The following is a 56,698-nucleotide window of genomic DNA, read 5'->3' as shown; positions in this document are numbered from 1 at the left end:
GTCGAGCTGGTCGTCGAAAACGGCGCCGGCCTCGTAGAGCATGCGGCCAATCAGGGTCGACTTGCCGTCATCGACCGAGCCGCAGGTGATGAAGCGCAGCAGTGAATGCTGGCCGGTTTCGGAAGCCGCCGGCGTGTCGTTGGCGGGCAGAAGAGTCTGGACTGGTCTCAGTGCCTTCGGATTCTTCCTGGCCAGGTTCCTGGCTCCGGCAAAGCCCATCAGAAATAGCCTTCCTGCTTCTTCTGCTCCATCGAGCCGGAGCCGTCATGGTCGATGACACGGCCTTGCCGCTCGGAAGATCGCGACGCACGCATCTCGGCAATGATATCGGTGAGGTTCGTCGCCTCGCTCTCGACAGCGCCGGTCAGCGGATAGCAGCCCAATGTGCGGAAGCGGACCATGCGGGTCTCGACGGCCTCGCCGGGGCGCAGTTCCATCCGGTCATCGTCGCGCATGATCCAGGCGCCGTCGCGCCGGACCACCGGGCGCGGCGCCGCAAAATAGAGTGGCACGACGGGGATATTCTCCAGCGCGATGTAGTCCCAGACGTCGCGCTCGGTCCAGTTCGAGAGCGGAAACACGCGAAAACTCTCGCCGCGATGCTTGCGGGTGTTGAAGAGCTGCCAGGGCTCCGGACGCTGGTTCTTCGGGTCCCAGCGGTGCTCGGGGCTTCGCAACGAGAAAACGCGCTCCTTGGCCCGGCTCTTCTCCTCGTCGCGGCGGGCACCGCCAAAGGCGGCATCGAACTTGTGGAGGTCGAGCGCCTGCTTCAGGCCTTGCGTCTTCATCACGTCGGTATGGACGCGTGAGCCGGAGGCGAACGGATTGATCCCGGCCTCTACGCCTTCGCGGTTGATATGGACAATCAGGTCGAGTCCGAGGCGCTTCGCCGTCTCGTCGCGGAAGGCGATCATCTCACGGAACTTCCAGGTCGTATCGACATGGAGCAGCGGGAAGGGTGGCTTCGCCGGGTAGAACGCCTTTATCGCGAGATGCAGCAGGACGGCGGAATCCTTGCCGATCGAATAGAGCAGCACCGGCTTGTCGCAAGTCGCCACCACCTCGCGGATGATGAAAATGGCTTCCGCCTCGAGCTTCTGCAGATGGCTGAGCTGGATCATGCTCGCGTCTCCGCCGGGGCGGGCTTGCTCCGCGCCAGCTTTCCGTCCGGCCCGACATGCAGGCCGCATTCTTTGGCCGCATCGTCCTCCCACCACCAGCGCCCGGCCCGCTCAGGCTCGCCGGGGCGGATGGCGCGGGTGCAAGGCTGGCAGCCGATCGAGACGAAGCCTTGCGCATGCAGCGGGTTGAGCGGCACGTCGTTCGCCTCGGCGAAAGCGAGAGCCCGCTCACGCGTCCAGTCGATCAGCGGACTGACCTTGAGCAGGCCGCGAGCTACATCCGCCTCCGCCAGCTTCACCCCGCCTCGCGCGGCCGACTGGTCGGCTCGCAGGCCGGTCAGCCAGGTATCGGCGCCGGCGAGCGCGCGGCCGAGCGGCTCGACCTTGCGGATGTCGCAGCAGGATTTGCGGGCGTCACGCGAGGCATAAAAGCCGTTGATGCCGTTCTGGCGGATGTGAAGCTCGACAGCCTCATGGCGCGGATAATAGGGGCGAACCAGGATGCCGTAGCGCTCTTCCGTCTCCTGCCAGAGCGTGTAGACCTCGGGGAAAAGCCGGCCGGTATCGAGCGTGGCGAAAATGACAGGCAGCTTCGCGGTCGCGATGGCATGGGCCAGCACCTGGTCTTCGAGGCCGAAGGATGTGGTGAAGACGACAGGGCCGGTCGCCTGCGCGACGATGCCGGCGAGGCGTTTTGACAGATCCGCCCGACCAAACGCGGTATCGAGCGCGGCCGCCCGATGCGCCAGCGCTGCGGCGGCTTGGGTGGTCGTCATGGGCTCGTCCGGGCCGGGGCTGCTCGCCATGGTTCAGGCCATCCGTTCGGTAAATCGAACGAAGCATTTATACCGGCGAGGCAAAAGGTTCAATTTACAGCAGGTAGCGGGTTTTTTCTTATTTCACTTCCATTGGAGAAGTTTGTTTTGGCGGACGATGGCAGCCATCATGGCAGCCGGGCCTCAATGGAAATCTCGCGATTTCGGCAGGATGCGGACATTGCGCGGGTGGCGGTGGCGCGGCAGCGGGGGGTTCTTCAGTTCGTCGATGGGCATCGGCACCTCGGCGCGATGCGTATCCGAGAGCGAGAGCAAGTCGAGCGAGCGATCGATGATGCGCTGGGCCATCAGGTGCACCACGCCCTCGACGCTCTTCTGCACCCGGCCTTCGACCAGCATCAGCCGCGCTCCCATGACCTCGCGGCGGAAGCGCTCGAACAGCCGCGCCCAGATCACGACATTGGTGATGCCGGTCTCGTCCTCAAGCGTAACGAAGATGGCGTTGCCGTTGCCGGGACGCTGGCGCACCAGCACGATGCCGGCCGTGCGGGCGAAGGCAGCGTCCGGCTTCGCATCGGTGTCGATGCAACTCAGGATACCTTCGCGGCGGAAACGCGGGCGTAGAAGCTGCATCGGGTGCCCCTTCAGCGAGAGGCGGACCGTCTGGTAGTCGGCGACGATATGCTCGGCGAGCGGCATGGTCGGGAGTGCCATCGCCGGCTCCTGCCCCAGTTCGCGGGCACTGGCGGCCTGGAAGAGCGGCAGCGCCGCATCGTCGGGCAGGCGGCGCACGGCCCAGAGCGCCTCGCGCCGGTCGAGCCCGAGCGAGCGGAAGGCATCGGCGTCGGCGAGCAGACGCATGGCGCGGGCGGGAAGACCAGCGCGGCGCATCAGATCCTCGACGTCGCGACAGGGGCCGCCTGCCTCTCGCGCCTTTTCGATGGCGAGGCCCCACTCATCCTTGAAGCTGTCGATCTGGCGGAAGCCGAGGCGCAGGGCGAAGGGGTTTCTCTTACGTCCCCGATGCGGGCAGCCGTGGTGAGAATTCGATTCCGAAACAGCTTCCAAGCTGTTGTCCAAAAAGCTGGAATTGACATCGACCGACCTCGGCTCAACGCCGCCGTTCTCCTCCGCCTCCCGGACGATCTGGGCGGGAGCGTAGAAGCCCATCGGTTGCGAATTCAGCAAAGCGCAGGCGAAAGCCGCCGGGTGATGCTTCTTCAGATAGGAGGAGATGTAGACCAGCTTGGCGAAGGAGGCGGCGTGGCTCTCCGGGAAGCCATAGCTGCCGAAGCCCTTGATCTGCTCGAAACAGCGCTGGGCGAAGTCGCGCTCATAGCCGCGCGCGACCATGCGCTCGACCATCATGTCCTGGAAATGATGGATGGTGCCGACATTGCGGAAGGTCGCCATCGCCCGGCGGAGGCCATTGGCCTCAGGCTCGGTGAATTTGGCGGCCTCCATGGCGAGCCGCATCGCCTGTTCCTGAAAGAGCGGGACGCCAAAGGTCTTCTTCAGCACTTCGTAAAGTTCGTCAGGTGCCCCATGCTCCGGCGAAGGCGAGGGATAGGTCACCTCCTCCAGCCCCGACCGCCGCCGCAGATAAGGATGGACCATGTTGCCTTGGATCGGGCCCGGACGGACGATCGCGACCTGGATGACGAGGTCGTAGAACTCCCGTGGCCTGAGCCGCGGCAGCATGTTCATCTGAGCGCGGCTCTCGACCTGGAAGACACCGAGCGACTTGCCCTCGCAAAGCATGTCGTAGGTGGCCTCGTCCCTGTTCGGCACATCGGCGAGCCCCCAGTCGATGCCTTCATGCTCGCGCAAGAGATCGAATGCCTTGCGGATGCAGGTCAGCATGCCCAAGGCCAGCACATCGACCTTCATCAGGCGCAATTCATCGATGTCGTCGCGGTCCCATTCGATGAAGGTACGATCGGCCATCGCGGCGTTGCCGATCGGCACGGTCTCGTCGAGGCGCCCGCGCGACAGGACGAAGCCGCCGACATGCTGCGAGAGGTGGCGCGGATAGCCCAGCAGCCGGATGGCGAAATCGACGGCACGGCGGATCGTCGGATTTGCCGGGTCGAGTCCGGCCTGGCGGATGCGGGCGTCGCCGATCTCGGTGCCCCAACTGCCCCATTGCGTGTCTGAGATGCGGGCGGTGACGTCCTCGGTCAGGCCCAGCACCTTGCCAACCTCCCGGATCGCGCTTCGCGGGCGGTAGTGGATCACGGTCGCCGCGATGCCGGCGCGCTCGCGACCATAGAACCTGTAGATCCACTGGATCACCTCCTCGCGCCGCTCATGCTCGAAATCGACGTCGATATCGGGCGGCTCCTTGCGCTCGGTCGAGATGAAGCGCTCGAACAGCACGTCGTTCTCATTGGGGTCGACGGCGGTGATTCCGAGGACGTAACAGACGGCGGAATTGGCAGCCGAACCGCGGCCCTGGCAAAGGATACCCTTGCTCTCGGCGAATTCGACGATCTGGCGGATGGTCAGGAAATAGCGGGCGTATTCGAGCTTCCCGATCAGATCGAGTTCCTTCGCCAGCAATTTCTCGACCTTCTCCGGCACGCCTTGGGGATAGCGGATCAGGCAGCAGCGACGGACCAGCTCCACCAGCCAATCCTGATCCTTCCAGCCGGGCGGGATCGGCTCGTCGGGGTATTCGTATTTCAACTGCCCGAGATCGAACTCGATGCGGGAAAAGAGATGCTGGGTCTCGGCAATCGCTTCAGGGGCGTCCCTGAAGAGGCGGGTCATTTCCTGCGGCAGCTTGAGATGACGCTCGGCGTTGGATTCAAGCAGGCGTCCGGCACGCTCGATGGTGGTGCCCTCGCGGATGCAGGTCAGCACATCCTGGAGGTCGCGTTGCGCGATGGAATCGTAGAGCGCGTCATTGGTCGCGATCAGCGGGGTTCGAGTCGCGGCAGCGATCGCCTTGAGCCGCGCGAGGCGGCGGCGGTCGTCGCCGCGCCGATGCATGCTGGCAGCGAGCCAGACCGCACCGGGCGCGGCCTCGTCGAGGCGGGCGAGCAGTTCAGGCAGGCCGTCGAGCCTGCGGCCCGGCATCAGGATCAGCAGCAGATCGCGGGCATCGTTGAGGAGATCGTCGAGGACGAGCCGGCATTCGCCCTTCTTCACGCCCTCCTTCCGGTTGCCGTGGCTGAGCAACCGGCAGAGCCTGCCCCAGCCGGTGCGATTGGCCGGATAGACGACGATGTCGGGCGTGCCGTCGGCAAAGACGAGGCGGGTGCCGGTGGCGAGCTTGAAGCGCCCCGCCATCGCCTTCATCTGCTCGCGGGTAAACGGCAAATCGGCGAATTCGGGATTCTCGACCCAGATATGCTCGCCCGGGCTGCCGCCTTCCTTGACCTTGTCGGGCGCCGGCAGACCATCCTCCCGCAACTGCCTTAGCGCCGCCCAGGCCCGCACGACGCCCGCTACCGTGTTGCGGTCGGCGATGCCAATGCCGGAATACCCGAGCAGCAGCGCCGTCAGCACCATATGCGGCCCCGGCGAGGCGCCGCGCAGGAAGGAAAAATGCGTCGCCGCAACAGGTTCGGCAAAGAAACCGACAAGCCGATTCATGCGAAGAGCCCGTGCAGGAACCAACGCGGCGGGGCGCTGTCGGCCTCGTAGAAGCCGGTGCGGTAGAGCCAGAAGCGACGCCCCTGCACATCCTCGACGCGGTAATAGTCGCGCATCGGCTCGTCGGAGCCGTCGCGCCACCATTCGGGGGCGATGCGCTCGGGACCTTCGGCGCGGGCGACGTCATGGGTCAGGCGGCGCCAGCGGAAGCGGATCGGCGGGCCGTCCGGCACTTCCGCAATGGCCTCGACCGGCTGCGGCGGCTCGAAGAGCTGGAGCGGGCGCGCCGGCGGTTCCTCCGGCTCAGGCTCCGGCCACGCCGCTTCCGGCAGCGGTGCGGCGGCCGAGAGCGCCTTGGCGGCACGGACGGGGTGATGCGTGTCCAGCGCCGTAAAGCGCAGCACCCGGTCGCGGCCGAAGCGGGTGACGAGCCGGTCGACCAGATCGGCCACCGCCTCCTCCTCGACGGCCCGCCCGTCGAGGCTATGCTGCGGCATGCCGAAGGGTTCGCAGACCGGCACGGCGAGCTTGATCGCATCGAAGCCGAAGCCGGGATCGAGCGCATCGGCCAATGTCTCGATGCGCTCGCGGTAGAGCCGAAGCAGTGCCTTGGCATCGCGCGAGGGCCGTCCGGTCTCGATGACGAGGCGGCGCACCGCGCCGTCGCTGCGGAAGAAGGCGATCTCGAAGAGGCGCCCGCCCTCGCCGCGCGCCTCCAGCACCCGTGCCGCCTCCCCGATCAGCCGGACGACCACCGCCTCGAGACTCGCGGCATCGGCGAAGGGCTCGGCGAAATGGCGCTCGACCACGCAGTCAGGTGGCGGGCGCAGAGGCGTGATGCGGCGGTCCTCATGTCCCAGGATGCGCCGGAGCTTGACCGTCAGCTTCTCACCGAAGCGGGCGGAGAGGGTTTCGGAGGGGCGTTCCACGAGATCGGCCAGCGTCTTCAGGCCGGCGCGGGAGAGCGCGATCACGGTCTCCGCGGCTGCATCCAGCGCAGCGGTCGGCAGCAGGCGCAACAACGCCTCTTCCTGGCCCGGCGGGACGATGCCGCCACGGCCATGTCGGGCATAGGCACGGGCGGCTTCGGGGGTGCCGGCGATGGCGGCCTTGAACTCAAGGCCGATGCGGCGCATCGCACGCGCAGCCAGCGCGCCGAGCCCGGCCTCGCCACCGAAGAGATGGGCGCAGCCGGTGACATCGAGCATGAGGCCATGCGGCTCGTCGAGGGCCACCAGTGGCGTGAAACGGTCGCAGAAGGCGGCAACCGCTTCGAGAAATTCGCAGTCGGCCTGCGGTTCGGCTTCCAGAGCGACGAGATGGGGGATGCGGGCGCGGGCATCGGCCAGCGTCATCCCGCGCGTCAGGCCGAGTTCGACCGCACACCGGTCGAAATCGACGAGGCGCAGGGCGCTGCCCTGCATCTCGACCAGCGCGTACGGCCTCTCACCCGGTGCGCCGGAAGCCGGAATCCTGCCCGTCCGCCGCAACCTGTCCGTCGCCAGATACGGGAACCAGAGGGCGAGATAGCGGCGCGGCATGGTCTGTCCGGGAAGATCGATCGAAAAGGCTGCGTTCCGCAAAGCGATGTCGGTCACGGTCCCACTCCACACGCCACTCACGCTCCGTCACATCTCCCCGCACGCCGCCGCGATGGCGCAGCAACCGCAAGGCGAAGGCGGGCTGGCCCGGCGCATTCGCCTCCAGCGCCCGCGAGGCGAGCGCCCTCGCCTGCCAGCGCGTGCGCGCCGCGCTCGGCGCTTCAGTGGCCGCGACGCGCAGCAGGAGGGTCGTCACGCCGGAGCCTTCGGCCGCCAGCGCGAGCCGGCGGCTGGCCGTCAGATCAAAGACCCGCGGCTCGCCCCAGGGCTCGATCAGCACGGCGCCAAGGGCCGGGCAGCGCGCCCCTTCCGCCCCGGCGCGCAACACGCCTTCGGCCTCACGCGCCCTGACCAGCAGGAGCCGGGCCGGATCGAGCCCGAGCTCGTTCAATCCCGGCGCATGCAGCCGGCCGGTCTCGGCATCGACGAAATCCTGCCGGATCCAGAGGATCGGCCGCGCCACGGCGTCTTCCGCCTTCTCTTCCGCCGCCCGCAACGCCAGCCCGAGCGCAAAGCCGGTTGCGGCGGCGAGATCGCCGGCACCGGCAGCATAGACCTCGTGCAGCGCCGCCCGATCGATCCCACCGGAAAGCGCCGCGTCGATCTCCGCCGCGCCGAGCCTCACCCGTCCCGTCGCAGCCGGCCGCATCCGCAGGGTGGCCTCGGCGAGGCTGCGGCGCAGGTCCGGCAAAGCTGACGGGGCGGCTCGATGCATGGCTACAAAGAAATTGTTCTCTCTTTGTTCTTATAAGACGCTCTGCATCCGAAGGCGAGTCGAGTCTTGCGCCGAGCGTCTCATCCCCTGCCAGCTCATGACGGGTGACTCCCTTGCTGGATCATGGGCAACGCCGGCCTTCCGGAACCGACCGATCTTGTAACAACCGGTATCGACACTCCGACCCGGCGGAGGAGACCGCGCATTCCAGGCCCCCAGCCAAGCCCGGGCATGGCGGCCGCCGCGCCCAACGACTAACCTCATGGCATGTGGGGGATTCTCTCAGCCTATTGGCCGCATATCATCGCCGTCATCTCCGTGGTGATGGCGGTGGTCGCCGCCGCCCATGCGGTGATGACGAAGGACGAGGTGCGCGGCGCCATCGGCTGGGCCGGCGTCATCATCCTGTCCCCGATCGTGGGCGCCCTGCTCTATGCGATCGCCGGGATCAACCGCATCCGCCGAACCGCCATCCTGGCGCAACGCCCCGGACATCGCGCGGGAGCCGATTCAGGCAGGCCCGTCCGTATCGGTGACGAAGAGGTCGTCCGGCTGTTCGGACAGCGCTTCGCCGCGCTGAAAACCCTGGGCGACCGGGTCGTGCGCCATCCGCTGACCACGGGCAACCGCATCGAGACGCTGCATACGGGCGACGAGGCCTATGCCGCGATGCTCGCGGCCATCGCTGCCGCGCAACGCAGCGTGATCCTCGAAACCTATATCTTCGATCGCGACCCGCTCGGCCTGCGCATCGCCGACGCGCTGATCGCGGCACAGCAGCGCGGCGTCGCCGTGCGCGTACTGATCGACGCCGTCGGCGCCCGCTATTCGGTGCCGAGCATGGCGGGCTATCTCAGCGCGGGAGGCCTCGACGTGCAGGTCTTCAACGGCAACATCATCATGGGCCTCCGGCTGCCCTACGCCAATCTGCGGACCCACCGGAAGATCATCGTCGTCGACGGAACGGTCGCCTTCATGGGCGGGATGAACATCCGGCAAGGCTTCACCGCGGAGTTCGCAGGCGAGGCCTCCGCCCACGACACGCATTTCCAGGTCACGGGCCCGGTCGTGGCCGATCTCTTCGCCGTGGCGGCGGAGGATTGGCGCTTCACGGCCGGCGAGACGCTGGAAGGCGAGGCCTGGGCGATCCGCACGCCGGTCGCCCCCGGCCCGGACGTCCTGATGCGCGTGGTGCCATCCGGTCCCGACGCCTGCCTCGAGAACAATCACAAGATCTTGACCGGAGCGCTGTCGGTCGCCCGCCGCTCGGTCAAGATCATGTCGCCCTATTTCCTGCCGGATCAGGAACTCATCAGCGCGCTGGTGACGGCGGCCCGGCGAGGCGTCGCGATCGACATCGTCGTGCCCTCGGTCAACAACCTCGTGCTGGTCGATCGGGCGATGACGGCGCAATTCGACCAGATTCTCAAGAACTATTGCCGCATCTGGCGCGCATCCGGCCCCTTCGACCACTCCAAGCTCTTCGTCGTCGACGAATGCTGGGCCTATGTCGGCTCCTCCAACCTGGATCCGCGCTCGCTCAGGCTGAATTTCGAGATCGACATCGAGGTTCTGGACCGCGATTTCGCCGGCGGCATCGACGCCCGGATCGGTACGGTGATCGCGACCGCGACGGAGGTCACGCTTGCCGGGCTGCGCGCACGGCCTTATCTCCTGCGTCTGATGGACCGGCTCATCTGGCTCGGCTCACCCTATCTCTGATGCGGCCTGGGCGGAGAGGGCGATTTCGGCGGTATAGTGCCGGTCCGCCGATTCGATTCCGAGCCGACACAGGCTGGCGCAGCGATGCACAAGAAGAGCCCGAGCCTGCCGGCGAGCATCATCTCCTCGCTTCGCCAGCGCAGAAGCAGGCCAAAGACCGCCTCCGAAAGGGCAGCGGGCTCCTCCGGCACGCTGGTGGCCTCCTACAACGTCCATAAATGCGTCGGTGTGGACGGGCGCTTCGACCCGGAGCGGATCGCCCGCGTCATCGCCGAGATCGGGGCCGATGTCGTCGCCCTGCAGGAAGCCGACAAGCGCTTCGGCGAACGCCACGGACTGCTCGACCTCGCCTGGCTGGAGCAGGAGACGGGCCTGCTTCCCGTCCCGCTCGGCAACGCCACGCGGGCTCATGGCTGGCACGGCAACGTCGTGCTGTTCCGGCGTGGAGTGGTGCGGGACGTGCATCAGGTGACCTTGCCCGGGCTGGAACCGCGGGGCGCCCTCGTCGTCGATCTCGATCTGGAAGACGGGGCGGCACTCAGGATCGTCGCCGCCCATCTCGGCCTGCTGCGTCGTTCCCGCTCGCAACAGGCGCGCCGGCTGATCGAGATCATGCAAAGCCGCGAGGAACGCCCCACCCTGCTCCTCGGCGACCTCAACGAATGGCGCCTCGGCGAACGCTCCTCGCTCAACGAACTCGTCCCGGCCTTTCACACGTTGCCGGTACCGGTGCCGAGCTTTCCCTCGGGGCTGCCGCTGCTGGCTCTCGACCGGATCATCGCCAACCGACCCGAAATCCTCTCGGACGTCGAAGTGCACGACACGCCACTGGCGCGGACCGCCTCGGACCACCTGCCGATCAAGGCCTATGTCGATCCGAGCCTGCCGGCTCTGAGCCTTCCTGCGGCCCAGGATACCGATGCCGCCATCCATCATGCCGCCGGGCAAGACGGCCTTTCCGAACGGCCGCTGCCCCTGCCGGCTGCCGGACCCGAACAGCGCAACGGCGAGCTTGTCCGACAGGCGGGCGCGCGGCTGAAGCGCGCCGTCAGCCGCACCCTCGGGCGGCGGCAATCCGGGCCGCGTTCCTGAAAGGCCCGCGCTGCGGAAACGGCCGCCATAGGCTCATGACGCGCATGCGTTGCGATGCTGGCCAACTCCGGCGAAGCCGGCATTGTGCAGAATTCCGAATCGCTTGCCGTGCGAGCTTGACATGCCGGTTTCGCCGCCAGAGCGCCCGAGCGCGCTGCAGCTCTTCCTGATCTTCGCCCGCATCGGGCTGACGAGCTTCGGCGGCGGCCTGAGCGGCTGGATGCTCCGGGAATTCGTGCAACGACGCCGGCTGATGAGCGAGGAGGATTTCCTCAACGGGCTTTCCATCGCCCAGGCACTGCCGGGGGTGAACGTCACCAACATGGCGATCTGGATCGGCTACAAGCTCAGAGGCCGCAACGGCGCCATCGCCTCCTGGCTCGGCATCGTCGTTCCCGCCGCCCTGGTGATCATGCTGATCAGCAGCGTCTTCACCTCGCTTGCAGGCTTCGAACTCACACATGTGGCGCTGGCGGGGGCGGCCTGTGCGGCGATCGGCCTGTCGCTGTCGATGGGGCTGACCGCCGCGCGGCGCGTCCCACGGCAGGTCTTCCCGCTCGCGATCATGGCGGCGACCTTCGTCGCGGTCGCCATCCTGCAATGGCCGCTGATCTGGACCGTGCTCGTCGCCGGCTCGCTCAGCGTCGCCGTCACCTACCATCGAGGTTGATCGGCATCGATGCCCGCCATAGCCCTCAGCATCCTCGCCGTGTTCCTGCCGCTCTCGCTCGTCACGATCGGCGGCGGGCAAAGCGCCGTCGCGGACATGCATCGTCAGATCGTCGACGTCCATGGCTGGATGAGCGCCACCCAATTCGTCGACGCCTTCGCCATCTCGCGGCTGGCGCCGGGCCCTGGCTCTCTGCTGGCGACATTGATCGGCTGGCGGATCGCCGGCTTCTGGGGCGCGCTGGCGGCGACGATCGGCATCTTCGGCCCGACCGCGCTCCTGATCTACGGCGTCGCTCACATCTGGTCGCGCTTCGAAGGCGCGCGGTTGCTGAAGGCCCTGGAGAAGGGTCTTCGCCCGGTCGCCGCCGGCATGATCCTCGCCGCGAGCTATGTGCTGATCAACGCGCTCGACAGCGGCTGGATCGGCCGCGGATTGGCCCTGGCCTCGACGGCCCTGCTGATGGCCACGCCGGTCAACCCGCTGCTGCTGATCGGCGGAGGCGCCAGCTGCTTCGTGCTGCTGCACATGGCCGCGCTCGTCTGATTCCTTCGAGAGCTAGCGGGGATCTGCGATGCCCGGGTCCGCCGTTGCCCGCTTGACGCCGCCCGCCGGGATCAATCCGGCGCAGAGCTGGCGGAGGGCGACGACATAGGGGTTTCTCGCGAGAAAACTGGCCTCGCCGAAATAAATCGGGATCTCCGGAAGTTCCGGCAAGTCGACGGCGGTGACCGTCGTCTCGGTGCCGTCGATGCACCAGGCGGGAATGATCGCATAGCCGAGCCCCGCCTCGACGCAGCGCTTCACGCTCGAACTTCCCGAGGTCGAGATCGCAATCTCCATCTCGTCCTCGCCCGGCCGAAGATAGTCGGTGGCCAGGTTGCGCAGGAGCTGGCCGGGCTCATAGGTCACGAAAGGCCGTCCCCGGACCCATGACCTGATGTCCCCCGGAGGCGGCGTGCCCCATTCGCGGGGGAAGACCAGAGCCGGCCGATAGGTGCAGACGAGATGCTGCGGCACGTTGGGATCGCCGAAGTAGCGCTCGGTGATGCACAGGTCGAGACTACCGTCGCGGATCATCTCCGGCAGGGCGGTGTCGCGCTCGAAGGCGATGATTTCGACCTGCGGAAAGAGTTCGCGGAAGCGGGCGAGGATCGGCGGCATCAGATAGAAGAAGATCGCCTGCGGCAACCCGACGCGCAGCACCGGCCGCTCCTTCTGGAGGGTGCGGTCGAGCCGGGTCAGCACGGTGTCCAGCTCGGGCAACAGCAGCTTGTAGAGACTGCGGCCGCGGGGCGTCAGGGACACGGTCTTGGCGCCCTGCTCCGACACCACCAGCCGCTCGGCGAGCAATTGCTCGAGCCGGCGCACATGATTGGCCGCCGATTGATAGCTCATGCCGAGCTTGCGCGCGGCAGCCGAATAGGAGCCGTCGCGCGCGACGATGAAGAACGTCTGGATGAGCGTCAGATTGGCTTCGCGCATGGTCCCTTCCGCCGGCAGGCCCGTCATTCCTACCTACAACAGCGCAGGCTCCGCCACTTGCAAACAATGTGGCAAGTCGAGGCGGATCATTTGCATCGACCCGCCCCGTGAAGCCGGGGAGGTTCTGGCCATCGCTCGCTGGGACAACCCGCCGCCGCATGGCCTCTTCCACCTCCATACATGTCGCCGTGATCGGTGCCGGGATCGTGGGCGCCTCGGCGGCCCATTTCCTGGCCGCCGCCGGTGCCCGCGTAACGCTGCTCGACGCGTCCGGGCCGGCGGGCGGCGCAACCGGTGCCTCCGACGGGGCGGTCTCGGTCGCCAGCAAGCGGCCGGGGCCGATGATGGATCTCGCCCGCCATGCGCGCGCCTTCTACGCGCGCTGTGAGCGGGAGGGGCTGTTCCGCGGCCTGTTCCATCGCCGCTCGACCTTCCTCGTCGCGCGGACGGCGGTCGAAGCCGATCTCGTCGCGCAGCACGGCGCAGATCTCGCCAGGGCGGGCGAGCGCGTCTTCGAGGTGGACCGCGCGACGCTGCTCGAACGCGTCCCCGGCCTGGGCGCCAGCGTCTGCGCAGCGCTCGAAATTCCCGATGACGGGCATGCGCTCGGCTACGAGATCACCGAACGCCTCCTGCGCGGAACCAGTGTCGATATCCGCAGGAGCGCGCCGGCATCCGAGATCGTCACGCAGGCCGGGCGCGTCGCTGGCGTCGCAGTGCGGGACGACCTGCTTGCGGCCGACGCGGTGCTGGTCGCGGCCGGCATCGGTTCCGCGCCGCTGCTCGGCCTCGGCGACATTCTGATCCCGCGCAAGGGACAGATGGTGGTGACCGACCGCGCCGGCAGCGCCGGCCCCGCGATCGACGGCCATCTGATGGCGGCGTCCTATCTGGCGGCCAAGCGTGGAATCGTTCGCGACAACGGTCATATCGGGCTGGTGATCGACCCTCTGATGACGGGCCAGTTCCTGATCGGCGGCAGTCGCGAGGACCATCGCAGCGATCACACGACCGACGCCTCGACCATCGCCGCGATCCTGCGCGAGGCGCTCGATCTCTATCCGCCGCTCGCCCAGCGCCGCGTGCTGCGCAGCTTCGCCGGAGTCAGGACCGCCTCGCGCGACGGGCTGCCGATCGTCGGGCCACATCCACGGCATGACGGGCTGGTCGTCGCGACGGGCTTCGAGGGGGATGGCATCTGCCTCGGCCCGCTGATGGGCGCCAGCGCGGCCCGCCTGCTCCTCGGCCAGAACCCCGACGTCGATCTGTCGGCTCTCGCTCCAGAGCGCTTCCTGCGTGCCGAGGTCCATGCATGAGCAGCCATTTGTTCTGGAACGGAGTACCGATCGCCTTCGAGCCCGGCGAGACGATTGCCGCGGCGTTGCTAAGGGCGGGAATCGTCGATCTCGGCCGGCCCGACGATGGACCGGGCGGGCGCGTGTTCTGCGGAATCGGCGCCTGCCAGGGCTGCGTCGTCACCGTCGCCGGCGCCGCGCCGGTCGAGGCCTGCCTGACACCCGCACGCGACGGCCTCCGGCTCGGCCCGCTGCCCTGGATCGGGGCCGACCATGGCTGAGGTGCCTATCCTCGTCGTCGGCGGCGGCCCGGCCGGAGCGAGCGCGGCCGCGACCCTGGTGGAAGCGGGCCTGCGCGTCCTCCTGATCGAGCAGCGCGATCGCCTCGGTGGCGCCATTCACCGCCAAACGGCGTCCGGTGCCGAGAGCCCCGTCTGGCGTCCCGCGCGGCATCGCCGCAACTGGGCTGCGTTGACCGCGCGGCTCGGCGCCGCGGCCGAGCGGATCGATATCCGGACGCAGACCGTGTTCCTCGGCGTCGATGGCGAAGGCCGCTTCCTGTTCGAGGATCGTCGCTCCGAGCGTGTTCTTGCGCGCCGGCCCCGGGCCGCGATCATTGCCGTCGGCGCGATCGAGACGATCCGCCCCTTCCCGGGATGGGAGCTGCCCGGTGTGATGACGGTTGGCGGCGCGCAGGTCCTGCTCAAGGAAACCGGCCGTCCGCCGGCAGGCCCGGTCCTGATCGCCGGCAGCGGCCCCTTGCTGCCGGCCTTGGCCGCCCAGCTCGCCAGGGCCGGCAATCCGCCGGTCGCCGTGCTGGAGCGCGGCAGGCCGTGGCGCGCACCGGGAGCCCTGGCGCGCCTGATCCTCTCGGGAGGGCCGACGGGCGAGGCTGCTTCCTACGCGGCGGTGCTCGCAGCCCATCGCGTGCCCTACCGCTGCGGCGCCTCTGCCCTGCGAGCCGAGCCGGATGGCGACGGGCTCAAGGTCGCGTGCCGCATCGGCACGAGCGAGCAGAGCCTGCATGTCAGGCATCTCCTGATTCACGACGGCATCGTGCCGAACCGGACGGGGATTCCTTTGCCGGCACCGGAGGCAGCGGTGCCGGTCCTGCAGGCCGGCGACGGGCGCGAAGCTCTCGGCGCCGATGCCGCGATCCTCGATGGCCGGCGGGCCGCCCTGCAGGTGCTGGCGCGCCTCGGCCACGCCAGCACGGCCGGAGCCGCTTCGCTCGAACGACCGCTGCAACGGGCCCGCGACTTCCAAGCGGCGCTTGCCGAAGCCCTCCACAGCGCGCGGGTCGCGCCAAGCCCCGAGACGCTGATCTGTCGTTGCGAGGGCCGCAGCTATGCCGATCTGGCGGCGCTCGCGGAAGACGCCTCCGCCCGCGAGATCCGGCTGATGGGTCGCTTCGGCCTCGGCGCCTGCCAGGGGCGCCTCTGCGGCCCGATGATCGAGGCTCTGAGGGCGCAACCCCTGCCGGCCACATCTTCCCCGCGCTGGCCCCTGCGACCGGTTTCGGTCGCGGCGCTCGCGCGCCTCACCGCCGATGAAACGGAGTGACGTTACCGTGACCATGTCTCTCGCCAAGCCCGCCCGGGCGACTGCCGCCTCTCTGGTCGAGGTCGTCAATCCCTTCGACGGGTCCATCGTCGGCAAGGTCCGACTGGCCGACGAGGTCGCGGTGGCCGATGCGCTGCGCCGGGCACGCAAGGCCTGGGCATCCTTCCGCTTCAGCACCCCGGCAGAGCGCAAGGACCTGCTGCACCGCCTTGCCGATCGGCTTGGCGACGAAGCCGAAGCGATGGCCCGGACGATCTGCGCCGAGGTCGGCAAGACGATCACCGAGGCGCGCAACGAGGTCCGCCGCGCCCGCAACACGCTGCGGCTGAGCGGCGACGCGGTGACCGTGCTGCACGGCGAGGTGCTGCCGACCGCCATTGTGCCGGGCGCACCGGACAAGCAGGCCATCGTCACCCATGAGCCAGCCGGCGTCGTCGGAGCGGTCACGCCGTTCAACTATCCGCTCAACCTCCTCTGCCACAAGCTCGGCCCCGCCATCGCGGCCGGCAACGCCGTCGTCGCCAAACCCTCGCCCAAGGCGCCGCTCGCCGCGCAGCGCCTCGCCGAGCTGGCGGAGGAGATCGGCTTCCCGGACGGCCTGTTCGGCATCGTCCATGGCGGCGCCGATGTCGCGGCGATGATCGCCAGCGGCGACATCGATCTGCTCAGCTTCACGGGTGGGCCCGCGGCCGGGCTGGCGCTCAAGAATGCCTCCGGCCTCGTCCGCTGCCTGATGGAGCTCGGCGGCAACGATCCGCTCATCGTGATGCCCGACGCCGATCTCGACCGCGCCGCCGAGGTTGCGATCACGCATCGCTTCGAGATCGCCGGTCAGAGCTGCGCCGCGGTGAAGCGGCTCTATCTGCACGATGCCATCCGCGAGACGATGATCGAGCGCATCGCGGCTCGGATCGCCGAGGTCACGACCGGCGACCCCGCCGACGACGCGACGATCATGGGCACCGTGATCGACGAGCCGGCGGCGGCGGAGGTCGAACGGCGGGTGAAGCTCGCCGTCTCGGACGGTGCCCGGATCGTGGCGGGCGGCGGCCGCAACGGCACCCAGTTCGCCCCGACGCTGCTCGATGCCGTTCCGGCCGGCACGGAACTCGTCCGTTCCGAGACCTTCGGGCCGGTGCTCGCGGTGCGCCGCTTCGACGACCCCGAGGCGGTGATCGCGGAGATCAATGCCGGCACCTACGGGCTGCAGGCCGGGCTCTTCACCAACGATCACGCATTGGTCAAGCGCGTCGGCCGCCGACTGCGCGTCGGCGGGGTGATGATCAACGAAGGGCCGGATTTCCGGGCGGAGAACGTGCCGTTCGGCGGCATCAAGTCGAGCGGGCTCGGCCGCGAGGGCATCCACATGACCCTGCGCGAAATGAGCGAAACCAAAGTCGTCATCGACTGACGACGCAAGGAGCCAATCCGATGACCGATCCCACATTGCGCCGGCGCCTGACGGGCGTGTTCACCGCCTTGGTCACCCCCTTCCGCGGCGGGGCTGTCGACGTCCCCGCGCTCGAGCAGCTGATCGAGGCACAGATCGCAGCCGGCATCGCCGGGCTCGTGCCGGTCGGCACCACCGGCGAGGCCGCGACGCTGAGCGACGACGAAGCCGAGGCGGTGATCCGAACCACCGTCCAGGCCGCCGCCGGGCGCGCCTTCGTCATGGCCGGCGCCGGCTCGAACGCGACGCGGCTCGCCATCGCCAAGGCCGAACGGGCCAAAGCCGCGGGTGCGGAAGGCCTCCTGCTGGTGACGCCCTACTACAACAAGCCGTCGCAGGACGGGCTGTTCGACCATTTCTCGGCCATAGCCGACTCGGTCGAGCTGCCGATCATGCTCTACAGCGTGCCGGGACGCGCCGGCGTCGAGATCGCGCCGGCCACGGCTGCCCGGCTTGCCGCCGCGCACCCCAACATCGTCGGCATCAAGGAAGCCGGCGGCAGGGTCGAGCGCGTCACCGAACTGCGGCTGGCGCTCGGCCCGGATTTCATCATCCATTCCGGCGATGACGGCCTGACCTTGCCGTTCCTCGCCATGGGAGCCGACGGCGTCACGAGCGTGGCTTCCAACCTGTTGCCGGCGGAGGTCGTCGCGCTGTGCCGGGCCTGGTTCGCGGGTGATCCGCGCGAAGCCCGCCGCATCCACGAGTCCCTGTTCGACCTTGTCGGGCACCTCTTCATCGAGAGCAACCCGGTGCCGGTCAAGACGGCCCTGGCGCGAACCGGACGCATCGGCCCGGAGCTGCGCGCGCCGCTCGCCGCCTTGCGCCCGGAGAACCGCAAGGCTCTGGAAGCCAGCCTGCAAGCCTTCGAAGGCCGGGCCCACCTACAAGAAAACCGGTAGGAAGGCGCCCTACTCTCGCATTGTCCGCGCAAGTGCGTCGCCTAGGCTCATGCCGTCTCACCACCAGCGCAAGACCGAACGACATCGGCAAGGGAACGGAGTGGAAAGCTCATGAAATCGATCATTCGCGCCATCTGCGCAGCCAGCCTGGGATTGCTGGCGCTTCAGGCCTCGGCCCGGGCCGAGGACACCATCGAGGCCATTCGCTCGCGCGGCGTGCTCCGCATTCCCGGGATCATCAACGAGGATCCGTATTTCAACAAGGATCCGCGCTCCGGCGAATGGCGCGGCTTCGCCATCGAGATGGCCCGCGACATCGCCAAGACGCTCGGCGTCAAGCTGGAGGTGGTCGAGTCGAGTTGGCCGAATTCCATCCTCGACGTGCAGAGCGGCAAGGTGGATCTCGCGCTGGGCGTGACAGCAACGCCGCAGCGCGCGCTGTCGGTGGCGTTCTCGGCGCCGACCTATTTCAACAGCTTCATCATCGTCTCGCCCAAGCCGGAGCTCTCGAAGCTGAGCTGGGCCGAGCTCAACGATCCGAAATACACCTTCGCGGTCGATCTCGGCTCCTCGCAGGACCTGATCTCCCAGCAATACCTGCCCAAGGCCAAGATGCTGCGGTTCAAGTCCCGCGACGAGGCCATCGTGGCCGTTGTCAGTGGCAAGGCCGACGGCCTCGTCAACACCATGCTGAACGGCCTCGTGATGAGCAAGAAGGCGAGCGGCATCGGCAAGGTGATGGTGCCCTCGCCGGTGCTGTCGACCCCGTCGGTCGTGGCCATGAACTGGAAGGCCGACGAGAAGTCGCGCGCCTTCATCTCGGCCTGGGCCGAATACAACCGCCGCATCGGCAACAACCAGACCTGGATCGTGAACAGCCTGGCGCCCTTCGGCATCACGCTCGACGACATGCCCGAAGGCTTCGGCTTCGGCGGTTAAGGCAAAGGCGGCCCGCAAGGGCCGCTTTCACGAAAGGCTGGAATGACATGTACACATGGAGCTTCGCCCCGATCCTCCAGGCGAGCGACCTGTTCCTCTGGGGCGCCTGGATCACCATCGTCTACACGGTGGCCTCCATCGCCGTCGGGCTGGTCCTCGGGCTGCTCCTGTGCTTCGCGCGGCTTTCCGGCATCGGGCCGCTGAACTGGCTGGCGCAGGGCTTCCAGGAGCTGTTCCGCTGCACGCCGCTGCTCGTGCAGCTGCTGTGGATCTACTACGCCCTGCCGTTGCTGCTCGGCTTCGACCTCGCCAACTGGGCCGCCGCGCTGATCACGCTTTCGCTCTATGCCGCGGCCTTCTACGCGGAAGTCTTCCGCGGCGGCATCGTCTCGATCGACAAGGGGCAATCGGAGGCGGGCTCGGCGATCGGCATGTCGAACTGGCAGGTGATGCGCCGCATCGTGCTGCCGCAGGCGATCCGCCGGATGATGCCGGCCTTCATCAACCAGTCGGTGACCCAGTTCAAGAACACCTCGCTGATCTCGGTGATCTCGGTGGCCGAACTCACCTACATGGCCAGCATCGTCAACGGGCAGACCTACCGCCCGCTTGAATCCTACACCGTGTTGGCGGTGCTCTACTTCGCCATCCTGTTCCCGATCACGAAGTTCGCCGACATCGTCGAGAGCCGCACGCGCAACGGCCATTGAGCGAGGAGCATTCCATGACCTCCGTCCCCCCACAGTCTGCGCGCGAGACAGTTCTCGAGGCCCGCGGCATCGTCAAGCGCTTCGGTGCCATGACCGTGCTGCACGGCATCGACCTCTCCCTGACGAGCGGCGAAGTGGTCGCGATCATCGGCCCCTCGGGCTCGGGCAAGTCGACCTTCATCCGCTGCATGAACATGCTGGAGGTGCCGGACGCCGGCGAGATCAGCTTCCGCGGCCGCCGCGTCGGGCCGAAGTTCCGCGGCGCGGGCGATATGCTCGGCCTTGGTGAACTGCGCCGCCATGTCGGCATGGTGTTCCAGCACTTCAACCTGTTCCCGCACATGAACGTGCTGGAGAACGTGATCGAGGGGCCGATCACCGTACAGCGCAAGCCGCGGGGCGAGGCCGTCGACATCGCGATGGACTACATCGCCAAGGTCGGGCTGGCCGAAAAGCGCGACGCGCGGCCGGACCAGCTCTCGGGCGGCCAGAAGCAGCGCGTCGCCATCGCCCGGGCGCTCGCCATGCAGCCCGACGCGCTGCTGCTCGACGAGATCACCAGCGCGCTGGACCCTGAACTCGTCGGCGAGGTGCTCGGCGTGGTGCGCGGCCTCGCCGAGCAGGGCATGACCATGGTCCTCGTCACGCACGAAATCTCCTTCGCCGCGGACGTTTCGGACCGCGTCGTGTTCATGGAGGCCGGCCGCATCGCCGAGCAAGGCAGCCCCGAGCGCATCCTGCACAACCCCGACAACGATCGCCTCAAGACCTTCCTCGCGCGCTTCCATGGCTGAACCGCGTGAGACCGCCGGCCGGCCGTTCAGGGTCGTCATCGCCGGTGCCGGCCGGATCGGCATCGCGCTGGCGTTGCTCCTGCGCGAGACCCCGGAATTCGAGATCCTGCTGGCCGATCCGACCGAGCCCGGCTGTCGCAGGGCCGGAGCACTCGGCCTGCCGTTCCTCGAGGCCGATCCCGCCGATGCCACCGCCTTCGACCGACTTCTAACGGGGGTGGACGCCGTGGTAGCGGCCCTGCCGGCCTCGGCGACGCCCATGGTGGCGGCCGCCGCCCGGCGCAACGGCTGCCACTATCTCGACCTCGGCGACGATGGCACCGCCCTGGAGGCGGTGCGCAGCGAAGCGCGGGTTGCCTCGGGATGCTTCGTCCCGCAGTGCGGCATCTCGCCGGGGCTGGTCTCCGGGCTGGTGCTGGACCTCGCGGCGCGTTGCGAGGGCAAGCCGGATATCGCGGTGCGCATCGGCGCACTGCCGCCGACGCCGTCGGGCTGCCTCGGCTACGGGCTGATCTGGGATGTCGACGCGACCTTGCGCGAATATACCCGCGCCTCGCTTGCCTTGATCGAAGGCCAGGAGGCCGAGCTCGCGCCGCTGTCGGGTGTCAGCCCCCTGGAGATCGAGGGGCGGGACTACGAGGTCTTCGTCTCCGGCGTCATCCCGGCCACGCTGCGCCGCCGCCTCGCGGGGACGGTCGGGAACCTGGTGTCGCAGACGATCCGCTATCCAGGACATGCCGCCCAGATGGTGTTCCTGCTCGACGAGCTGAAACTGCGCGACCGCGTCTATCTGCTGCGAAATCTCTTTCTCAACGCCCTGCCGGAAATCGCCGACGACCGCCTTCTCGTCTCGATCACCGCCTTGCCCGGCAAGGGTGAGGCGGCGCATTTCCTGCGCGTGGTCGAACCTCTGGCGGTCGGCGGCACCTCGATCGGCGCGATGCGGCGAACCGCCGCCTCCCACGTGGCGGCGGTGCTCGACCTGCTGCGCCTCGGCATCATCGGCAAGCCGGGCCTGCTCGCGCAGGAGGACATTCCGCCGGCGCTCCTGCAGGATAGCCGCTTCCTCGCCTGGTTCTTCGAGCCGGCGGAACCCGCAGTCTCTCCGCCCCTGCAGGAGGTGTCGCGATGACCGGCACCGAGTTTCCTTCGACAAGTGGCGTGGTCGGCGATCTCAGCATCGGGGTGCTGATGCTCGATACGCATTTCCGCCGATTGCCCGGCGATATCGGCAACGGCCGCAGCTGGCCCTTCCCCGTGCAGTTCAGGGTGGTGCGCGGTGCCGACCCCGCGGCCATCGTCCATGGAAGACCGGAGGCATTCCTCGAGCCGTTCATCGCCGCTGCGCATGATCTCATCGGCTGCGGCGTCCGGGGCATCACCACGAGCTGCGGCTTCCTGGCCCTACTCCAGAAGGAACTGGCCGCAGCCCTGCCCGTCCCGGTGGCGACCAGCAGCCTGCTGCAAGCGCCGCTGATCGAAGCGATGCTGCCGCGAGGGCAGCAGGTCGGCATCCTGACCTTCGCGGCCGAGGCGCTGACGACGCGCCATCTCGCAGCCGTCGGCGTGCGCGCCGATACGCCGGTCGAGGGGCTGCCGCCGGAGAGCCTGTTCCGCCGGGTCTACGGCAACCAGGGCGGCGACTCCGATGTCGAGGCGCTCGAGAGCGAGGTCGTGGCGGCAGCCCGCAGACTGGTCGAGCGCCATCCCGATGTCGGCGCGATCCTCTGCGAATGCACCAATCTGCCGCCGCATTCGGCGGCGATCGCGGCTGCGACCGGGCGGCCCGTCTTCGACATCATCGGTTTCATCGAATGGTTCGCGCGCGGGCTTGCACCGCGAAGCTATCGCTGAGCAGCCCGAGGCCGGGCAGCTCCTCTGATCCCGGAGGGAGCGCCGCGGCCGACGCGACAGCTCCTGCCGTCCTCAGCAACAGCAGGACGACGGCATGATCGCGGGCGGCGCTTCATAGGCGTCACGATGACGCCACCAGATGCCCTCGCTTTCGTTGCGGCCCTTCGGTGCACGGTCGAGCCAGGGATAGACGCTCCAGATCGCATCCACACCGCGCCCATAGCTCGAATATGTGTGATAGACCGCGCCGCCCTCCATGACGAAGGCGCTCATGCCTGGACGCTCGCGCATGTAGCCGGCCGGGTCCGTGCCGCTTTGCGCTGCGAGCCCGGCCACGAAGCCGTTGCCGCTCCAGTCCATCTGCGGCTCGCGGCGGAAGTTGTAGTCGATCGCTCCCTGCCTCTCCTGCTCCTCGGTGAAGGAGGTGTTGAAGTCGAAGTTGAAGCTGCTCGTCGCTGACGAGGCCCAGGGAAAACTCCAGCCCATTCTCCGCTTGAAGGCGACGAGCTTGTCGAGAGGCGCCAGGGAGACGGCGGTCAGCGCGACGTCATGGTTGGCGAGATGGACGTGGATGCCGTCGAACCCATCCGCGATCAGCGAGCAGGAGGGGCAGCCGGCACTGAAATCCGCCCCAAACATGAAGTGATAGACCAGAAGCTGGGAACGGCCGGCGAACAGGTCCTCCAGTTTCGCGGGCCCGGCCTCGGTGACGAAGCGATAGGCCTTGTCGACCTTGACCCAAGGCAAGGCCTGGCGCTGCCGGGCGACCGCGTCGCTCTGCCTCGTCAGGGCCTTCTCCGCGGCCAGGAGATCGAGGCGGGCCTTCAGCCAGTCCTCGCGGGTGCCGGTGAGATGAGCCGTCATGATGCTTGCTCCTGTCGGTTGACTTTCGCCGCCCGCCGTTTCGCGATGCGACGTCGCCGGCAGGAGTAGGTCCGGCACGGCCTGGGGCGGGAGTGACAAGTTTGGCGGGATTCGGAGCGCCGAGATGGATTCGCTGATCACTGCGGCCGGGCGCGCCCTGGCAGCCGGAGACCCGTTCGGCGCGCTCAACCGCGTCGCGCTGCGCGAGGACGCGCCTGCCCTTGCGCTACGCGGCATCGCGATGGCGCAGCTCGGCGACCTGGCCAGGGCCAAGGCACTGCTCAAGCGGGCCGGCCGGAGCTTCGGCCTGCGCGAACCGGTCGCGCGTGCCCGCTGTATCGTCGCCGAGGCGGAAATCGCCCTGGTCTCCCGCGATCTCGGCTGGCCGCCGAAGGCGCTCGATGCGGCGCGGGCGACGCTGGAAGCGCATGGCGACCGCGTCAATGCCGCCCATGCGCGCACGCTCGCGATCCGGCGCCTGCTCCTGATCGGCCGGCTCGGCGAGGCGGAGAAGCTTCTCGCCGGCTTCACCTCCGCGCCGCTGCCACCGGCGCTTGAGGCCGCGCGTGCCCTCGCCATCGGCGGCATCGCGCTCCGGCGGCTGCAACCCGAACCAGCCCGGGCGGCCTTTGCCCGCGCAGGGGAAGCGGCCCGGCGCGCCGGCATTGCCGCCCTCGCGGCGGAGGTCGAGGCAGCCGCGCAGATCCTGGAGGCTCCGGCAGCGCAGTTCATCAGCGGGGGCATCCGGCGCTCGCTCGACCTCGCCGAGGTCGCGGCGCTCCTCGCCTCGCAGGACTTCATCATCGACTCCTGCCGCAACGTCGTGCGGCAGGCGGGCACGGCCGTCCCGCTCGCCACGCGGCCGGTCCTTTTCGCCCTGGCACGGTGCCTGGCGGAAGCCTGGCCGGAGGATGCTTCGCGCCAGACGCTGCTCACGCGCGCCTTCCGCGCCAAGGAGGCCGATGAATCGCATCGTGCCCGCCTGCGCGTGGAGATCGGGCGGCTGCGCGCCGCGTTGCAGGGCCTGGCGCGGATCGACGCGACCAGGCGAGGCTTCGTCCTGAAGCCGCACCGCGCGGACGCAGTGGTGGTCCTGGCCCAGCCGCTGGAAGAGCCGCATGCGGATGTGCTCGCCCTGCTCGCCGACGGCGAGGCTTGGTCGAGCTCTGCGCTGGCGTTGGCGCTCGACACCAGCCAGCGCAACACGCAGCGCATGCTCGAAGCGCTGGCCGCCGCCGGCCGGATCCAGTCCTTCGGCAAGGCCCGGGCGCGGCGCTGGCTGACGCCGCCGGTGCCCGGTTTCCCGACAAGCTTGTTACTCCCGGCTCCGCCGTCGGATGGCTAGACCCTGTCTCGGTCCCCACGATCATAGGAGTTCATGCAATGACCAGGACAGCGACGATCCTTCGTGAATACGGCCCCTTCCCCGGCGTGGAGGCGATACACGGTGTCGGCCACGACGGCAAAAACGTCTGGTTCGCGTCCGGCGACAGGCTGAACGCGCTCGACCCGGACAGCGGCAAGACCCTGCGCAGCCTGGATGTTCCGGCCCATGCCGGAACCGCCTTCGACGGCCGGCATCTCTACCAGATCGCCGAAGATCGCATCCAGAAGATCGACCCCGAAAACGGACGTGTGCTTTCGACGATCCCCGCACCTGCCGGCGGCGCCGATTCCGGCCTCGCCTGGGCCGAGGGCTCGCTCTGGGTCGGCCACTACCGGGAACGCCAGATTCACCAGGTCGACCCGGAGACCGGCAAGGTGCTGCGCACCCTGCAGTCCAACCGCTTCGTCACCGGCGTAACCTGGGCGGATGGCGAATTGTGGCATGCGACCTGGGAGAACGACGAGAGCGAGCTCCGGCGGATCGATCCCGCGACAGGGGAAGTGCTCGAAAGCCTGCACATGCCCGAAGGCACCTTCATCTCCGGCCTGGAAGCCGACCGCGACGGACGCTTTTATTGCGGCGGAGGCAAGAGCGGCGTGGTGCGCGCCGTGAGCCGGCGCTAGCCGGCCGAGGCGGCGGTCGACGCGCTCCGACCGCCGCGACCCCGCCCGGCGCCGACCGAACGGGCCCGATGCGTCAAAGTGTCCATTGCCAGGAACTTCGCCAGAGGATCACCTGTTGAGTGTCAGAAGCCGTCGTCGCTACGACGGACCATCGCTGGATGGCTGCCATGACCGAGAGAGAGAGCGAAGTCTTCCGCCTGTTCTCCGAGGACTATCGAAGCTATTCGCAGGAGGAGATGAGCCTGCAGGAATACCTGCTGGCCTGCCGCGAGGACAAATCGATGTATGCCTCCGCCGCGGAGCGCATGGTCGAGGCCATCGGGGCACCGAAATTGCTCGACACCAGCCATGACGAACGCCTGGGCAGGATCTTCGCCAACAGGACGATCAAGATCTATCCATCCTTCGCCGATTTCTTCGGCATGGAGGATACGATCGAGCGCATCGCCGGCTATTTCCGCTACGCCTCGCAGGGGCTGGAGGAGCGCAAGCAGATCCTCTACCTGCTCGGACCGGTCGGCGGCGGCAAGTCATCGCTCGCCGAGCAGCTCAAGAAGCTGATGGAGGAGCGGCCCTTCTACACGCTCAAGGTGGGGGACCGGATCAGCCCGGTGTTCGAGTCGCCGCTCGGCCTGTTCCGGCCCGAGCGCATGGGCGGTCTCTTCGAGGAGAAATACGGCATCGCCCGACGGCGGCTGACCGGGCTGATGTCGCCCTGGGCGACGAAGCGGCTCGACGAGATGTCGGGCGACATCTCGAAGTTCAGCGTCGTCAAGCTGAAGCCGTCGCGCCTGCGCCAGATCGGCATCGCCAAGACCGAACCGGGCGACGAGAACAATCAGGACGTCTCGACGCTCGTCGGCAAGGTCGACATCCGCCAGCTCGAGAACTTCAGCCAGTCCGACCCCGACGCCTATTCCTACAGCGGCGGCCTCAACCGAACCACGCAAGGGCTTCTCGAATTCGTCGAGATGTTCAAGGCTCCGATCAAGGTGCTCCACCCGCTGCTCACGGCGACGCAAGAGGGCAGCTACAACGGCACCGAGAATTTCGGCGCCTTCCCCTACCAGGGGATCGTGCTGGCGCATTCCAACGAGTCCGAATGGCTCCAGTTCAAGAACAACAAGAACAACGAGGCCTTCCTCGACCGGATCCTGGTGGTCAAGGTTCCCTATTGCCTGCGCGTCACCGAGGAGCGGCAGATCTACGAGAAGCTGCTGCGCGAGAGCGAGCTGGCCGACAGCCCCTGCGCACCGGAGGTGCTCGACATCCTCAGCCGCTTCTCGGTCTCGACGCGGCTGGCCGAGTTCGAGACCTCCCCGCTCTATACGAAGATGCGCGTCTATGACGGCGAAAACCTGAAGGAGCTGGAGCCGAGGGCCAAGGCGATCCAGGAATATCGCGACGCGGCCGGGGTCGACGAGGGCATGACCGGGATCAGCACGCGTTTCGCGTTCAAGATCCTGTCCCAAACCTTCAACTACGACACCCAGGAGCTGGCCGCCGACCCGGTGCATCTGATGTATATCCTCGAGGGAGCAATCAAGCGCGAGCAGTTCCCCAAGGAGACGGAGGCCGCCTATCTCGACTTCATCAAGTCGGAAATCGCGACGCGCTATGCCGAGTTCATCGGCCACGAGATCCAGAAGGCGTATCTGGAATCCTATGGCGAGTACGGCCAGAACCTGTTCGACCGCTACATCGCCTATGCCGACGCCTGGGTCGAGGACCAGGACTACAAGGATCCCGACACCGGCCAGATCCTGAACAGGCAGATTCTCGACAACGAATTGTCGCAGATCGAGAAGCCGGCCGGCATCGCCAATCCCAAGGACTTCCGCAATGAGGTGGTGAAGTTCACCTTGCGGGCCCGAGCCCGCAACAACGGCCGCAACCCGTCCTGGACCAGCTACGAGAAGCTGCGCGAAGTGATCGAGAAGCGGATGTTCGGGCAGGTCGAGGACCTGCTTCCCGTCATCAGCTTCGGCTCGAAGCAGGACAGCGTGACCGAGAAGCGGCACCACGGCTTCGTCCAGCGCATGGTCGAGCGCGGCTACACCGAGCGCCAGGTACGCCGCCTGGTGGACTGGTACATGCGCGTCAACAAGGCGGGCTGAACGCGGCCGGAGCGAGCCATGCCGATCTTCATCGATCGCCGCCTCAACCCGAAGGACAAGAGCCTGGGCAACCGCCAGCGCTTCCTGCGCCGCGTACGCGCAGAGCTGAAGCGCGCCATTCAGGAGCAGATCCGCTCCGGCCGGATCGCCGATGCCGACCGCGAGCACGCCGTCTCGCTTCCGGCCAGCGGAACGAGCGAGCCGCATTTCCGCGAGGCGAAGGACAGCGGGCGCCGTGAGCATGTGCTGCCGGGCAACCGGCATTTCATCGCGGGAGACCGGGTGCCGAAGCCGGGCGAGGCGGCTGGCACGGGGACCTCGCCCGGGATGGAGGATTCGGAGGACGATTTTCGCTTCGTGCTGTCGCGCGAGGAAGTGCTCGACCTGTTCTTCGAGGATCTCGAGCTGCCGGACATGGTCAAGCTCACCCTCAAGGAGATCCTCGCCTACAAGCCGCGGCGGGCCGGCTACTCGGTCAGCGGCTCGCCAACCAACATCAGCGTGGCTCGCACGATGCGCAACAGCCATGGCCGGCGTATCGCGCTCGGACGACCGAAACGCGAGGAGATCGAAGCGATCCTGCGGGAGCTCGCGCGCCTCGAAGCGGACGAGGGGAAGGCGCCGGACAAGGCGCTGCGGATCGGCGCGCTCCGGGCGGAGCTCGACCGCCTGGAGCGCCGGCGCCGGATCATCGCCTTCGTCGACCCGGTCGACATCCGCTTCAACCGCTTCGAAACCCTGCCGCAGCCAAACGCCAACGCCGTGATGTTCTGCCTGATGGACGTTTCCGGTTCGATGGGCGAGCGCGAGAAGGATCTGGCCAAGCGCTTCTTCGTCCTGCTGCACCTGTTCCTAAAACGGCGCTACGAGCGCACGGACCTCGTCTTCATCCGCCATACCCACACGGCGCAGGAGGTGGACGAGGAGACGTTCTTTCACAGCCCCCAGAGTGGCGGCACCGTCGTCTCGACCGCGCTCGAGGAGATGAAGCGCATCGTCGCCCGGCGCTATCCCAGCCGGGAGTGGAACATCTATGCGGCCCAGGCTTCGGACGGCGACAACCTCGCCGCGGATTCCGAACACTGCCTGAAGCTGTTGCGCAGCGACATCATGCCGCTGTGCCAGTATTTCGCCTATGTCGAGATCATCGACGAGCGCGAGAGCGAAATCTTCGGCGCGACTGACAACGGCACCTCGCTCTGGCGCGCATATCGCGAGGTCAAGCAGAGCTGGCCAAACTTCGACATGACCAGGATCGCGAAGGCGGCCGACATCTACCCGGTGTTCCGCCAGCTCTTCGCCCGGCAGCCCGCACAGCGGCGTGGCTGAAGGGAGGCCTCATGTCCAGGCACGCCCCCGCCGGCCCGCTGCTCTTCTCAGGATCCGACTGGAATTTCCAGACCTTGTCGCATGCCTACGACGTCATCGAGGCGGTGGCGAAGGAGGAACTCGGCCTCGACATCTATCCCGTCCAGATGGAGGTCATCTCCTCGGAGCAGATGCTCGACGCCTATTCCTCGATCGGCATGCCGCTGATGTATCGCCACTGGTCTTTCGGCAAGCATTTCCTCCATCAGGAACTGCTCTACCGCAAAGGCGGCCGCGGCCTCGCCTACGAGCTGGTGATCAACTCCGACCCTTGCATCGTCTATCTGATGGAAGAGAACACCATGGCGCTGCAGGCCCTGGTGACGGCGCATGCGGCGCTGGGGCACAATCACTTCTTCAAGAACAACTACCTGTTCCGGCAATGGACGGACGCGGACACGATCCTCGGCTACCTCGACTTCGCCAAGGGCTTCATCGCACGGTGCGAGGAGAGGCACGGCCTGGCGGCGGTCGAGGCGATCCTCGACGCCGCACACGCGCTGATGGAACAGGGCGTGTTCCGCTACCGCCGTCCGCCAAAACTCTCTTCGGGCCGCCAGCGCGACGAGTTGCGCGAGAGGCTGGACTACGAGGAGCGCTCCTATAACGACCTCTGGCGCACCCTGCCGCGCCCGGCCGACGGCAGCAAGGCCGACGAGATCGAACAAGCCGTCGCCGAGCGGAAGAAGGCGCTCAACCTGCCCGAGGAGAACCTGCTCTACTTTCTCGAGAAGAACAGCCTGATCCTTGAGCCCTGGCAGCGCGAGATTCTGCGGATCGTGAGGGTCATCGCACAGTATTTCTATCCGCAGCGGCAGACGCAGGTGATGAACGAGGGCTGCGCGACCTTCGTGCACTACACCGTGATGAACGCGCTGTTCGACCGCGGCCGCATCGGCGAAGGCGCGATGCTGGAGATCCTGCGCAACCATTCGAACGTCGTATTCCAGCCGGGCTTCGACGACCCGCGCTATTCCGGCATCAATCCCTATGCGCTGGGCCTCGACATGATGCTCGACATCAGGAGGATCGCGACCGAGCCGACGGCGGAGGACCGCGACTGGTTTCCGGACATGGCGGGAGCCGGCGACTGGCGCGGCATCCTGCTCGACGCCTGGGCGAACCACCGCGACGAGTCCTTCATCCGCCAGTACCTCAGCCCGGCCCTGATCCGGAAATGGCGGATGTTCCTGCTCTCGGACACGGCGAACGAAAGGTCCTACGGCGTCGCCTCGATCCATAACGAGCGCGGCTATGAGCGCATCCGCTCCGGCCTCGCGCGGCGCTACGACATCGGTGCGAGCCCTGTCGATATCCAGGTGGTGGATGTCGACCTGCTCGGCCAGAGACATCTGCGCCTGCAGCACAAGGTCAATGACGGCATCCTGCTGGAAGGCGGAAGCTGCGACGCGACGCTACGCCATATCCAGATGCTGTGGGGCTACGAGGTCAGCCTGGAGGGCGTCGACGCACGCTCGGGCGCCACGCTCTACGAACGCTCCAGCCGCGACGTCGCGTGCTAGCACTGCGTCGATGTTGCTGAAGGGTGGCGCGGTCTACGGGAATCGAACCCGTCTTCCCAGCGTGAAAGGCTGGTGTCCTAACCGATAGACGAAGACCGCATGCGCTCGGCGGCCGCAGCTGCGTCACGAAGCGGGGCGAGGTATAGTGGGGCGAATGCCGCTCCGCAAGCACCCGTTCACAAGAATCGTGAGCCGGCCCTGCGGTTGCATGCCGGCGGCGTGGCGGCGCTCAGACCGGGCGGGCGAGATCGAGGATCCGCAGCTCCGCCCGCTCGTTGCCGCCCCAGCGGTTGAGGGTCAGCGTCGCGGCAAGGTGGACGGTCTCGCCGCGCGCCGCGAGCAGCGCTTGCCCGAGCGGTTCCTGCGCCGCGCGGAAGGCGACGCCGCCGATGCTGGCGCCATCGCCACTGCGCAGCTTGACGCGGACATGGCCGCCGCTGCCGATCGGCACCGCATCCGTCAGCCGATGCGCCGGAAAGACGAAGACCGGCTCGGGACTGCCCGCGCCGAAGGGGCCGGCCTTCTCTACCTCCGCGAGAAGGCGGGGGCTCGCGCCGCCGGCACTCAACGCCGAATCGACCAGCAATGCCTCGGCCTCGCTTGCGCCGGCGACCTCGCGGGCGAGACGCGTGTTCAGGAAGGCGTGGAAGTCATTCGCCTGGCCCGGCCCGAGCGTGACGCCGGCCGCCATGGCGTGGCCGCCGCCCTTCACCGCCATGCCGGCCTCCACGGCCGCGCGCACGGCCCGGCCGAGATCCACGCCCGCGACCGAACGGCCCGAACCGGTGGCACCGCCCTCCCCGTTCAAGGCCAGCGCGAAGGCCGGGCGGCGAAAGCGCTCCTTCAGGCGCGCAGCGACCAGTCCGACGATGCCGGGATGCCAATCGGCGCTGGCGGCAAGCAGCACCGGCAGATCGTTCCCCGCGCGCTCCATCTCGTGCTCGGCCTGGGAAACGGCTTCGAGAACAGCGAGACGCTCGATCTCCTGCCGCTCCTGGTTGAGGCGGTTGAGCTCGGCAGCGATGGTGCGCGCCTCGACCTCGTCCGGGGTCAGCAGCAGACGCGCCCCGAGCGCGGCATCGCCGATCCGCCCGCCAGCGTTGATGCGCGGTCCGAGCAGGAAGCCGAGATGCCAGGGCTGCACCGGTCCATCGAGACCGGCGACGTCCATCAGCGCGGTCAGGCCCGGCCGGGTCCGCGCGCGCATCATGGCGATCCCCTGCCGGACGAAGGCACGGTTGAGGCCGCGCAGCGGCACGACGTCGGCGACCGTGGCCAGCGCGACAAGATCGAGCGCCGCGAGCAGATCCGGCTCGCCGCCGGCGCGGGCCCAGACGCCCTGCCGGCGCAGTTCGCGGCTGGTCGCAACCAGAGCCAGGAAGACGACGCCGGCCGCGCAGAGATGCCCGAGACCGGAAAGGTCGTCCTGGCGGTTGGGATTGACGAGCGCCTCGACCTGCGGAAGCCGTTCGGGTGCCTGGTGATGATCGAGCACGACGACGTCAAGGCCCAGCCGCCGCGCCTCGGCCAGCGGCTCCTCGCTGGTCGTGCCGCAATCGACGGTGACGAGCAGCGTTGCCCCCTCACCCGCGAGCATCCGGATCGCCTCGCTGTTGGGGCCGTAGCCCTCGATCAGCCGGTCCGGAATATGGATGCGGGGCCGGGCGCCGGCCTGGTGCAGGAAACCCGCGAGCAGCGCCGACGAACAGGCGCCGTCAACGTCGTAATCGCCGAAGATCGCGACGTGCTCGCCCATGGCGCCGGCCCGTGCCAGCCGCGCCGCGGCGCCCGCCATGTCCGTCAGCACGACCGGATCCGGCAGGAGATCGCGCAGCTTCGGCTCAAGGAAGCGCAAGGCCTCGGCCGGCTCGACATCACGGGCCGCCAGCAGGCGCGAGAGAATATCGGAGAGGCCCTCCTGACGGCTCAGCGCCTCGGCGCGGCCGAGGCCGGCGATATCGAGCCGGTCGCGCCAGGGGCGGCCAAGCGCCGAGCGGGTCACGCCGAGAAAGGCACGGGGCAGCGTCAGACTCATCGTGCCCCCGGCGTCGCGCATGCCGGGCGCAAGGTCAACCATGCGACGCCGCGGCGTCCCGGTTGCAGGCCGGGGTGGCACTGTTGCCAGACCACATCGGCCACGCTCTTTCGCCGCGCGCCGATTGCGAACAAAACACGAAACTGGTCGAATCTGCGTCATGCTCGCAGTTGATTCGCCTTTGCCCGCCGCCTCCTATCTCGACGGGCTCAATCCGGCGCAGCGGCGCGCCGCGACGCATGGCGTCGGCACAGCCGTTCCCTCTCCCCTGCTCGTGATCGCAGGAGCCGGTTCGGGGAAGACCAATACGCTGGCGCATCGCGTCGCCCATCTGCTGGTGACCGGCGCCGATCCGCGTCGCATCCTGCTGATGACGTTCTCGCGCCGGGCCGCGGCCGAGATGACCGCTCGCGTCGGCAGGATCGCGCGCAAGGTGCTCGGCGAGAATGGCGCGCTCCTTGCCGAGGCTCTGAGCTGGGCCGGCACGTTCCATGGCATCGGAGCACGGCTGCTGCGCGAGCAGGCGGAGGCGATCGGTCTCGACCCGTCGTTCACGATCCATGATCGCGAGGACTCGGCCGATCTGATGAACCTGCTGCGGCACGAGCTCGGCTTCTCGAAGACCGAGAGCCGCTTCCCGGCAAAGGGGACCTGCCTGGCGATCTATTCGCGCTGCGTGAACGCCGAAGCCGAAATCGAGACGGTGCTGGGCCGCGGCTACCCGTGGTGCGCCCGCTGGGCCGCCGAGCTGAAAGCGCTGTTCGCGGCCTATGTCGAAGCCAAGCAGCGGCAGAACGTGCTCGATTACGACGACCTGCTGCTCTACTGGTCCCAGATGATGGAGGATGCCCAGATGGCCGAGGAGATCGGCGGGCGCTTCGATCATGTCATGGTCGACGAGTACCAGGATACAAACCGGCTGCAGGCCTCGGTGCTGCTGGGGCTGAAGCCCGACGGACACGGCCTGACCGTGGTCGGCGACGACGCCCAGTCGATCTATTCCTTCCGCGCCGCCGCGGTGCGCAACATCCTCGATTTCCCGAAAGCCTTCTCCCCGCCAGCAGAGGTCATCACGCTCGACCAGAACTACCGTTCGTCCCAGGCGATCCTCGCGGCTGCGAACGGCGTCATCGACCTCGCCGCCGAGCGGTTCACCAAGAACCTGTGGACGGAGCGCGCCGCGGGCACGCCGCCGCGGCTGGTGAATGTCCGGGACGAGGCGGAACAGGCGCGCTTCATCGCCGGGCGGGTGCTGGAGAACCGAGAAGCGGGCGCCACGCTGAAAGAGCAGGCGGTGCTGTTTCGGGCCTCCCATCACAGCGGGCCGCTGGAGATCGAACTGACGCGCCGCAACATTCCCTTCGTCAAGTTCGGCGGCCTGAAATTCCTCGACGCGGCGCATGTCAAGGACCTCCTGGCGCTGCTGCGCTTCGTCGAGAACCCGCGCGACCGCGTCGCCGGATTCCGCCTGCTGCTGCTGCTGCCCGGCATCGGTCCCGCGAGCGCCCAGCGGTTGCTGGACCATGCCGCGGCAGCCAGCGATCCGCTCGCGGCGCTGGCTTCCGCGCAGCCCCCGCAGCGGGCCGAGGCGGACTGGGGCAACTTTCTCGCCGCGGTCCAGACGCTCGCCTCGGGCCGGACGGCTTGGCCGGCAGAGATCGAGCAGGCGCGGCTCTGGTATGCAACGCATCTGGAACGCCGGCACGACGATGCGGACAGCCGGCTGGCGGATCTCGTCCAGCTCGAACAGATCGCGGCAGGCTACCCGTCGCGGGAGCGCTTCCTGACGGAGCTGACGCTCGATCCGCCGAATGCGACCAGCGACCGCGCCGGCCCGCCCCATCGCGACGAGGATTATCTCGCTCTCTCTACCATCCATTCGGCCAAGGGGCAGGAATGGTCGTCGGTCTTCGTAATGAACGTGGTCGACGGCTGCATCCCCGCCGACCTCGGCGTCGGGACCCCCGACGAGATCGAGGAGGAACGGCGCCTGCTCTATGTCGCGATGACGAGGGCCAAGGACCGGCTCGATCTGGTCGTGCCGCAACGCTTCTTCGTCCATGGTCAATCGCGCGGCGGCGACCGGCATGTCTATGCGGCGCGCAGCCGCTTCATTCCGACCTCGCTGCTCGACCGGTTCGAGCAGACGTCCTGGCCAAGAGCCGATGCGCAACCGGCCCGTCAGCCGAGCGCCGGCCCGCGACTCGACCTGCAGGCGCGGATGCGCGGCATGTGGCGCTGACACAACGGCCCCAAGGAGCACGGCCGGGACGAACCCGGCCGCTTTCCGATCCAGGCAGCCGCGGCTGCCCGCTCAGTCGAGCTGGAACTTCGAGAATTCGCGGTGCTCGCCATAAATGCGGCGGACCGTGCCGGTGATCGAGCGATAGACGATGGTCTCGGTCTCGATGACGTCCTTGCCGAACTTCACGCCCGAGAGCAGGCCGCCATCGGTGACGCCGGTGGCGCAGACGATGACATCGCCCGAGGCCATTTCCGACATGTCGTATTTCTTGTTGGGATCGGTGACGCCCATGCCGTAGGCGCGCTTGCGCTTCTCCTCGGTGTCGAGGATGAGCCGGCCCTGCATCTGGCCGCCGACGCAACGCAGCGCCGCTGCCGCGAGCACGCCTTCCGGGGCGCCGCCGATGCCGAGATAAAGGTCGATGCCGGTCTTTTCCGGCTGGGTGCAGAAGATGACGCCGGCGACGTCGCCGTCGGTGATGAGGCGGATCGAGCACCCGGTCTTGCGGACCTCCTCGATCAGCTTGGCATGGCGCGGGCGGTCCATGATCAGCGTCGAGATCTCGCTCGGCTTCACGCCCTTGGCCTTGGCGAGCGCGGCGATGTTGTCGGCCGGCGAAGCGTCGAGATCGATCACGCCCTGGGGATAGCCGGGGCCGATCGCGATCTTGTCCATGTAGACGTCGGGAGCATAGAGCAGGCTGCCAGCGCCGGCCATCGCCATCACCGCGATCGAGCCGGGCATGTCCTTGGCGCAGAGGGTCGTGCCTTCGAGCGGATCGACGGCGATATGGACCTTCGGGCCCTGCTTGTTGCCGACCTTCTCGCCGATGAAGAGCATCGGCGCCTCGTCGCGCTCGCCTTCGCCGATGACGATCTCGCCATCGATCGGCAGGCGGTTCAGTTCGCGGCGCATGGCGTCGACCGCAGCCTGGTCGGCCGCCTTCTCATTGCCGTGGCCGCGCAGGCGGGCGGCAGAGACGGCGGCACGCTCGGTGACGCGCACGAGTTCCATCGAGAGATAGCGCTCGATGATCTGGTCGGGCGAAATGCGAAGATCGACGGACATGGAAATCAGGTCCCCTTGAAAACGGACATCGGAAAGAAGGTTTTAAACCTGCTCTCGTTCAATCCTGATGACTTGCGGCGGTTCCGCGACATGGCCGTCGGCGGAGACCTTTTCGAGCGCGGCACGGATGGCGGCCTCGCTGGTGGCGTAGGTGATCAGCACCACCGGAACCGGAGCGCCGGAGCGCCCGCCGGGATCGCGGGTCACCGCTTCCGGCGAACGGCGCTGGACGATGCTCTCGAGCGAGATGTCGGCCTCGGCCATGCGCGTCGCGATCGACGCGGCAGCGCCGGGACGATCGGCGACGGCGAGGCGAACGTAATAGCCGCCCTCATGGCGCTGCATCGGCGCGCGCGTCGCCTTCTCCAGCCGTGCGATCGGCAGGCCGAAGGGCAGGCCCGCCGTGCCGCGCGCGACATCCGCGATGTCGGCGACGACAGCCGATGCCGTCGGGTCGCCGCCGGCACCGGGGCCGACCAGCGTGATTTCGCGCACGGCATCGGCATCGATGCTGACGGCATTGAGCACGCCCATCACCTGCGCGATGGCGGAGGATTTCGGCACCATGGTCGGATGCACGCGCTGCTCGATGCCGGTCTTGGTGCGCTCGGCGACGCCGAGCAGCTTGATGCGGTAGCCGAGCTCGTCGGCCATCCGCAGGTCGAGCGGCGTGATCGCGGAAATGCCTTCCACATGAATCGCTTCGGCATCGATCTTCGTACCGAAGGAAAGGCTGGTTAGGATCGCCAGCTTGTGGGCCGTGTCGAAGCCTTCGACATCGAAAGTCGGGTTGGCTTCGGCGTAGCCGAGGCGCTGGGCATCCTTCAGGCAGGCTTCGAAGGTCAGCCCCTCCTGCTCCATGCGCGAGAGGATGTAGTTGCAGGTGCCGTTGAGGATGCCGGAGATGCGGCTGACATTGTTTCCCGCCAGGGCCTCGCGCAGCGTCTTCACCACCGGGATGCCGCCGGCCGAGGAAGCCTCGAAGGCGAGCGCGGCGTTGCGGCTCTCGGCCAGTTCCGCCAGCGCGACGCCATGGGCCGCCAGCAGGGCCTTGTTGGCCGTGACGACCGGCTTGCCGGCAAAGAGCGCGGCTTCGACCGCCGCCTTGGCCGGCCCGTCCGAGCCGCCCATGAGTTCGACCAGGCAGTCGATCTCGTCGGATTTCGCCAACGCCACCGGATCGTCGAACCAGGCGAGGCCGCCGAGATCGACGCCACGGTCGCGCCTGCGGTCGCGCGCCGATACCGCCGTGACTCGGATCGTGCGTCCGCAACGCGCCGCAAGCGCGTTCTCCTGCCGCCGCAGGATCCGCAGCACCGAGGCACCCACCGTGCCGAGTCCGGCTATGCCGATACGCAGGGGCTGGGGGTGAGTGGAAAGCATCGCGCTGGTCATGGGCGCGGGGTCGCATGAGGCGCGATGCGTGTCAACGGAGACCGGTGCCGCTAGGGCCGTGAATTCGCGCCGGCCCTGCTAGCGCTGAGCCGAAACGACGAACGCGGACAAGGCGCCCTCGATTGGCCCGATGCCGAAGCGGCGCTCCACTGCCTTGGTCACGGCCGCGGTGGCGGCGGCGAGGCCCGGCGTTCCGCGCGCCTCGATCTCGCCGCGCATCGGCGTGCCCTGGCAGAGGCCCGTCGCGACGTCTGCGGCGGAATCGGCGCGGGAACGCTTCTCGACGCGCTCGATCGCCGGCCGCGCAAAGCCGCCGGCCATGATGTCGAGCTCGATCGTGCCGAGATCGTGGTAGCCATGGGGCGTGCGGGCGAGGAAACGCGGCGGATCGACCGGGAAGAGTTCGGCCAGCGTCTCCAGCATGACTGCGGTGAAATCGTTCGCCGCGACCGTATCCCAGACATTGAACAGGAAGCGCCCGCCGGGCCTCAGGACGCGACGCGCCTCGGCATAGCCCTTCGGCTTGTCGGGAAAGAACATCGCCCCGAACTGGCAGGCGACGAGGTCGAAGCTCTCATCGGCAAAAGGCAGGTCGAGCGCGTCCGCCTGGCGGCAGGCGATCCTGTCATCGTCCGAGAAGCGCTCGGCCGCGAGGTCGAGCATCGCGGGGTTGAGGTCGGTCGCGACGATGCTCGCCGCATCCAGGCGCTGGGCCATGGCCTGCGTCAACGCCCCCGTCCCGCACGCGATCTCCAGAATACGCTGCGGCCGGGCCGCAGCGACGCGAACCGCCAGATCCTCGGCATAAGGCTGGAAGATCAGAGGAACGAGCAGCCGGTCATAAATCTGCGGAACGGGACCGGCGAAGACCTTGTCCGTCGCTTCCATGGCAGCACCCGTCGAAGCCCCTCGTACAGGCTACTCCAAACGCTGACCGAGCGGTACCGAATCCCCTCAGCCGAAATGGCAGATCACCTCGGCGGCGACACGCTTCACCTTGCCCTCCTCGAAGGACAGGTAGACCCGCAGCAGATTGCTGACGAAGGCGGTCGTCTTGATCGTATGCATCGCCTCCAGCGTCTGGCCTTCCGAGACGGTGCTGTTCTCGACATCCGGCTTCCAGAACCATGGTCTCGGCGGATCGATGGTCGCGCCGGCGAGAATGCGCTCAGCCTCCGCCCGTTCCATGCCGAGCGGGATCAGCCGCGAGACGACATCCGTCACGTCGCGCGCGCATTCGCGCGCATTGCCCGAGGACGACAGCACGTCCTGCACAAGCGCGGAGCGGGTCTCCGGGATGCGCCCCTTCGAGTAGTCATAGGTCGCCACGAGGCAGACCACCGCGAAGACCGCGAAGCCGATGCCGATGAGGCGGCCTTTTCGTTGCATGGAAGCTGACCCCGGACACGGTGCGGAATCCGTTCATCCGCACCGTCCCGGTTCCCATGTTTTTCGCGGCGGGTCCAGAGCCAAGGGCTCGGCAACCGCAGGCCGCCAGGCCGGACAACCGGCGGAGGCGCATCGATACCGGCTCCCTGTTCCGCGAAAGGACCGCGCCCTACCCCGCCTTCGGCATCTGGATGACATTGTGCAGCGTCGCATCGGCGCCCTTGAGGAAGCGGCCGATATTGCGCGCGGCCTGGCGGATGCGCTGCTCATTCTCGACGATGGCGATGCGGACGAAGTCGTCGCCGTGCTCGCCGAAGCCGATGCCCGGCGCGACCGCGACCTCCGCCTTCTCGATCAGGAGCTTCGAGAACTCCAGCGAGCCGAGATGGCGGAACTTCTCCGGAATCGGCACCCAGGCGAACATCGAGGCCTCGGGCGCCGGAAACTCCCAGCCGGCCTTGCCGAAGCTCTCGACCAGCGCATCGCGGCGCTTGCGGTAGGTCTCGCGCATCTCGCGGATGCAATCCTCGGGACCGTTGAGCGCGGCCGCCGCCGCGACCTGGATCGGCGTATAGGCCCCGTAGTCGAGATAGGATTTCACCCGCGCCAGCGCGGCGAGCAGGCGCTCGTTGCCGACGGCGAAGCCCATGCGCCAGCCGGCCATGGAAAAGGTCTTCGACATGGAGGTGAACTCGACCGCGACGTCGATCGCGCCGGGCACCTGCAGCATCGAGGGCGGTGGATTCCTCTCGTCGAAATACACCTCGGCATAGGCGAGGTCCGAGAGCAGGATCAATTCATGCTTCTTCGCGAAGGCGACGAGATCCCGGTAGAAGTCGAGGCTCGCGACATAGGCGGTCGGGTTCGCAGGGTAGCAGGTGACGAGCGCGATCGGCTTCGGCACCGAATGCATCACCGCCCTCTCGAGCGCCGGAAACATTGCCGGAGTGGGCTCCGCCGGGACGGAGCGGATCACGCCGCCCGCCATCAGGAAGCCGAAGGCGTGGATCGGATAGCTCGGATTCGGCACCAGAACGACATCGCCGGGGCCGGTGATGGCCTGCGCCATATTGGCGAAGCCCTCCTTCGAGCCCAGGGTCGCGACGACCTGGGTCTCGGGGTTCAGCTTCACGCCGAAGCGGCGCTCGTAATAATTCGCCTGGGCGCGGCGCAGGCCGCCGATGCCCTTGGAGGCGGAATAGCGGTCCGTGCGCGGCTTGCCGGCGGTCTCGACCAGCTTCTCGATGACATGCTTGGGCGCCGGTAGATCCGGATTGCCCATGCCGAGGTCGATGATGTCCACGCCCTTGGCGCGCTCGGCGGCCTTGATCTTGTTGACCTGTTCGAAAACGTAGGGCGGCAGGCGCTTGATACGGTGAAAATCGGTCATCTCGAACAGGTCCCTGGCCGCCGAACGGGCGGCATGACTGGCGCATTCACATCCTTGCGCCGAAGGTGCTTAGCACCGCATCTTTGTTCAGGACAGGGCTAAAAACGCAAGAAATTGCGACATGCTGTTTATGAGGAACAGTGGCCGCCGAACGGTCCCGCTTGATCAGCGAGGTGTTTTTCAGTTTGCGGGCGGAATCTGCGCCGGCTTGGGCGGCGTGGTCGCGGCGCCCAGCGCCTTGGCCGTGTTGCCCGCAGCCTCGTTGGTCTTCTGCTTGGCCTCCAGCCGGGCCTCGATGCCCTTGAAGTCCGCACGCGGCTTGCAGGCCTCGCCCGGATCGGCGATGGGCTTGGGGGTCGCGAAATGGGCGGAGGTTCCGCTCGGCGTATAGGCCGGCGGAGGCGTCGGGCCTGGGCAGAGCTGTGCGACGGGAATCGTCGACCCGACCGGGATGAACGCCATGTCGTCCGGGCGGGTCGCACGGACGAAGGCTTTCGACTCCTGGGGCGTCGTCGCCATGCCGATCGCTTCGGCCGGGCCCTTCACCAGCCCGTCATCTCCGGCGCAGCCAGCCAGCGCGGCGCCAGCCCAAAGCAGCGTCGACAGGAGAAGCAGCTTCTTCGCGGGGAATTCGGTCGGCATGAGGGCTTCCGGCAGTTCGACGAATTTGCTTGGTAAAGCACAGCGGGTGCGTCCTTAATAGGACCAAAATGGGGAGCGATGCGCTAGCCTCGATCGACAAGGGGGATTCGTTTCATGGGCCGGCAGGGCGACGATCGACCGAAGGAGGCGGCCGGGGCGGCGAATGCCACCCCGGACTTCGATCAGTTCGCGCAGAACATGGGCCGCCTCTTCGAGGAGTACGGCAAGGTCACGGCCGCCTACCTCAAGCCGATCGAGCGCGGCGAGGCCAAGACCGGCCAGGCCGACGAGGCCAGCGACATGGTCAGGACGCTGGGGCGCGTGGCCGAGCGCTGGACCAAGGACCCGGCCAAGATCATCGAGGCGCAGGCCTCTCTGACCGGCGAATTCTTCAACCTGTGGAGCGCCTCGCTGAAGCGCGCGGCCGGCGAGGACGTCGCGCCCGTCGCCGAGCCCGACAGGCGCGATTCCCGGTTCAAGGACCCCGACTGGACCAACCACCCGACCTTCGACTTCATCAAGCAGGCCTACCTGATCGGCTCGCGCTGGGCCGAGACCATGGTCGACAAGGCCGACGACATCGATCCGCATACCCGCGAGAAGGCCCGCTTCTACATCAAGCAGATCGCCGGCGCGCTCTCACCGACCAACTTCATCGCGACGAATCCAGAACTGCTGCGCGAGACCCTGCAGCAGAACGGCGACAACCTCGTGCGCGGCATGAAGATGTTTGCCGAGGACGTCGAGGCCGGCGGCGGCGAGCTCAAGATCCGCCAATCGGACGCCGCCTCGTTCGAGGTCGGCGTCAACATCGCCACGACACCCGGCAAGGTGATCTTCCGCAACGAGATCATGGAGCTCATCCAATATGCGCCGGCGACGCCGCAGGTCCTGAAGCGACCGCTGCTGATCGTCCCGCCCTGGATCAACAAGTTCTACATCCTCGACCTCAACCCGGAAAAGAGCTTCATCCGCTGGTGCGTCGAGCAGGGCCTGACCGTGTTCTGCATCTCCTGGGTCAATCCCGATGCGCGACACGCCGCGAAGGATTTCGAGAGCTACATGCGCGAAGGCATCTTCGCGGCGCTCGACGTGATCGAGCAGTCGACGGGCGAGAAGAAGGTCTCCGCCATCGGCTATTGCGTCGGCGGCACGCTGCTGGGGGTGACGCTCGCCTATATGGCGGCGGTGCGCGACAGGCGCATCGAGAGCGCGACCTTCTTCACCACGCAGGTCGATTTCTCACAGGCCGGCGAACTGTCGGTCTTCGTCGACGAGGCGCAGATTCATGCGATCGAGGAGCAGATGGCGAGAACCGGCTATCTCGACGGCTCGCGCATGGCCGGCGCCTTCAACATGCTCCGCCCGAACGACCTGATCTGGTCCTACGCGGTCAACAACTACCTGAAGGGCAAGGCCCCGGCCCCGTTCGACCTGCTCTACTGGAATGCGGATTCGACCCGGATGCCGGCAGCGAACCACTCTTTCTACCTGCGCAACTGCTATCTGGACAACAAGCTCTCCAAGGGGGAGATGGTGATCGGCGGCAAGCACCTCGACCTGAAAGCCGTCAAGATACCGATCTACAACCTCGCGACCCGCGAGGACCACATCGCCCCCGCCCCTTCCGTCTTCATCGGCTCGCAATGCTTCGGCGGCCCGGTGGAGCATGTGGTCGCGGGCTCCGGCCACATCGCCGGCGTGGTCAATCCACCCGCCAAGGTGAAGTATCAGTACTGGACAGGCGGGCCGCCGGAAGGAGATCTCGACGCCTGGATGGCCAAGGCCGAGGAACATCCGGGCTCATGGTGGCCGCACTGGTTCGCTTGGCTCGAAGCCCAGGCCCCGAAGAAGGTCGCGGCGCGCGAGCCCGGAGGCGGCAAGCTCAAGCCGCTGGCGGATGCACCGGGAACCTATGTCAAGGTGAAGGTGTAGGGCCCTTCCAGCGTCAGGCGACCAGGATCAGCGCCAATTCCACCCGAGGTGCGTGGCATTCCGCCCGGACCAGCTTCGTCGCGCAGCACTCAGCCGGACCGGCTGCATCAAGGCGACGCGGCTCTGACCGTAATGCCACCGGACGCTCAGGCATCCCAGTACTGGGCTGCGAGCCAGGCAAAGGCGGCTATCGCCACCATGCCGGACGCTATCAGAATCGGATTATCCATGACGGATGGCTACGCCTCGTCATCCGCCGCGATGCAAAAGCCGAAAGCCGTCGCGCAAGCCAGAACGACGCCGATCTCGAACAAGCCCATGATCGCCTCCCTCTCCATTTGCGAAGCTGGAACGGCGTCGGGCCTGCCTTTGTTCCGTCACATGTCGGGCGAGCCCGAACGATCGCAATCGCGGCACGCGATACCGAGCGCACCGGCCGGCCGAAGATCGCTCCAGACCGTCGATGACGGCAGGCTTCGAGAGTCGAGGGCAGCAGTCCGGCACCGACCGGACGAGTTGCTCGGCCGTCTCCCGGACGGCGGACAAACAAAGAAAAAAGCCGGCCCGAGGGCCGGCTTTCCAATGAGGCCGGTCGAGCAGCTCAGTACTTGCGGACCACCGGGTGGACCGGAACGGTCTGGGTCGGATCGTCCCAGCGATAGGTCAGTCCGGCCGAGACGATGTGCACATAGGGCTTCGCCTCGGCGGTGTAGAACACGGCGCCCTGTTGCGGATGCGCACCGTTGTAGTTCACCCGGGCCTTCTTCACGTCGATATAGGTATAGCCGAGGTCGAGCTTGATCTTGTCGGTGAGCTGATAGCTCGCACCGGCCGAGAGCCAGAGACGGTCGTTGTCGGAGATGTAGATCGTCCGGTTGCGGTCGTTCACCGCCGAGAGTTCATAACCAACACCGGCGCGCAGGGTCAGGGCGTTGCTGTACTTGTACTCGGCGCCGAGCGAGAAATACCAGGCATCGTCATACTGGAAATTCAGGCTGCTGACCGGTGTTCCGCCGAGGCGGCTGACAATCGGAATGTTGCGGAAACGGCTCCAGTTCGTCCATTCCACCCCGGCATGGACCTGCCACTGGTCGTTGATGACCTGCGAGAGACCGAAGACGACCGAATCCGGCAGGTTGAGATTGGCCTTCACCGGGAGCGCCGGGGGCGCACCAGGAGCGCCGCGCAGCTTGCCTTCGAGCGTCTGCCGGATCGCCGAGCGGTAGGCCAGGCCGATATTGGTGCCTTGGAACGGCGTCAGCGTGAAGCCGAAGCGATAGCCGAAATCGACTGTGTCGCCCTCGAGGATGACCGGCGCCGCCGACGGGCCGATACCGTTGGCCTGCTTGAGGCTGGCATCGAGATACTGAATCTGCAGCGCGGCACCGACCGAGAGCCAGTCGTTCACCTTGTAGCCCATGGTCGGCGAGACGTTGACCGTCGTCACCTTGGCGGAGCGGCCATAGATCTGCGCGGCATGCACCTGATTGTCGGCCTTGGAGCGCAGCCCGTAGGGGGCACCCGTGGTCACGCCGATCCAGAAGCGATCCGTCAGCTGCCAGGCGGAATACGAAGCCGGGATGAAGCCGCCGTCGCCACCGAGGTTGCCGGTACCGTTCTGGATCGGGCTCGCCGGGCCAAGAGGCGAGCCCAGCCGCGTCGTTGAGGTCGGCTGGTAGTCGCCGTGAGCATAGAGATAGGTGAAGTTCCAGTTGCTGTTGCGGCCCGGGAACATGGTGATGGTGGCCGGGTTCCAGGCCATCGCCCCCATGCCGATGCCGCCCGAAGCGGCGCCGGCATAGGCCATGCCGAGACCTTCGGCGCTCTGGCCGCTGCGGATGGCAAAAGAGCTGGCCGAAGCGGAACCCGCCGCCAGCAGGGCAGCCAGAGAAACCGAAGCGGCAGCGACGCTGCGAACGAGGCCCTTCATCGAGTCCATCCCGTTTGTCGTTATCCGAGGCGTCATCGCCTCGCTCGATTCGAAGCATGACGCGAGCCGATTTCGGCCGCAATCCCGCCCTACATGCCTAAAATTGGCCCTTTCGTTTTCGTCTTCGACGCGGCGGCTGGCGAAAATCACCCAAAACGCCGCATTTTGGAGGCGGCCAAACCCATTCGATTCAAAAAAGATCGTTTACATAAGAACTATCGCCGATTTCCGGTGGTTCGCGCTTGACCTTGCGGCACTTCGAACCGCGCTGCCTTTCCATCGCTTTGCCCGGCAACGTTGCATTCCGGCAACAATTTTCCACCTCCGGCAGCGGCGCGGGCAGGTCATGCGTAGCGACAGGCTTGTCATCGCCCGGCACATCCGGTCAGATCGCGCGTCATTTATAACGTTTGAAATGAGGTAACGCCTTGAAACTTCTCCGCTACGGTGCGCCCGGCCAGGAAAAGCCCGGCCTTCTCGACGCGAAGGGCGGGTTGCGCGACCTGTCCGGCGTCATCCCGGATCTCGCCGGCAAGGCGCTGACCTCGGCCTCCATCGCCAAGATCAAGGCGCTCTCGCCGGAATCGCTGCCGCTGATCTCGGGCTCGCCACGCATCGGCGCCTGCGTCGGCGACGTGCGCAACTTCATCGCCGTCGGCCTGAATTTCGCCGACCACGCGGCAGAGACCGGGGCCGAGATCCCGAAGGAGCCGATCCTCTTCAACAAGGCCCCGAACTGCATCGTCGGCCCGAACGACGACGTCATCATCCCGAAGGGCTCGACCAAGACCGACTGGGAGGTCGAGCTCGCCATCGTGATCGGCGACGGCGGCTCCTACATTCCCGAGGACAAGGCGATGGCCGCGATCGCCGGCTTCGCCGTCTGCAACGACGTCTCCGAGCGCGCGTTCCAGATCGAGCGCGGCGGCCAGTGGGCCAAGGGCAAGGGCTGCCCGACCTTCGGTCCGCTCGGCCCCTGGCTGGTGACGACCGACGAGGTCAAGGACGTCCAGAACCTCGCCATGTGGCTCGAGGTCGATGGCGAGCGCGTCCAGAACGGCTCGTCCAAGACCATGATCTTCGGCTGCGCGTATCTGGTGCACTACATCAGCCAGTTCATGCGGCTCGATCCAGGCGACGTCATCACCACCGGCACGCCTCCGGGCGTCGGCCTCGGCTTCAAGCCGCCGCGCTTCCTGAAGGGCGGCGAAGTCGTGACCCTTGGCATCGAGGGCCTCGGCGAGCAGAAGCAGAACTTCGTCGCCTACAAGGGCTGAGTACGAATTTCTCTGTACCGAACATGGAAAGGGCCGCGATTGCGGCCCTTTTTCGTATCGGCATTCGCCGCGCCGCGAGCGGCGAACGAAGGCGCGTCTCAGCCCTCCGGCAACCCGAGCATCAGGCGGATGTTCTGCACCGCCGCCCCGGAGGCACCCTTGCCAAGATTGTCGAGCCGCGCGACCAGCACCGCCTGGCCGAGGTCGTCCTGGCCGAAGACCCTGAGCTCCAGCTTGTTGGTGTCGTTGAGTGCCTCGGGCTCGATCTTGCCGCCAGAGCCATCCTGCGAGATCACGCTGACATAGGTCGAGCCGGCATAGCGCTCGGCCAGCGTGTGATGGAGATCGGCCACCCCGGGCCGGCCGGGCAGCGTGTCGAGATGGAGCGGCACGGAAACCAGCATACCCTGCCGGAAATTCCCGACCGATGGCACGAAGATCGGCCGCCGCGTCAGCCTGGCATAGGCCTGCAGCTCCGGCAGATGCTTGTGGCGCAGGCCGAGGCCATAGAGCTCGAAGGCCGGAGCGACGCCGGTCTCGAAATCCTCGATCATCGACTTGCCGCCACCGGAATAGCCGGAAACGGCGTTCACCGTGACGGGGTAGTCATGCGGGATCATGCCGGCATCGACCAAGGGGCGCAGCAGCGCGATGGCACCGGTGGGGTAGCAGCCCGGATTGGCCACCCGGTTGGCGTTGGCGATCTTGCCTGCCTGTCCCGGCTCGAGCTCGGCGAAACCATAGACCCAGCCCGGCGCGATGCGATGCGCCGTCGCGGCATCGACGATCTTCGGCGCGTCCACGCCCAGTTCGTCGGCCAGCGCGACCGACTCCTTCGCTGCCTCGTCGGGGAGGCAGAGAACGACCAGATCGACCGCTGCCATCATCTCCTTGCGCGCGGCCGGATCCTTGCGCTTGTCCGGATCGATGCTCTTCACCGCCACTTCCGGCAGGGCGGCGAGGCGATCGCGGATGCCGAGCCCGGTCGTGCCGGCCTCGCCGTCGATGAAGATGGATTTCAGGTTCTGGCTCATCGGGACCCCGGAGGCTGGGCAGGCGAGTTGGCTAAGGGCATAAAAAAACCGCGCTCCATGGCGCGGTCGCGGGGCGTTCGGACTTCAGCCGAGCGTCATCGCGGGCGCGCCGGAGCGGCCTGATACGGGCGACGTCGGGTCACATGCGTGATCATGCCCGCGTATATGAGCCACGGCGCCCGCCCCGTCAATCGCCGAGGGATGCCAGGCAAGCCCATCGCGCTCGGCGCCGACGCATATCGGCGGTCATACAGCCCGTCAGGACGGAGACAGGCAGCGGGCGGTCGTCTTGGCCGCGGATTCGATCAGCCCGGCAGCCAGGAACCTCGCGGGGCGTTCCGCGCCGATGCGAATCTCGATCCCGTTGCTGGCCAGCAGCATCGTTCCGAAGACGCGCCTGCCCTCCTCGCCGTCCAGGACGAGGCGCTTGTCTTCACCACGCCAGCTCTGGCTGATCCACGGCCCGCCATCGATGCGATAGGCGACCGCGTCAGCTCCGTCGGCCGGCTTCGGCACGAGCACCAGCTTGAGCTGCTTCTCGGCGTTGCAAAGAATCCCGAGCGTCAGATTGCGACCGGGATCGATCTGGGTGCTCATGTCCAGCTGCTGGCCGGTCTGCGGATTCTGCATCCGTCGGTGCATCCATACGCCGTCAAGCTCGGACTGCGCCGCCGCTCCGAATCCGCAGAAGGCCAGGACGGCGACCAGGCCTGCGGCCCTGCCGCGATGGAACCTCATGAAGCATGCCTCCCCGGCCTGACCATGCCGACCGTGTCTGACGATCGCCGCAGCTGTCCAGCATCCAGCCATTCAACGGCGGGCCGTGAACCAAACATACAGGCACCATGGCAGGATCAGTGCGAGGCCGCTCAGAACCAGTCGCAGCATCGTCCAGGCATTCGGATAGCTGAGCGCCCGGCCGTCGAGCTCCGGCACGCTCTGAATAGCGCCCAATGCGATCGCCGGCGCAAGGAAGATCAGCAGGGCCCGGCCAATGCGGCTGCCACGCGGCAGATCCTCCCGCGCCAGCATCATCAGGGCGGGAATCGCGATCATCAGGAAGCCGATCAGGGTGAGAAGGACGCGCATGGGGATCCAGGCAGGACGAGGCGAACCGGCTTTAGCATGATCGGGGGCGCGCTTCAGCTTCGCGGCGCATGTCCCGGCCCGGCGAGGACGATGCGGAGCGATCACACCGACGGCCGCAGGACGATCCGGACGATCATCGCCGGGCGACGGATGGATAATCCGCGCCAGGAGGATAGCAGCATGGAAGCGGCTCCCGCGAGCCCCCCTTCCCCGCTGCCAAAGCGACCGGAAACGACCGGCCCTTCAGAGGCTGCGCATTTCCGCGGCGAAGATCAGGCGCGTGGCGCAACGCGTTCGAGCCAGATCTCATGCCAGAAGATCAGCTCGTTCTGGGGGCACAGCCCGAGATATTCCCCCGTCGCGGACACACCGGCCAGGACAATGCAGGCACTGCCCATCGTCAGCATTTTTCCGCTGGCCTCGTCGACGATGGTCCGCACGACCGACGCGACGCGAAACTCTCCGCCGCAGAACCGATGCATTTCGCGGTCGAACCACAGCCCGCGATTCTTCGACACGTGATTCAACGTTTCCTCGATCTGCCGCCGCGTCTTCACGCGCACGAGTTCGCCCGGCTGGAGATCAAGCACTTCCTTCGGACTGGTCTTGCGGTCCGTCGGCTCACGGTAAGGCGCCTCCGCACTGCGGAGCTTTCGCTGCACCGTGTTGAACAGCGCGAGCGCCACGGCGACGATGAAGGGGCCAGGCCGGACGTTGCCCGAACGCAGCTCGCGCCAGTAATGCCGCGGGTCGCGCCAGCTCAACCGCGTCGTCGCCTTCGGCAGCTCTGTCATCTGACACGCGTAGCGCTCCTCGCCATCCGCCGCGTTGATCTTCGCGCATGCGTCCAGCCTCGAGGCGTCTACCGCTTCCGGCGCTGGCCGATCCGCCTTGGCGCCGTCGCTCGGGGAAAGCCAGGCCTCCTTCCAGATCAACTGGCAGCCCGCCTGACAGCCGCCGTGCCCGGCGCCGTCGCAGCGCAATTCGTCCAGGAGGACCGCATCTCGCAAGCGCCGCAGATGAGGCGCCGTAGGGCCGTAATAGTGGTGGATTTTCTCGACACGCCGAAACACGCGATGGCGTCCTCCGCAGTAGCGGCGCATTTCGGGCATGAAAGGCAATCCGTCCAACCGGCCTTCGTCATCGAGCGTCATCGCGATTTCCGAAAAGGGCCGGACCTCGACCCATTCACCCGGCCAGAGGCGCAACCGCGCAGGCGAGCCCGGCATCAGGCGCAGCAGCTTCCGTCGCAGGTGAACGAAGGCACCGGCGCTGCATTCGCGCGGACGTGTGGAATAGTAGGGCTGACCGCGCAGCTCCATCGCGTCACGGGACAGGCCGATGAGCCCGCCAAGCACGACGAGACCGGCAATGACTGCGGCCATCAAGCAAAATGCAAAAAACAGAACTACAGCGAGCCCCGGCACGAAAAAGGCGCCGATCCCGATCAGCATAGCCAACAAGCAGAAGGCAGCGGAAGCCAAAATAGTCTTTCGATAACTCTCCCGATTTTTCGGCATGCGACCCGAGACCTTCGTCAGAAACCCATCCAAATCGCTCAACTGATTTATCTTGAATCTATACATGAAATTATCTACGATAATACAGATTCATTCATGTATTCCATATCGTCAATCTATTTCATTCCCTAACTGACTTCAAGATCGACCAATTTATGAACCGCCCAAAATCTCGCCTTAAGGCCGGCGGAAATCCTGACGCCCTAAAGTCGCCCGTGATCTCCACCCTCTCATCGGCGGTTTTCGCTGTCTTTATATTTCCCGCAACCTCTCCGGCGGGCTGAGCTGCGCCGCTCGTCGAGCCATCACAGGCTGGCCATGGCACCGGCAGTGAGCCGTGCGGTGCAGCCGCTTCAATCCGAGCGGATCACGAATCGAGGCCGCAATCTCTGGGGCACGGCAAGCCCGCTCCCAATAAAAAGAGGGCTGGCATTTCTGCCAGCCCTCCGGATTTGAAGCTCGTCTGAAGCGTGCGATCAGCGCTTCGAGAACTGGAAGCTGCGGCGGGCCTTGGCCTTGCCGAACTTCTTACGCTCGACGACGCGCGAGTCGCGGGTCAGGAAGCCTTCCTTCTTGAGCGGGCCGCGAAGCTCCGGCTCATAGTGGGTCAGCGCCTTGGAGATGCCGTGGCGCACCGCGCCGGCCTGGCCGGAGAGACCGCCGCCCTTGACCGAGACGACGACGTCATACTGCGTCACGCGGTCGACCAGCTGCAGCGGCTGCTTGAGCACGAGGCGCAGCACCGGGCGAGCAAAGTAAATCTCCTGGTCACGGCCGTTGACGATGACCTTGCCCGAGCCGGGCTTGATCCAAACGCGAGCGATCGCGTTCTTGCGCTTGCCGGTGGCATAGGCGCGACCCTGGGCGTCGACCTTCTTGACGTGGACGGGAGCAGCGGGCTGCTCAGGCTTGGCGACATCGCCGAGCTGGGCGAGAGACTGAAGAACTTCGGCCACGGTCAGACCCTCTTGTTCTTGCTGTTGAGCGCGGCGACGTCGAGCGCCTCCGGCGACTGGGCAGCGTGCGGATGCTCCGCGCCCTTGTAGACGCGCAGGTTGCCGAGGATCTGGCGGAAGAGCGGGCCGCGCGGCAGCATGCGCTCGACAGCCTTCTCGACGACGCGCTCAGGGAAGCGGCCTTCCAGGATGAACTTGGCCGAACGCTCCTTGATGCCACCCGGGAAGCCGGTGTGGTGATAGTAGTTCTTCTGCTCGCGCTTGCGGCCGGTGAAGGAGACCTTCTCGGCGTTGATCACGATGACATTGTCGCCGCAGTCGACATGCGGGGTGTAGGCGGCCTTGTGCTTGCCGCGCAGACGCATCGCCACAACGGAGGCGAGACGGCCGACGACGAGCCCGGAGGCGTCGATCACAACCCACTTCTTTTCGACATCGGCGGGCTTGAGCGAGACGGTGGTCTTCATCGCGGCACCCTTCGGTTGCGTAAAAAAGGACAAGCCGCCGGGAACCCGGCGGCGGTGTGGCGTCGGAATAGGGGCAAGAAAGCCGGCTGTCAAGCACTCAGAACGGCAGACTAACGAAGAAAGCGTCTATTTTTCAATTACCTGAGAAATACGGTAATTTGATACCGTATTTCCGTTCTTGATGATTCACGCTACCCAAGACAACGGGACAACCACCCCTGCATCATCGCTCTGACGGGATCGAATAGGTGCCGGTTGCATGGCAGACCATCTCGGCCTCGCCCTGCGAATAGAGACAGACCTCGCCGACCGCGAGCCGCTTGCCGAGTTTCATCAGCTTCGCTTCGGCGATCAGCGCCGCCTGGCCGGGCTTGCGCAGGAAGTTGAAATTGAGGCTCGTCGTGACCGCCAGGCCAACAGGGCCGATCTGGGCGAGAACGGCCGCGTAGAGCGCGAGGTCGGCCAGAGCCATCATGGTCGGCCCCGAGATCGTGCCGCCGGGACGCAGATGCCGTTCGTGATAATCACAGCGCATCCGGGCCGTCATCGGCCCAACGTCCTCGACGAAATAGGTGCGTCCGCCATAGTGCAGCTGCGGAAAGACCTCGTCGAGATAGGATTCGACCTCGGAGGCGGTCATGCGGGTCGTCATGCGGAAAACCACAGGCTGAGACGGGACTTGTCCTCTTGCAGCATGACGAACGGCCTCCGACAATAGGCGGAAATGCGGAAGGGAAGCACGATGAACGCCCACCACAAGCCGGATGCCGCGCCGGTGCTGCTGCGCGAGGATGCCGGCGGCATCGCGCTGCTGACCCTCAACCGTCCGCAGGCGCGCAATCCGCTGAGCGAAGCGATGTTGGCGGCGCTGAGCGACGCCTTCCGTGCCATCGCCGCCGACCGTTCGGTCAAGGTCGTCGTGCTCTCGGCGGCCGGGCCGGTATTCAGCGCGGGGCACGATCTCAAGGAAATGACGGCGCATCGCGCCGACCCCGATCGGGGCCGGGCCTATTTCGCGGATATTCTCGGGCGCTGCTCGGCGATGATGCAGCAGATCACCGCCCTGCCCCAGCCGGTGATCGCCGCCGTCGAGGGCACGGCGACGGCGGCCGGATGCCAGCTCGTCGCGAGTTGCGACCTCGCGGTCGCCGGCGAAGACGCGCGCTTCTGCACGCCGGGCGTCCATATCGGGCTGTTCTGCTCGACCCCGATGGTAGCGCTCTCGCGCAATCTCTCGGCGAAGCATGCGATGGAGATGCTGCTGCTCGGCGAGATGGTCCCCGCGGCGGAGGCGGCCCGCATGGGCCTCGTCAACCGTGTCGTGCCGGCCGGCGAAGCGCTGGCGGAAGCACGGCGGATCGCGGCGATGATCGCCTCGAAAGCGCCGGCGACGGTCAAGATCGGCAAGCGCGCCTTCTACGAGCAGCGCGAGATGGGGCTGAAGGCGGCCTATGACCACGCCTCGGCGGTGATGGTCGAGAACATGCTCGCCCGCGATGCCGAAGAAGGTATCGGCGCCTTCATGGAAAAGCGTGCGCCGGTATGGGAGGAGTAAATCAGCTGTCCTGCCCGGGCTCGACTCCGGCATCGCGCAAACCGGACATCCTCTCCCAAGCCACCCCCGTGCCTGCGCTTGGCCCCGCCCGCGAATGACACAGAGTATCCCGATGAACCACGACGCCTATCCCGACAGCCAGATCCGCGACATCCTGAAATCCGTGAAGCGGATCGCGCTGGTCGGCGCCTCGGCCAACGAGGCGCGGCCGAGCTGGATCGTAACGAAGTATCTGCTGGATCGCGGCTATGAGGTCGTCCCCGTCAATCCCGGCCTCGCCGGCCAGACCATCCTGGGCAAGACGGTCTATGCCACGCTCAAGGACATTCCCGGCCCGATCGACATGGTCGAAATCTTCCGCAATTCGGAAGCGGCCGGTCCAATCACCGACGAGGCGCTGGCACTCGATCCGCTGCCCAGGGTGATCTGGATGCAGCTTTCGGTGCGCAACGACGCGGCTGCGGCGCGGGCGGAGGCGAAGGGCCTCATCGTCATCATGAACCGCTGCCCGAAGATCGAATATGGCCGGCTGTCCGGCGAGATCGGCTGGCAAGGCATCAATTCGCGCATCCTGTCAGCGAAGAAGCCGGCTCTGGCTGGCAAAGGCTTCCAGAAGCTGACGATCAACCGGCCCGGGACGTAGCGGGCTTCGCATTCCCTACGGCAAAAAGGTTCCCGCTGAGCCCTCATCCCGAGCAGCAAGCCTGCCGCTTGCGTCTCGCAGGATGCTCCAGCAGACTCCCGAGCGATCTGGAGCATCCTACGGGACGCCGCCCACGCGACTCCGCAGGATGAGGGCCTAGAAACGGCCCGGTCGGAGGCTGGACCATGCGCGAAATCGGCACCACCTGCTGCATCGCCGGCGGGGGCCCGGCCGGGATGATGCTCGGCTTCTTGCTGGCGCGGGCAGGCGTCGACGTCACCGTGCTGGAAAAGCACGCGGATTTCCTGCGCGATTTCCGCGGCGACACGATCCATCCCTCGACGATGCAGCTCATGCAGGAACTCGGCCTGCTCGACGATTTCCTGAAGCTGCCGCACACCAAGGAGCGCAGCATCGTGGCCCGTTTCGGCGATCAGGACGTGCCGATCGCGGATTTCAGCCATCTGCCGGTCGAGGCGCCCTATATCGCCTTCATGCCCCAATGGGACTTCCTCGACTTCCTGGCGGACCGAGGCAAGGAGCTGCCGCATTTCAAGCTGCTGATGCAGGCGAAGGCGACCGGGCTGATCCGCTCGGGCGGCCGCGTCGCCGCCGTCACCGCCGAGACGGCCGAGGGCGAGACGACGATCTGGGCCGATCTCGTCGTCGCGGCAGACGGGCGCCATTCCGACCTGCGGCAGGCAGGCGGCTTCACCGTTCGCGAGATCGGGGCGCCGATGGACGTGCTCTGGTTCCGGCTGTCGCGGCGGCCAGGCGATACCGGGCAGACGTTCGGCCAAGTCGGCCGCGGGCGCTTTGCCGTGATGCTGAACCGCGGCGACTACTGGCAATGCGCCTATGTGATCCCGAAAGGCGCATTCGAAAAGCTGCGCGCTGCCGGGCTCGATGCGTTCAAGGCCGGGCTCGCCGCCCTGCTGCCGGTGGTTGCCGATCGCGTCGACGAAATCGGCAACTGGGACGACCTGAAGCTGCTCTCGGTCGCGGTCGATCGGCTGGAGCGCTGGTGGCAACGGGGGCTGATCTGCATCGGCGACGCAGCCCATGCCATGTCGCCGATCGGCGGCGTCGGTGTGAACCTCGCCATCCAGGATGCGGTGGCCAGCGCCAACCGGCTCGCGGCGCCGCTGCGGGAAAAGCGGGTCACGACCGAGGATCTCGCCGCCATCGAAGAGCGCCGGGCCTTCCCCACCAGGGCGACGCAGGCATTGCAGGTCGCGATCCAGAATCGCATCATCACGCCGATCCTGGCCGGCAGCGGGCCCGTGTCCCCACCTTTCCTGCTCAAGCTCCTGCGCTGGTTTCCGGTGCTGCGGCGGATTCCGGCGCGGCTCGTCGGCATGGGGTTCCGCCCGGAGCATATCGGCCCCCAGCTCAGCCCGCGCGCCTGAATTGACGCTGCGTGGATCGTTCTTTAAAACGAACGCACCGTCTCGCATTCAGAAGATTTCTCAGGGAGCACGCCATGACCGACCGGATGCCCGGCTTCAATACGCTCGCGATTCACGCCGGCGCGGCTCCGGACGCAGCGACGGGCGCGCGCGCCACCCCGATCTACCAGACGACATCCTTCGTCTTCGACGATGTTGACCATGCCGCCTCGCTGTTCGGGCTGCAGGCCTTCGGCAACATCTACACCCGCATCGGCAACCCGACGAATGCGGTGCTGGAGGAGCGCGTTGCGGCGCTGGAGGGCGGCACGGCCGCGCTTGCCGTCGCGTCGGGCCACGCGGCCGAGTTCCTGAGCTTCCACGCGCTGCTGCAGCCAGGCGACGAATTCGTCGCGGCGCGGAAGCTCTATGGCGGCTCGATCAATCAGTTCAACCATTCCTACAAAAGCTTCGGCTGGAACGTGATCTGGGCCGATTCCGACGATGTCGAGAGTTTCGCCCGGGCGGTGACGCCGAAGACCAAGGCGATCTTCATCGAGTCGATCGCCAACCCGGGCGGCGTGATCGTCGACATCGCCGCGATCAGCGCCATCGCCAAGCAGCACAACATTCCGCTGATCGTCGACAACACCATGGCGACGCCCTATCTGTTGCGCCCCTTCGAGCACGGGGCCGACATCGTCGTGCATTCGGCGACCAAGTTCCTCGGAGGCCATGGCAATTCGATCGGCGGCCTGATCGTCGATGGCGGCTCGTTCAACTGGGTCGGCGACGAACGCTACCCTATGCTCTCGAAGCCGCGGCCGGAATATAACGGCATGGTGCTGGGCGAGACCTTCGGCAACTTCGCCTTCGCCATCGCGACGCGGGTGCTCGGCCTGCGCGACCTCGGCCCCGCCCTGTCGCCCTTCAACGCCTTCATGCTGCTGACCGGGATCGAGACCCTGCCGCTGCGCATGCAGCGGCATTGCGAGAGCACGCAGAAAGTCGCCGAGCATCTGGTGAAGCACCCTGCGGTGGAATGGGTCAGCTATCCCGGCCTGCCCGGCGACAAGTATCACGATCTGGCCAAGCGCTACGTGCCGAAGGGGGCGGGATCGGTCTTCACCTTCGGGCTCAAGGGCGGCTACGACGCCGGCGTGAAGCTGGTCTCGAACCTCAAGCTGTTCTCGCATCTCGCCAATATCGGCGACACCCGCTCGCTGGTGATCCATCCGGCCTCGACCACCCATCGCCAGCTGACGGACGAGCAGAAGGCCGCCTCGGGCGCCGGCCCGCAGGTGGTGAGGCTGTCGATCGGGCTGGAAGACGTCGAGGACCTGATCGCGGATCTCGACCAGGCGCTGGCGTAAGCGCGACGGGCCTTCATCGGGGGCCGCGACGCGGTCTCCTGGTGGAGCTTCCTTTTCGACCAGGCCCCGGAGAAACGCTGTCGCGTCAGGCGCCCGCCTGCCGCGTGCGCGTCACATGCACCACCGCCATCGCAAGCACGGCGAAGGCGAGAGCCTGATGCGCCAGTCCCGCCCAAAGCGGCACGACGAGCAGCAGCGTCGCGACGCCGAGCGCGGCCTGGGTTGCGACGATGCCGGCGATAGCCGTCGCGCGTTTCGCTGCGCTGGATTGCGGGGCGGAACCCTTCAGCCGCCAGAGCTGCCAGAGCGCTGCGGCCAGCAGGACATAGGCGCCGAGCCGGTGGTTGAACTGCACCAGCGCAACGTTGTCGACGAAGTTCTCCCATAAGGGCTGCTGCGCGAAGAGCAGCGAGCCTGGCGGCAGGATCGCCCCGTCCAGGAGCGGCCAGGTGTTGAAGGCGAAGCCTGCCTTGGAGCCGGCGACCAGCCCGCCGAGCGCGATCTGGATGAAGGTCAGCAACAGCAGAAGCCAGGCCATGCTACGGCTTCCGGCAGTCTCGGGCCGGCGTAGCGGCGTCAGCGACGTGGCAAAGGCCACGACGGAGGCGAAGAACAGCCCGGCGAAGGTCAGGTGCAGGGTCAGCTTCACCGGCGCGACGGCGACCATGCCGGGCTGCAGCCCCGAGGCGACCATGATCCAACCGATCGCGCCTTGCAGGCCGAGGAGCAGCCCCATCCCGAACAGGACAGCGATCTGGCGGGCGGGCAGGAGACGGCGCAGCGCCACCACGAGAAACCCTGCGAGGAAGACGAGCCCGATGAAGCGGCCGAGCTGACGGTGACCCCATTCCCACCAGTAGATGAACTGGAATTCGCCCAGGCTCATGCCGCTGTTGAGGATCTGGTATTGCGGACTGGCCTTGTACTTGGCGAACTCCTCCGCCCAAGCTCCTGCCGAAAGCGGCGGCATCGCTCCGGTGATCGGCTTCCATTCGGTGATCGAGAGGCCGGAGCCGGTCAGCCGCGTCGCGCCGCCGACGACGACCATCAGGAAGACGAGCCCCGCCACCGTCCAGAGCCAGCGGCGGATGCCGGCATGGTTCGCGGTCAGGGCCGGCGCGCCGGCCGGCTGGTTCAGGGCAATGCTCACGCGGCGGACCTTTGGGCGCGGGGGGCGCTTCACAAGCGCGGTCGGC

At 67.0% G+C, this 56,698-nt stretch carries 49 protein-coding genes, 1 tRNA gene and 1 pseudogene (1 of these 51 cut by a window edge); 26 read left to right on the top strand and 25 right to left on the bottom strand.

Features of this window, described 5'->3' with window-relative positions:
- The 6 genes from BGO20_RS11775 to BGO20_RS11750 all read right to left on the bottom strand — a co-directional run.
- On the bottom strand, positions 1-219 hold the start of the coding sequence (locus BGO20_RS11775; protein WP_291663836.1) for a sulfate adenylyltransferase subunit 1. 1,434 nt of this gene lie to the left of the window's left edge; 219 of the gene's 1,653 nt are visible here — the first part of the coding sequence; the start codon lies at positions 217-219; its stop codon lies beyond the left edge, outside the window.
- Positions 219-1,121: a sulfate adenylyltransferase subunit CysD gene (cysD, locus tag BGO20_RS11770; protein WP_291663837.1), complete on the bottom strand. Its 903-nt coding sequence runs from the start codon at positions 1,119-1,121 to the stop codon at positions 219-221. Before cysD ends, BGO20_RS11775 begins: the two co-directional genes overlap by 1 nt.
- Positions 1,118-1,897, bottom strand: a complete 780-nt coding sequence (locus BGO20_RS11765; RefSeq protein WP_291663838.1) for a phosphoadenylyl-sulfate reductase — start codon at positions 1,895-1,897, stop codon at positions 1,118-1,120. The genes cysD and BGO20_RS11765 overlap by 4 nt, the downstream gene beginning before the upstream one ends.
- 183 nt (positions 1,898-2,080) lie before the next feature.
- Positions 2,081-5,497, bottom strand: coding sequence for an error-prone DNA polymerase (locus BGO20_RS11760; RefSeq protein ID WP_291663839.1), 3,417 nt, complete (start codon positions 5,495-5,497; stop codon positions 2,081-2,083).
- A complete protein-coding gene (locus tag BGO20_RS11755) occupies positions 5,494-7,038 on the bottom strand; it encodes a Y-family DNA polymerase (protein ID WP_291663840.1) in 1,545 nt (514 codons plus the stop codon). Before BGO20_RS11755 ends, BGO20_RS11760 begins: the two co-directional genes overlap by 4 nt.
- Positions 6,944-7,813 (bottom strand): ImuA family protein, encoded by an 870-nt coding sequence (locus tag BGO20_RS11750; RefSeq protein WP_291663841.1) that lies wholly within the window; start codon positions 7,811-7,813, stop codon positions 6,944-6,946. The genes BGO20_RS11755 and BGO20_RS11750 overlap by 95 nt, the downstream gene beginning before the upstream one ends.
- A gap of 267 nt (positions 7,814-8,080) precedes the next feature.
- Between BGO20_RS11750 and BGO20_RS11745 the strand changes: the two genes are divergently transcribed.
- From BGO20_RS11745 to BGO20_RS11730, 4 genes and pseudogenes are all read left to right on the top strand, one after another.
- The gene (locus tag BGO20_RS11745; protein WP_291663842.1) at positions 8,081-9,535 is read left to right on the top strand and encodes a phospholipase D-like domain-containing protein; all 1,455 of its coding nucleotides are present in this window, start codon (positions 8,081-8,083) and stop codon (positions 9,533-9,535) included.
- An 84-nt stretch (positions 9,536-9,619) separates the two neighbouring features.
- Positions 9,620-10,411, top strand: a pseudogene (locus BGO20_RS11740) (endonuclease/exonuclease/phosphatase family protein); the annotation flags it as partial.
- A gap of 337 nt (positions 10,412-10,748) precedes the next feature.
- The gene (locus tag BGO20_RS11735; protein WP_291663843.1) at positions 10,749-11,297 is read left to right on the top strand and encodes a chromate transporter; all 549 of its coding nucleotides are present in this window, start codon (positions 10,749-10,751) and stop codon (positions 11,295-11,297) included.
- A 9-nt stretch (positions 11,298-11,306) separates the two neighbouring features.
- Complete coding sequence (locus BGO20_RS11730; protein ID WP_291663844.1) at positions 11,307-11,843, top strand: chromate transporter; 537 nt, start codon at positions 11,307-11,309, stop codon at positions 11,841-11,843.
- 12 nt (positions 11,844-11,855) lie between these two features.
- Here the strand turns inward: BGO20_RS11730 and BGO20_RS11725 are convergent, their stop codons facing one another.
- Positions 11,856-12,782: a LysR family transcriptional regulator gene (locus tag BGO20_RS11725; protein WP_291663845.1), complete on the bottom strand. Its 927-nt coding sequence runs from the start codon at positions 12,780-12,782 to the stop codon at positions 11,856-11,858.
- A 158-nt stretch (positions 12,783-12,940) separates the two neighbouring features.
- Between BGO20_RS11725 and BGO20_RS11720 the strand changes: the two genes are divergently transcribed.
- The 10 genes from BGO20_RS11720 (at position 12,941) to BGO20_RS11675 (ending at position 22,289) form a co-directional block, all read left to right on the top strand.
- Positions 12,941-14,098, top strand: a complete 1,158-nt coding sequence (locus BGO20_RS11720; protein WP_291663846.1) for an NAD(P)/FAD-dependent oxidoreductase — start codon at positions 12,941-12,943, stop codon at positions 14,096-14,098.
- Entirely contained in the window at positions 14,095-14,358 is a 264-nt protein-coding gene (locus tag BGO20_RS11715; protein WP_291663847.1) for a (2Fe-2S)-binding protein, read from the top strand. The genes BGO20_RS11720 and BGO20_RS11715 overlap by 4 nt, the downstream gene beginning before the upstream one ends.
- The gene (locus BGO20_RS11710) at positions 14,351-15,640 is read left to right on the top strand and encodes an FAD-dependent oxidoreductase (RefSeq protein ID WP_291663848.1); all 1,290 of its coding nucleotides are present in this window, start codon (positions 14,351-14,353) and stop codon (positions 15,638-15,640) included. The genes BGO20_RS11715 and BGO20_RS11710 overlap by 8 nt, the downstream gene beginning before the upstream one ends.
- A 13-nt stretch (positions 15,641-15,653) precedes the next feature.
- The gene (locus BGO20_RS11705; RefSeq protein ID WP_291663963.1) at positions 15,654-17,051 is read left to right on the top strand and encodes an aldehyde dehydrogenase family protein; all 1,398 of its coding nucleotides are present in this window, start codon (positions 15,654-15,656) and stop codon (positions 17,049-17,051) included.
- 20 nt (positions 17,052-17,071) lie between these two features.
- Entirely contained in the window at positions 17,072-17,992 is a 921-nt protein-coding gene (gene dapA, locus BGO20_RS11700) for a 4-hydroxy-tetrahydrodipicolinate synthase (RefSeq protein ID WP_291663849.1), read from the top strand.
- A gap of 111 nt (positions 17,993-18,103) precedes the next feature.
- On the top strand, positions 18,104-18,931 hold the full coding sequence (locus BGO20_RS11695; protein ID WP_291663850.1) for a transporter substrate-binding domain-containing protein: 828 nt from the start codon (positions 18,104-18,106) through the stop codon (positions 18,929-18,931).
- A gap of 47 nt (positions 18,932-18,978) precedes the next feature.
- Positions 18,979-19,641 carry an amino acid ABC transporter permease gene (locus BGO20_RS11690; RefSeq protein ID WP_291663851.1) on the top strand — a complete coding sequence of 221 codons (663 nt, stop codon included), beginning with the start codon at positions 18,979-18,981 and terminating at the stop codon, positions 19,639-19,641.
- A 14-nt stretch (positions 19,642-19,655) separates the two neighbouring features.
- A complete protein-coding gene (locus BGO20_RS11685; RefSeq protein ID WP_291663852.1) occupies positions 19,656-20,435 on the top strand; it encodes an amino acid ABC transporter ATP-binding protein in 780 nt (259 codons plus the stop codon).
- A complete protein-coding gene (locus BGO20_RS11680) occupies positions 20,428-21,567 on the top strand; it encodes a saccharopine dehydrogenase family protein (RefSeq protein ID WP_291663853.1) in 1,140 nt (379 codons plus the stop codon). Before BGO20_RS11685 ends, BGO20_RS11680 begins: the two co-directional genes overlap by 8 nt.
- Complete coding sequence (locus tag BGO20_RS11675; protein ID WP_291663854.1) at positions 21,564-22,289, top strand: aspartate/glutamate racemase family protein; 726 nt, start codon at positions 21,564-21,566, stop codon at positions 22,287-22,289. The genes BGO20_RS11680 and BGO20_RS11675 overlap by 4 nt, the downstream gene beginning before the upstream one ends.
- A 72-nt stretch (positions 22,290-22,361) precedes the next feature.
- Here BGO20_RS11675 and BGO20_RS11670 read toward each other — a convergent pair whose 3' ends face one another.
- Positions 22,362-23,153, bottom strand: coding sequence for a DUF899 domain-containing protein (locus BGO20_RS11670; protein ID WP_291663855.1), 792 nt, complete (start codon positions 23,151-23,153; stop codon positions 22,362-22,364).
- A gap of 124 nt (positions 23,154-23,277) precedes the next feature.
- On the opposite strand from BGO20_RS11670, the gene BGO20_RS11665 reads away from it, so the two are divergent.
- From BGO20_RS11665 to BGO20_RS11645, 5 genes are all read left to right on the top strand, one after another.
- Positions 23,278-24,498: a helix-turn-helix domain-containing protein gene (locus tag BGO20_RS11665; protein WP_291663856.1), complete on the top strand. Its 1,221-nt coding sequence runs from the start codon at positions 23,278-23,280 to the stop codon at positions 24,496-24,498.
- 38 nt (positions 24,499-24,536) lie between these two features.
- A complete protein-coding gene (locus BGO20_RS11660; RefSeq protein WP_291663857.1) occupies positions 24,537-25,163 on the top strand; it encodes a Vgb family protein in 627 nt (208 codons plus the stop codon).
- A 167-nt stretch (positions 25,164-25,330) separates the two neighbouring features.
- A complete protein-coding gene (locus BGO20_RS11655) occupies positions 25,331-27,280 on the top strand; it encodes a PrkA family serine protein kinase (protein ID WP_291663858.1) in 1,950 nt (649 codons plus the stop codon).
- A gap of 18 nt (positions 27,281-27,298) precedes the next feature.
- Positions 27,299-28,609: a YeaH/YhbH family protein gene (locus BGO20_RS11650; protein ID WP_291663859.1), complete on the top strand. Its 1,311-nt coding sequence runs from the start codon at positions 27,299-27,301 to the stop codon at positions 28,607-28,609.
- Positions 28,610-28,620: 11 nt separating this feature from the next.
- Complete coding sequence (locus BGO20_RS11645) at positions 28,621-30,171, top strand: SpoVR family protein (RefSeq protein WP_291663860.1); 1,551 nt, start codon at positions 28,621-28,623, stop codon at positions 30,169-30,171.
- 24 nt (positions 30,172-30,195) lie between these two features.
- Here the strand turns inward: BGO20_RS11645 and BGO20_RS11640 are convergent.
- Positions 30,196-30,270: transfer RNA gene (locus tag BGO20_RS11640), tRNA-Glu, on the bottom strand.
- Positions 30,271-30,400: 130 nt separating this feature from the next.
- Positions 30,401-32,248 carry a single-stranded-DNA-specific exonuclease RecJ gene (gene recJ / locus BGO20_RS11635; RefSeq protein WP_291663861.1) on the bottom strand — a complete coding sequence of 616 codons (1,848 nt, stop codon included), beginning with the start codon at positions 32,246-32,248 and terminating at the stop codon, positions 30,401-30,403.
- A 118-nt stretch (positions 32,249-32,366) separates the two neighbouring features.
- Here recJ and BGO20_RS11630 point away from each other — a divergent pair, with 118 nt between their 5' ends.
- Positions 32,367-34,448 carry an ATP-dependent helicase gene (locus tag BGO20_RS11630; RefSeq protein WP_291663862.1) on the top strand — a complete coding sequence of 694 codons (2,082 nt, stop codon included), beginning with the start codon at positions 32,367-32,369 and terminating at the stop codon, positions 34,446-34,448.
- Positions 34,449-34,520: 72 nt separating this feature from the next.
- On the opposite strand, the gene glpX is transcribed toward BGO20_RS11630, so the two are convergent.
- The 6 genes from glpX to BGO20_RS11600 all read right to left on the bottom strand — a co-directional run bounded on the left by glpX (position 34,521) and on the right by BGO20_RS11600 (position 40,335).
- Entirely contained in the window at positions 34,521-35,519 is a 999-nt protein-coding gene (glpX, locus tag BGO20_RS11625) for a class II fructose-bisphosphatase (RefSeq protein WP_291663863.1), read from the bottom strand.
- A 42-nt stretch (positions 35,520-35,561) separates the two neighbouring features.
- A complete protein-coding gene (locus tag BGO20_RS11620; protein ID WP_291663864.1) occupies positions 35,562-36,914 on the bottom strand; it encodes a homoserine dehydrogenase in 1,353 nt (450 codons plus the stop codon).
- A gap of 78 nt (positions 36,915-36,992) precedes the next feature.
- Positions 36,993-37,802 (bottom strand): class I SAM-dependent methyltransferase, encoded by an 810-nt coding sequence (locus BGO20_RS11615; protein ID WP_291663865.1) that lies wholly within the window; start codon positions 37,800-37,802, stop codon positions 36,993-36,995.
- Positions 37,803-37,868: 66 nt separating this feature from the next.
- The gene (locus BGO20_RS11610) at positions 37,869-38,303 is read right to left on the bottom strand and encodes a hypothetical protein (RefSeq protein WP_291663866.1); all 435 of its coding nucleotides are present in this window, start codon (positions 38,301-38,303) and stop codon (positions 37,869-37,871) included.
- A 169-nt stretch (positions 38,304-38,472) separates the two neighbouring features.
- Positions 38,473-39,693 (bottom strand): LL-diaminopimelate aminotransferase, encoded by a 1,221-nt coding sequence (locus BGO20_RS11605; RefSeq protein WP_291663867.1) that lies wholly within the window; start codon positions 39,691-39,693, stop codon positions 38,473-38,475.
- A 180-nt stretch (positions 39,694-39,873) separates the two neighbouring features.
- On the bottom strand, positions 39,874-40,335 hold the full coding sequence (locus BGO20_RS11600; protein ID WP_291663868.1) for a hypothetical protein: 462 nt from the start codon (positions 40,333-40,335) through the stop codon (positions 39,874-39,876).
- A 114-nt stretch (positions 40,336-40,449) separates the two neighbouring features.
- Between BGO20_RS11600 and phaC the strand changes: the two genes are divergently transcribed.
- Positions 40,450-42,270, top strand: coding sequence for a class I poly(R)-hydroxyalkanoic acid synthase (phaC, locus tag BGO20_RS11595; RefSeq protein WP_291663869.1), 1,821 nt, complete (start codon positions 40,450-40,452; stop codon positions 42,268-42,270).
- A 601-nt stretch (positions 42,271-42,871) separates the two neighbouring features.
- Here phaC and BGO20_RS11590 read toward each other — a convergent pair.
- Positions 42,872-44,200 carry an OmpP1/FadL family transporter gene (locus BGO20_RS11590; protein ID WP_291663870.1) on the bottom strand — a complete coding sequence of 443 codons (1,329 nt, stop codon included), beginning with the start codon at positions 44,198-44,200 and terminating at the stop codon, positions 42,872-42,874.
- A 428-nt stretch (positions 44,201-44,628) separates the two neighbouring features.
- Here BGO20_RS11590 and BGO20_RS11585 point away from each other — a divergent pair, with 428 nt between their 5' ends.
- Positions 44,629-45,477 (top strand): fumarylacetoacetate hydrolase family protein, encoded by an 849-nt coding sequence (locus tag BGO20_RS11585; RefSeq protein WP_291663871.1) that lies wholly within the window; start codon positions 44,629-44,631, stop codon positions 45,475-45,477.
- 98 nt (positions 45,478-45,575) lie between these two features.
- Here the strand turns inward: BGO20_RS11585 and argC are convergent, their stop codons facing one another.
- The 7 genes from argC to BGO20_RS11550 form a co-directional block, all read right to left on the bottom strand.
- Complete coding sequence (argC, locus tag BGO20_RS11580) at positions 45,576-46,511, bottom strand: N-acetyl-gamma-glutamyl-phosphate reductase (protein WP_291663872.1); 936 nt, start codon at positions 46,509-46,511, stop codon at positions 45,576-45,578.
- A gap of 258 nt (positions 46,512-46,769) precedes the next feature.
- Positions 46,770-47,249 (bottom strand): hypothetical protein, encoded by a 480-nt coding sequence (locus tag BGO20_RS11575; protein ID WP_291663873.1) that lies wholly within the window; start codon positions 47,247-47,249, stop codon positions 46,770-46,772.
- A 72-nt stretch (positions 47,250-47,321) separates the two neighbouring features.
- The gene (locus BGO20_RS11570) at positions 47,322-47,600 is read right to left on the bottom strand and encodes a hypothetical protein (protein ID WP_291663874.1); all 279 of its coding nucleotides are present in this window, start codon (positions 47,598-47,600) and stop codon (positions 47,322-47,324) included.
- Positions 47,601-47,872: 272 nt separating this feature from the next.
- Positions 47,873-49,186: a hypothetical protein gene (locus BGO20_RS11565; protein WP_298922740.1), complete on the bottom strand. Its 1,314-nt coding sequence runs from the start codon at positions 49,184-49,186 to the stop codon at positions 47,873-47,875.
- Between the two features lie 410 nt (positions 49,187-49,596).
- Entirely contained in the window at positions 49,597-50,076 is a 480-nt protein-coding gene (rpsI, locus tag BGO20_RS11560) for a 30S ribosomal protein S9 (RefSeq protein ID WP_291663876.1), read from the bottom strand.
- A 2-nt stretch (positions 50,077-50,078) separates the two neighbouring features.
- Positions 50,079-50,543: a 50S ribosomal protein L13 gene (gene rplM / locus BGO20_RS11555; RefSeq protein ID WP_291651615.1), complete on the bottom strand. Its 465-nt coding sequence runs from the start codon at positions 50,541-50,543 to the stop codon at positions 50,079-50,081.
- A gap of 223 nt (positions 50,544-50,766) precedes the next feature.
- Positions 50,767-51,195 (bottom strand): PaaI family thioesterase, encoded by a 429-nt coding sequence (locus tag BGO20_RS11550; protein WP_291663877.1) that lies wholly within the window; start codon positions 51,193-51,195, stop codon positions 50,767-50,769.
- A gap of 90 nt (positions 51,196-51,285) precedes the next feature.
- Between BGO20_RS11550 and BGO20_RS11545 the strand changes: the two genes are divergently transcribed.
- From BGO20_RS11545 to BGO20_RS11530, 4 genes are all read left to right on the top strand, one after another.
- Positions 51,286-52,098 (top strand): enoyl-CoA hydratase, encoded by an 813-nt coding sequence (locus tag BGO20_RS11545; RefSeq protein WP_291663878.1) that lies wholly within the window; start codon positions 51,286-51,288, stop codon positions 52,096-52,098.
- Between the two features lie 112 nt (positions 52,099-52,210).
- Positions 52,211-52,741: a CoA-binding protein gene (locus BGO20_RS11540; RefSeq protein ID WP_291663879.1), complete on the top strand. Its 531-nt coding sequence runs from the start codon at positions 52,211-52,213 to the stop codon at positions 52,739-52,741.
- Between the two features lie 185 nt (positions 52,742-52,926).
- On the top strand, positions 52,927-54,150 hold the full coding sequence (locus tag BGO20_RS11535; RefSeq protein ID WP_291663880.1) for an FAD-dependent oxidoreductase: 1,224 nt from the start codon (positions 52,927-52,929) through the stop codon (positions 54,148-54,150).
- Positions 54,151-54,224: 74 nt separating this feature from the next.
- Positions 54,225-55,502, top strand: coding sequence for an O-acetylhomoserine aminocarboxypropyltransferase (locus BGO20_RS11530; protein WP_291663881.1), 1,278 nt, complete (start codon positions 54,225-54,227; stop codon positions 55,500-55,502).
- An 85-nt stretch (positions 55,503-55,587) separates the two neighbouring features.
- On the opposite strand, the gene BGO20_RS11525 is transcribed toward BGO20_RS11530, so the two are convergent.
- Positions 55,588-56,652, bottom strand: a complete 1,065-nt coding sequence (locus tag BGO20_RS11525; protein ID WP_291663882.1) for a COX15/CtaA family protein — start codon at positions 56,650-56,652, stop codon at positions 55,588-55,590.
- Positions 56,653-56,698: the final 46 nt, after the last annotated feature.

The sequence above is a fragment of the Allobosea sp. 67-29 genome (assembly GCF_001898115.1).
GTDB lineage: Bacteria > Pseudomonadota > Alphaproteobacteria > Rhizobiales > Beijerinckiaceae > Allobosea.
The sequence above is the reverse complement of the archived record's forward strand: the minus strand, read 5'-3'. Positions and strand labels throughout refer to the sequence as shown.

Excerpts from the sequence above, each read along its gene's own strand:
- dapA (WP_291663849.1), top strand. The coding sequence starts at position 17,072 with ATGACCGATCCCACATTGCGCCGGCGCCTGACGGGCGTGTTCACCGCC.
- BGO20_RS11645 (WP_291663860.1), top strand. The coding sequence starts at position 28,621 with ATGTCCAGGCACGCCCCCGCCGGCCCGCTGCTCTTCTCAGGATCCGAC.
- BGO20_RS11620 (WP_291663864.1), bottom strand. The coding sequence starts at position 36,914 with ATGACCAGCGCGATGCTTTCCACTCACCCCCAGCCCCTGCGTATCGGC.
- BGO20_RS11545 (WP_291663878.1), top strand. The coding sequence starts at position 51,286 with ATGAACGCCCACCACAAGCCGGATGCCGCGCCGGTGCTGCTGCGCGAG.
- rplM (WP_291651615.1), bottom strand. The coding sequence starts at position 50,543 with ATGAAGACCACCGTCTCGCTCAAGCCCGCCGATGTCGAAAAGAAGTGG.
- BGO20_RS11660 (WP_291663857.1), top strand. The coding sequence starts at position 24,537 with ATGACCAGGACAGCGACGATCCTTCGTGAATACGGCCCCTTCCCCGGC.
- BGO20_RS11540 (WP_291663879.1), top strand. The coding sequence starts at position 52,211 with ATGAACCACGACGCCTATCCCGACAGCCAGATCCGCGACATCCTGAAA.
- BGO20_RS11570 (WP_291663874.1), bottom strand. The coding sequence starts at position 47,600 with ATGCGCGTCCTTCTCACCCTGATCGGCTTCCTGATGATCGCGATTCCC.
- BGO20_RS11535 (WP_291663880.1), top strand. The coding sequence starts at position 52,927 with ATGCGCGAAATCGGCACCACCTGCTGCATCGCCGGCGGGGGCCCGGCC.
- BGO20_RS11725 (WP_291663845.1), bottom strand. The coding sequence starts at position 12,782 with ATGCGCGAAGCCAATCTGACGCTCATCCAGACGTTCTTCATCGTCGCG.
- BGO20_RS11590 (WP_291663870.1), bottom strand. The coding sequence starts at position 44,200 with ATGAAGGGCCTCGTTCGCAGCGTCGCTGCCGCTTCGGTTTCTCTGGCT.
- BGO20_RS11750 (WP_291663841.1), bottom strand. The coding sequence starts at position 7,813 with ATGCATCGAGCCGCCCCGTCAGCTTTGCCGGACCTGCGCCGCAGCCTC.
- BGO20_RS11680 (WP_291663853.1), top strand. The coding sequence starts at position 20,428 with ATGGCTGAACCGCGTGAGACCGCCGGCCGGCCGTTCAGGGTCGTCATC.
- BGO20_RS11710 (WP_291663848.1), top strand. The coding sequence starts at position 14,351 with ATGGCTGAGGTGCCTATCCTCGTCGTCGGCGGCGGCCCGGCCGGAGCG.
- BGO20_RS11735 (WP_291663843.1), top strand. The coding sequence starts at position 10,749 with ATGCCGGTTTCGCCGCCAGAGCGCCCGAGCGCGCTGCAGCTCTTCCTG.
- BGO20_RS11670 (WP_291663855.1), bottom strand. The coding sequence starts at position 23,153 with ATGACGGCTCATCTCACCGGCACCCGCGAGGACTGGCTGAAGGCCCGC.
- BGO20_RS11550 (WP_291663877.1), bottom strand. The coding sequence starts at position 51,195 with ATGACGACCCGCATGACCGCCTCCGAGGTCGAATCCTATCTCGACGAG.
- BGO20_RS11675 (WP_291663854.1), top strand. The coding sequence starts at position 21,564 with ATGACCGGCACCGAGTTTCCTTCGACAAGTGGCGTGGTCGGCGATCTC.
- BGO20_RS11575 (WP_291663873.1), bottom strand. The coding sequence starts at position 47,249 with ATGAGGTTCCATCGCGGCAGGGCCGCAGGCCTGGTCGCCGTCCTGGCC.
- cysD (WP_291663837.1), bottom strand. The coding sequence starts at position 1,121 with ATGATCCAGCTCAGCCATCTGCAGAAGCTCGAGGCGGAAGCCATTTTC.
- BGO20_RS11690 (WP_291663851.1), top strand. The coding sequence starts at position 18,979 with ATGTACACATGGAGCTTCGCCCCGATCCTCCAGGCGAGCGACCTGTTC.
- BGO20_RS11600 (WP_291663868.1), bottom strand. The coding sequence starts at position 40,335 with ATGCCGACCGAATTCCCCGCGAAGAAGCTGCTTCTCCTGTCGACGCTG.
- BGO20_RS11765 (WP_291663838.1), bottom strand. The coding sequence starts at position 1,897 with ATGACGACCACCCAAGCCGCCGCAGCGCTGGCGCATCGGGCGGCCGCG.
- BGO20_RS11685 (WP_291663852.1), top strand. The coding sequence starts at position 19,656 with ATGACCTCCGTCCCCCCACAGTCTGCGCGCGAGACAGTTCTCGAGGCC.
- BGO20_RS11730 (WP_291663844.1), top strand. The coding sequence starts at position 11,307 with ATGCCCGCCATAGCCCTCAGCATCCTCGCCGTGTTCCTGCCGCTCTCG.
- BGO20_RS11760 (WP_291663839.1), bottom strand. The coding sequence starts at position 5,497 with ATGAATCGGCTTGTCGGTTTCTTTGCCGAACCTGTTGCGGCGACGCAT.
- BGO20_RS11630 (WP_291663862.1), top strand. The coding sequence starts at position 32,367 with ATGCTCGCAGTTGATTCGCCTTTGCCCGCCGCCTCCTATCTCGACGGG.
- BGO20_RS11655 (WP_291663858.1), top strand. The coding sequence starts at position 25,331 with ATGACCGAGAGAGAGAGCGAAGTCTTCCGCCTGTTCTCCGAGGACTAT.
- BGO20_RS11650 (WP_291663859.1), top strand. The coding sequence starts at position 27,299 with ATGCCGATCTTCATCGATCGCCGCCTCAACCCGAAGGACAAGAGCCTG.
- BGO20_RS11615 (WP_291663865.1), bottom strand. The coding sequence starts at position 37,802 with ATGGAAGCGACGGACAAGGTCTTCGCCGGTCCCGTTCCGCAGATTTAT.
- BGO20_RS11705 (WP_291663963.1), top strand. The coding sequence starts at position 15,654 with ATGTCTCTCGCCAAGCCCGCCCGGGCGACTGCCGCCTCTCTGGTCGAG.
- BGO20_RS11745 (WP_291663842.1), top strand. The coding sequence starts at position 8,081 with ATGTGGGGGATTCTCTCAGCCTATTGGCCGCATATCATCGCCGTCATC.
- BGO20_RS11695 (WP_291663850.1), top strand. The coding sequence starts at position 18,104 with ATGAAATCGATCATTCGCGCCATCTGCGCAGCCAGCCTGGGATTGCTG.
- BGO20_RS11715 (WP_291663847.1), top strand. The coding sequence starts at position 14,095 with ATGAGCAGCCATTTGTTCTGGAACGGAGTACCGATCGCCTTCGAGCCC.
- BGO20_RS11755 (WP_291663840.1), bottom strand. The coding sequence starts at position 7,038 with ATGCCGCGCCGCTATCTCGCCCTCTGGTTCCCGTATCTGGCGACGGAC.
- phaC (WP_291663869.1), top strand. The coding sequence starts at position 40,450 with ATGGGCCGGCAGGGCGACGATCGACCGAAGGAGGCGGCCGGGGCGGCG.
- BGO20_RS11530 (WP_291663881.1), top strand. The coding sequence starts at position 54,225 with ATGACCGACCGGATGCCCGGCTTCAATACGCTCGCGATTCACGCCGGC.
- argC (WP_291663872.1), bottom strand. The coding sequence starts at position 46,511 with ATGAGCCAGAACCTGAAATCCATCTTCATCGACGGCGAGGCCGGCACG.
- BGO20_RS11565 (WP_298922740.1), bottom strand. The coding sequence starts at position 49,186 with ATGTATAGATTCAAGATAAATCAGTTGAGCGATTTGGATGGGTTTCTG.
- BGO20_RS11605 (WP_291663867.1), bottom strand. The coding sequence starts at position 39,693 with ATGACCGATTTTCACCGTATCAAGCGCCTGCCGCCCTACGTTTTCGAA.
- BGO20_RS11720 (WP_291663846.1), top strand. The coding sequence starts at position 12,941 with ATGGCCTCTTCCACCTCCATACATGTCGCCGTGATCGGTGCCGGGATC.
- BGO20_RS11610 (WP_291663866.1), bottom strand. The coding sequence starts at position 38,303 with ATGCAACGAAAAGGCCGCCTCATCGGCATCGGCTTCGCGGTCTTCGCG.
- glpX (WP_291663863.1), bottom strand. The coding sequence starts at position 35,519 with ATGTCCGTCGATCTTCGCATTTCGCCCGACCAGATCATCGAGCGCTAT.
- recJ (WP_291663861.1), bottom strand. The coding sequence starts at position 32,248 with ATGGTTGACCTTGCGCCCGGCATGCGCGACGCCGGGGGCACGATGAGT.
- BGO20_RS11665 (WP_291663856.1), top strand. The coding sequence starts at position 23,278 with ATGGATTCGCTGATCACTGCGGCCGGGCGCGCCCTGGCAGCCGGAGAC.